This window comes from Caballeronia sp. LZ024 (genome assembly GCF_031451455.1).
GTDB lineage: Bacteria > Pseudomonadota > Gammaproteobacteria > Burkholderiales > Burkholderiaceae > Caballeronia > Caballeronia telluris.
Genome location: NZ_JARUXL010000005.1, coordinates 55800 through 110991, shown reverse-complemented (window position 1 = coordinate 110991; position 55192 = coordinate 55800). Strand labels below are relative to the sequence as shown.

The window sequence follows — 55192 nt, the reverse complement described above, 5'->3', positions numbered from 1 at the left end:
TATGAAGTTGCAAGCGGGGAACAGTCTTCAGATCGACAACGGCGCTATGTACTACGGCGATAGCGTGAATGCGGCGGTTCGTACAAAAGGCGCGTTGTACGTCCAGAACTATCAAGGTACCGGCGCTGCACCGATCAATGTCGGCGACGTGAATTCCAGCGGAACGGTGAACGCCAATGTCGTGAACACGAACGTCGCGAATATCAACGCTGCCGCCGGCAATTGTGGCTGGAACGGCGTGACCATCCGCAACAACCTTATGTATGTCTGCAACAAGTGGGGCAACTGGGTAGGCGTCAGCACGTTGGTCACGAATCACAGCAGTGATGCTCATTACAGCGGGTGGAAGAACGAATGGGGCGTCACTCCTCCAGCGTGCGGGCCAGGGGGAACGGCCTGGTATCGGATCACTCCGCAGACCGTCTCGACGGACTACTCGAACAACCACAATCCTCCCATCGGTGGTGCTAGCTTCACGATGGGCTGGAACGGCAGCCAGTGGGTGCTTCAGATCAACGACGTACTCGCGGACGGCGCTAACACTCGGATACCCGATCAGTTAAATCTAACGGCAGAGATCGACGTTGGCTGCTCGTATTCCAATCAGTAAGGAAGTGAATGAAAAATATCGGGATTGCCGGCGCCGTGCTTGCTGTTGCGTGCGCCGTTCTTGTGGGGAGCGGAGCTGACGCCGCAGACGTCTATCAGCCGATCGTGGTGCCGACAGCGCCAGGCTGTAGCGCTGGGTATTCGTGGCAAAAGGCTGGAGTGAGGTATCAGTGCATGACACCGCCTCCGTCTTGCCAGTACGGATTCTCGTCCGGACCTGTCTGGACTGGTAGCTCGTGGAGCTACGCGTGTAATCCACCGCCGCCGCCACCTGTTACTCAACCGCCACCGGGGGACGGCTGTATCGCCGGGGCACCCACGTATGGGTTTCAGATCACTAGAGGCCCTGACCGTGTGTATCCGGCTGGCGGCAACTATTGCAACGGACTTGCTTGTTGGATCTACTTTGGAAAAGGTCCGCGTGTCACTGTGACCTCCTGTGGCGATACGTCGGCGACATATGTCATCTACTGCTACGTGAACGCAGACAATTCTGTGAATCGCGTCACGGGCTTGGTACAGCCCGAAAACATCACCTGCGGCGGAGGAGGCGGCTAACGTATGCAGGACCGGCTTTGTTATCGGGCTCGCCGGAGCGTAACCGCTCGTCCGAGGCCCCAAAACGAAGAAAGCGCCGCTTGGCGCTTTCTCTTCTTCGGCTCTGCCGGTCAAAAGTTTTTTACCTAGCGGCCGTCGTGAACTGCCACGAAGTGCTGATTGGCGTGCCGTCGCGCGCACCGGAGAAGGTGGCGGTGTAGGCGGTGTTCGCAGTCAAGTGGGCAAGTGGCAGCAAGAAAGCGGTCCCAGCGAAAACGTGGTTGTTCACGTCCGCCGTCACTGCTGCCTTCGAGCCTGAAACCGCAGCCGGCTGAACCAGAATTCGCGCAGGAACGACGTTGCCGGAAGAATCTTTCAGTACGAAGCTGTCAACCGTGAGCACGTTGCCGCTTTGCGCATTAACACGGACCATGATCGGTCGTCCGGGCGCCGGAAGGTCCGGTGCGGGATTGGGGCTCTCTGCCTGCATTGCAAGAGCGACGTTGGCCTCGTCGGTGTACGGCGCGTGGACGACCTGACCCATCGGGATTTGCTGCCCGGAGTTGAAAGCGATCGAATTGTAGTCACTTTCCGTTGCCGGAGCAGGCGAGGACAAGACGCCGAAGTCTGCGACACAGAAAGAGTAAGCCGGTGCGCTCGGCGGTGCCACGTACCCGAGGCCGACGGAGGTTTGGTTGCCAGTAATGGACTCGAGGTGATAAACGGTGTTGATCCATTGCTGGGCGCAACTGGCGCCGTCGTTTTCTCCGTTGTTACCACTGCTCCACGACGCTGCTACCACCTCTCCGACCCACAGATTCGCCGCGGTACCAGCTTTGCGTGCTCTCAGGTACGGCCAGGCCTCATAGAAACCGGGGTTCCCAGAGTTCTCGGTGTGGGTCAAAGACGATTCAGCTCCGCTAGTGAAATTAATTTGCTCGTACTGAGCATGGCTTTGCGCTGCCCCATCCAGCAACGGATCTTGCGCCACCATGCCAACGCCGATCTGGGACCTGTAGGCATTGATGGTTGTGAACATGCCATACTGGCCTGTACCCGCCGCATAAGTCGGTGCAGGAACGCTAGTCTGCGGTGCGATTACAGGATTGCTGGAAGTCGCAGGCTGGCTCGCACCAGACGGTGGTGATGCGGAGCCGGACGTGGAATCGCCTCCACCGCCGCCGCAAGCAGCCACGAGCAGCGATGCAGCGATCGCGGCCATCGAGAGTTTGAAGTTTTTCTGAATCGTCATTTGTTGTTTCCGATCTAGCTGTTGCAGTCGCCCCCGCGATCTGCTTACTTTCATCTTATCGAGCGGTGTTCGAAGTCAAGGCAATTCGGAAGCCCGCTCCGAAACCGCTTTCCTCGTTGGCAAATTGCCGTTGGCCATTGGCGGCGCACGCATTGTAATACCCGGAAAGGGTCCGTAATTCGGCACTGTTGCTGGATCGCAACCGTTTGCTAGCGGTGCTTCGCGCGGGCACGAAAGTGCTTCACGCGCAAAGCGACGAAGACGACGCCGAGCACCGCAGCGACGGCGACGGGCTGCGTCGCGCCGACTGAAGAGAGGAGCAAGGTGCCGCCCCACAGGAGAATCAGGAAAGTTGCGAGCGCGCCGAATGCTTTGCTTTTCGACGCGGCCGCGAACCGCCGCCTGCTTGAGCCGAATCTTTGCGCAAACCGAATGTTGCTTTGCTCAAGGTCGAACGCCTCCTGCGACTGCACCGTCGCCCGATCTGCGCGGTAGTGCCTCTCGTACCGTTGGAATCGCGCGTCGCCGCGGCCTTCGAGCCACGCGGCGGCGCTGTCGGGAAAGAGGTAGGCGAAGTCCTGCATGGCTCAGTGCGTCACGTCGGAGTGAAATTCGATTGCACCGATTGCGTCCGGAATGCAGCGTCCGTCGGCCTCGGCGTAATAGGCGCCCGTCTCTAAGTCGAGCCAGCCAAACTGCGCGCGGCCGTCGTGTGAAAAGACGACTAGACCGGCCTCGATTGAGAAATCGTGGGACATCCTGGACACCTCCTTTTCCTGTTTATCACTTGCTCTTTGAACGCTTTTTTCCCTTGCTTCTCGCTTCGGTACGCGGCTTCAGGTCGTATTCACAGCCCGGGCAGACGAAGTCCTTGGCCAATTCGATTTTCCCTTCGTCGTTCGACAAGATGTACTCGGTTCCGCAAGTTCTGCACGGGGCGAGATTCAGCCTTGAATCCGTCGCCATGGAACGTGTTAGATGGTTTGCGCGGTCGGCTGACACGGCGAGGCGAGAGCCGAACATCTTTTCCAGTACGTCGTTAGATGCGATCAACGCTTCGGGAATGTTCGCTCCGTTTTTAAGCGCGCATCGATAAAGCCATACCAGCATGCTCGCCTGAAGGCGGTGAACCGGGCGTTCGACGTACCACGTCAAAGAGCTTGCGCTGTTGCCGCAAGGCGAGCTGACGCCGTGGATTTGCCGGTACGTGTTGCGAGTGATCGCCGAGTTCAGGGCGAACAAGTTGGTCGCTGTCGACGCCCGACAGCCCTGCGTCATCATCAAGCGCGCGTAGACCTCGCGCTTGGCTCTGTCGAGCCGCAAATCGGACCACAGGTTTTTGTACGGGAGCGCGCTCGACTTCAGTTTTGAAGTTCGCATGACATAGTGCGCGGCCGACTCGTCACTAAGATCTCCGGCGGAATATTCAAACCAGAACAGGTTGTCGTCGAAGCGCCATCTGTAGAGCGGGAAGCGAATTCCGCCGATAGCGGCTTCAAGACGCCCGATCGGCAAAGCCATGAGGTAATCAGCTAGCTCGAACGAAATGCCAAGCAGCGGGGCGGCCAAAACGTTCTGGTGGAGGACGTCCTTCAGAAGCGAGACGTAGGTGCAGTTGTAATGGAAGATATCGCGCGCTGTCACATCGTCGACAAAAGGCATTGCCGACGAGAGCTTTACGACGGTCTGCGACAACATGATGCCATCGACGAACGTTTCCCAGTCACGCGGGTCTTGCAGAGCGGGCGAGAGCGCTAGGAACGGCATGTTCATCAGCTTCGCCATGGGCGCGGCGTGGGCTTTGAACGTTTCCATGTTCTCGAACGAGACCCCGAAAAATGCTTCGGCGTCGCTGTACCGTGCCAGCACTTTGTGCATTACACCGGTGAGAGAGTAGTTGGTCCGCTGGATCTTCTCGGCAAGATACTTTGACAGCGGAATATTGGTCTCGACGTGGTCAAGGATGTTGGTCGACATATTTTTTTATTTTGGTATCAGTTACAGCGGAAGCAACTCCGTTCGCTCCCGCGCCGTCGTTTCTTATTAGTGTGCGCTGGCTATTTGCGCAGTGACGTCTCGATCTCGGTTAGGTGCTTGCGCATCATTGCGGCAAGGGTTTCGATCAATGGCTCATGCTGGGCTGGACCGTCGCACGCTTGAACCGCCACTTGGGCAGTCGACAGCTTGCCGGCAAAAGTCTCAAATGCGGACATAACGTCCTGCATCGCCGCCTGAACGCGGTTCGCCGCTTCAATGGCGTCCGCCTCTTTTTGCCTCTCCAACTCGAGCTGCGCCAACTCCGCGCGCCGCTCAGTCAACTGTTCCTCAATTACTTTCAGTTCAGCGCTGCGCTTTTCCAAGGAATCGGAGATGCTGGTATATCCCGCCGGCGCCGTCGGCACTTCCTTGATCTGGACCTCCGGCTTGCGATTAAGCAAGGCGTTCCTTTCCTCGTTCAGCTTCTGGATTTCCTTGTCCTTGTCTGCAAGATCTTTCTCGAGGTTGGCCAGGCCAGCCTGTCGGCCGGTGTAGTAGCTGTCCATACGCTTCAGCTGTGCCTCTTTGTCTGCAATCAACTTCGCAGTCGCCTCCAGCTGATCTTGCAGGCGGCGAGCCTCGTCTTCTGCGACACGATGGGCGGTCTTGCTCTCCTCGAGAAGCGTTTTGTAGTTCTCGACCTGTACTTGCCTGTCTGCAAGAGCCTCTTCCTGCTTCTGCAGAGTCGCCAGCATCTTGCGGATGTCCTCACGAGTCATGTTCTCGTTGGCCTTCTTTGCGGCGAGGATCGTTGCAACTTGCTCGTCGGTCACGTGATCGGCGGCCAGAATGTCGAGTTCGCCGACGTTGAAAACTCGGATGGCCTCAGTGTTGTCGATGAAAGCTTCATAGCAACGCATGTACTGGCGCGCTGCCGCGTACTTCACACCGAGTGCGCCCTCGAAGAACCGGTAGCCCATCGTCGCGGCTTTCCGCACAGTGCTGGTCTTGTTACCCGACTTGGCGATCATCGAGTTCTTGATCAGGTGCATGGTGTTAATAAGCTGCCCACCGATCAATCGGAGGTCATCCGAGATTCGCGCTCGCGCTTCGGCGATCGCGATCATGTTTTCGACGATCTGAAGGACGAGTTCCGCAGAGTCTTCGCCGTCGCCGAAAAGCTGGCGCGCGACCTTCTCGATCTTGGATCGGTCCGCGCTGCTATGGGCAACGCCGCCTAGAATGTCATCCATCGGATCGTGGATTTCAGTCTTTCGCAGTTGAAGGTCTTTCTTGGAATCGTCATTGTGTGTGAACATAACTTCTCTCTAAATTTGCTTCAGCGCCCCCGCGCGCTGCAGTGATTCGCCGCGAGTGTGTAAGCGATCGTAACGGGCCGGTTACAGGTTCCGATCTGCGAAAGACGTCATTTTTTACCCGTCTTTCGCTCGCTGCGGCCGAAAGCCGCGTTTTTTCAAGGAAAGCAAACGTTTAACGGTTCGTTTTTGTAACACTTAAGATATTTTTAAGTGTCCGCATGGAAGTACTTACCTAGAATTTGCTCTTGTAATTTCCCGAAATTACCGCTAGCGGCCGCGACGCGTCCTATGTTCCGAGAGACGGTTCGCCGACGTCTCCGGCGTACATCAGCACTGCCGCGCGGGCTCTATCGTCCTTTTGCCGTTGAACGCTTCCCGCCTGAGTCTGAGCCAATGGGGGAGATCGTTTAGCGACAGTAGATCCGTCGATAGCTCGGGCTGCAGCTTGACTTCTGGAGATGTAAATAGACCGGCACCACTCAACCGGCCAGATGGCAGGGAGTTGCTCCCGGAGGAACCGGACTTTGCTGCGGTTTTGTTCGATAGGCGAGCGCCTGTCCTCTTGCTCACCATTCCGTGCAATACGCGTCAGCTTCCCGTGGCTGCTCGACGGCGCTATCCGGCCGGACCAGTTTTTCGTCTCGAAGATGAAGATGCCGAACGGCGTGATCGCGAGGTGATCGATCTCTGCCGTGGGAAACGCTGTGCCGGGAGCGTGTTCGATGAGTAACGGCCCATCGTGCAGGTAGAAGTCGTCGCCGCATAGCCATTGAAGCGTCGTGCGGAGTTTTGCCTGCGCCACAGCTTCGCCAGCCTCACCGATTTCATGCGATGAGCGCTTCACACGACCGGCACTCCGCGATCCGGACGGGCGCCGCCGCCGAAGCGCCTTGAACAAGCGGTAACCGCCGACTGCGACAAGTATCTCTAAGAACATCCGCTGCCTCCGTTGTGTATGTAGATCAGCATGACAGGGGGTGGAAGAAGTCAAGGATGCGATGCGGCACTGCCAAGAGCGCCCGAAAATCGAAAGGCCCTATAAAAACGGAAGCTTTCCCGACCACGCGTATCGGCGCCGCGCGTAGATTGCCTGTTATCCCCGCGTCAACGACGCATCGACTCGAGCCGCCGCCAAGCATCGGTGCGCGTGCTTCCGATCTCTTCTTTCATCCGCAGTGAGCTGCTTCCGCCACGCCTTTATCGAGCCGTGACGAAAGCGCCTCTCCGCGCGCCCGTTTTTCCTGCTCACCCGAGCATCGAAAACCATCCAGCGCTGTACTGGCTGGACATCCCCTAGTGCGTCTTTTTCTGGAGAGAAAAATGCCGAAGCAGTTGGTATTGAAGGCGATGAAATCGCCCGGCTGGTTGGTCGCTGTTTGCTTTGCCCTGTGGTTTGCCGCGCACTCGTTCTTCGCCTTTCTGTTTGTCTCCTTCACGGTCGCTGTCTGGATCAAGAGATCCATCAAAGCGGCGTTGAAAGAGGAGAAAGCTGAGGATTCGAAGGTGCCCGCGCCCGCCGTTGTTGCTCCGGCTACCGCCGACACCAACGTCACGCCCATCAAACGTCAGTACGCCAAGTCCGCAGTGGTCGTTCCACTTAAGACAGGCACCGACGACTAGTCGCTACGCCTGAATGTCAAGACTGCCCGTACGGGCGGTCTTGACCCCTCACCCCAACGGGAACCATCCCGTTGCGGGCATGGGTTCCCGTTCATTCGGAGATATCCATGCAAATAGAAATAGCAGCATGGCAACTGGACATGTTCGACGCTCCTCCAGCGCCGATCGCGCGTGTCCAAGCCAAGCCTGATCCGCTGCCCGATCCGCACCTGTGGAGCGAGGCGGTCAAAGACAAAATGGTCGACGCGTTGATCAGTCTCGCGACTGACAGCAGACGCGGCGACAACATGCCCGAGTCGTTGATGGATTGCGCTGTCCTCTTCAGCGAGCGACTCAAAAACAGAAAAAAGATGGAACTCGAGGATTACCGGGCTACGCTCGGTTGGGTCATGGAGTTCTGGAACGGCGCGCTGCCGTATCGGTTCGTCTGCCAGATCAATGGCGTCGATCCCGAAATCTTGCAAGACGTCATCCTGAGCAACCCACTGCTCAGGCGCGACTTGGAAGAGGTGCGTCGCGAGTGCTTCGGCACGCTGCTGTAGGGGCCGACAATGAGCACATCAACATTCGGTCGGCTGCTTGGCACACTTTTCGGGGTGACTCCCCAGACGCAGCCTCGCAGCGGCTATCCCGCAGGCCACTCATCTCCGGTTGAGGTCGGTAAGGGCGGCCCCAACGAACGGCACATCGCCATCGCCGGTCAACCGATGCTGTTTCGCGATGAAGGTGGCGTCGTCGTGCAGTTCCGTCCGGCGTTCGACTACGAGCTGCGGCCAACGGCTGTCGGTATGAAACTGATACCGACGCTTGCGCCACACTGGGAAGTGCTGCACGAGCACGAGGGAACGTTGACAGAGGCCATTGCGGCTGCTGTCAAGGGCGCCCAAGCGCAAGACACGCCTGTTGGCCGTGTGCCCGACACCGAACCCCCTCGATCGGTCCTCATCAACGAGGCTCGACCCCGGCCGGCGATTGCGGACGCCGTCGAATCGACGCCGCCTCGATCTGCTGAGTCGTCACATCGACGCACTGAGCGCGCGAGGTACGGGGTGTTGAAAGAGTGGGGCGAGAAACGATTCCCGGATGGCAAGCGCCCTGGCAAGACGTACGAATCGTTTTGCGTGACGCTCGAGCATCGCGGCGAGACGCACGTCCTGCAAGGTGAGGGCCTGCGCGACGCGATCGCAGAGTCGGCCTGCCGCATTGGCGACCGCGTTGAAGTCAAGCGGATCGGCAAAACCAAAGTGCCAGCAGTCGATGGACGTGGACGGCCCAAGCTAGATGCCAGCGGCGAGCAAGTGCTGTGGGACAAGTGGCTTTGGTCTATTTCCAAAAAATCTTAAAGGAGTCAGTTATGGCATCAGTAAACAAAGTCATCCTCGTAGGCAACCTCGGGGCTGATCCCGAGACGCGCTATCTGCCGAGCGGCGATGCCGTCGCGAATATCCGGCTCGCAACGACCGATCGCTACAAGGACAAGGCCTCGGGCGAAATGAAGGAGCAGACCGAGTGGCATCGAGTGTCGTTCTTCGGTCGGCTGGCTGAGATCGTCAACGAGTATCTGAAAAAGGGCTCGTCGGTGTACATCGAAGGCAGAATCCGCACTCGCAAGTGGACGGACCAAGCGGGCCAAGAGCGGTATTCGACCGAGATCGTCGCGGAGCAGATGCAGATGCTTGGTGGCCGCGCCTCTGGCGATCGCTCATCCAATGACGGTTTCGAAAGCCAACGCCCCGCGCGTCAAGGAAGGTCGGATCCGCCTCGGTCAAGCAACGCTGCGCCGGCGCACGGTGAACCGCAATCGACGTCGTCCGGAGGAGGCGGCGGTTTCGCAGACATGGACGACGACATCCCGTTCTGACGGTCTGACCCTAATTATGGAAGCGTAAATGGTCGGTCGTTTGATCCCGTAAGGGCTCACCTCACGTCCTGTATTTCCTCACCTTCGTTGCTTCGTCGATCCGGAAACGGTCGGCGAAGCCGCGAAGCGTCTCTTTCTCGCGCGACCTGTCTTCGTCAGTCGCAACTCCCGCCTTTCGGTTCCCCTGCTGAAAAAAAGCCGCCCGCCGTGCTCGCCTCGCGCGAGTCGGACGGCTTTTTTGAGCACGGTTTCACCGCCTGTTCAGGCATCGACCTCAGCCACACCACTACTGGAGTGCCAATGAATATCAAGGACATCAAGCTGTCCCCGGAACAGTGGGTTGCGTTGCTCCAGAAGTATGGAGTGCCCGCAAGCTCATTGACCGGGAAGGGCGCACCCTGTCCCATCTGCGGCGGCAACGACCGCTTCACCTACGACAACAACCGCGGCCGCGGCGACTGGGTCTGCCGCAAGTGCAACGACGGCGACCGAAAAGCCGGCGACGGCTTCGAGCTCATCTGCAAGTCCGCCGGAATGACCTTCCGCGAACTCATGATCGAACTTGAAGGCGGCAGCCTGGCCGATGCACGGCAAAACCGAGCGCAACCGGCGGCCCCGGCGCCCGGCCGAAAGGTCGATCCCGAGTGGGCGCGCAAGCGCCTCGACTCGATGTGGGATCGAGCGACGCTGGTCGGTTCCGATGGCCTCATTCCGCGGTACCTGCGCGAACGGGTGCCGGGTCTGACTGTGGCGCCGTCCGCGGCGCTGCGCATGGCGATGCTCGATTACCGCCACGAGAAGAAAGTTATCGGTCAGTGGCCGGGCATCCTCGCTCGCTTCACGCTGCCGGACGGCCGTCTTGGAACGCTGCACCGCACGTTCCTTGAACGCTCGAAACCGGCGAAGGCGTCGATCGTCACTAACGATGGCGAGATCCTTCCGGCCAAGCTGAACGACGTGACGCTTCATAAGCTCAACGGCGGCGCAGTCCGGCTGATGGATCCGGTCGATGGCGAAATCGGCGTCGCGGAAGGTCTTGAGACGGCGTATGCCGCGCACATGCTGTTTGGTGTGCCGGTCTGGTACTGCCTGAATCGAATCCTTCTCGCCGATTTCGTTGTACCAGACGGCCTCGGCATCCGCGTTGTCCATATCTTCGCGGACTTCGATGCGGTCGACCCACGTACCGGCAAATCGCCGGGCGTCGATGCGGCCTTGAAGCTGGCGAAGCGGCTGCGTGCGGAAGGCTACACGGCTATGGTTCACCGGCCGAAAAAGCGGGAAACCGATTTTGCCGACGAGTGGTGCGCAACTCAGGTTGCGTGTCGCCCTGCAGTTAGAACGCTGGTGCGTCGCGAGCTACGCGAAGCACTGCACGTCTGAAATTCCGCGGCCTTCTGGCCGCTCACAGTAACTTTTTGCCCGGTGGGGATTCGTCCCCTCCGGGGCCGCAATCCGCCCGAGCTTTTCCAATGGAGAAGAGGAAATGAGCTTCAGCATGATTGTTGGCCGGTATCAGATCGTGGCAACTTCCGGCGTCGAGAACGGCTCCGTGAGAGTAGGGAAGTCGGAGGCGGAAGCCTATGACGTCATCGACCGAAAGCGAGGCGGTCACGCCCGACTTGAAAAACAAGGCGTCACGCTGGACACTGCTTGGTTTTACTGCATTCGTCGACAGGCGAGCGCACAAGGGGTATCTCTGCTGCACTGAGTATCCCGTTAAAAAAAACCCCGACCGATTGGTCGGGTTTTTTTTTGTCTGTCCTGGCGACTTCTCACCACGGATTAGTGTGGATTCGCAAAGCGACCTTGAACACATAGAGCATGACCTTCATAGCCGGAACCATCACGCCGCTAGCCCAAAAGGAACCGACGAGCGAAAGTCCGAAAATCCAGTTGCATAACGGCGTATCCGGCAGACGAGCCGCGACGCAGGCAACGCACAAAAGAGTGACCGCAATCACCGCGCGACGTGCGACTGGGGGCAACGTCTTAAACTTAGCGTACATCGTCGACGCCTTCGCTTGGCCGGAACACGGCACGACGAAACAGATAAGCCGACTCGCATGCGGCGAACGCGGCCGCCACGAGAATCCACATCCGAACGCCGCGGGTCCAGTCGAGTTGCGTCAAAGTATCGAGTATTGTCATTTGGTTTTCACTTGGGCTTTGTGGCCACTTAGCTCGGCCTTATGAGTAATGATGCCACGACAGGTTCGGAGTCAAGGTGCGGGATGGTGACACGGGCGGGCGGCGAGAGAACGCCCCCGCTCCGTGCCACGGTGGCAAGTACTGCGGTGACTATGCAAAAGCCGAGAGGCTGTCTGCTAGATAGTTCAGATGCTCATCGTCGCTGTTCTCAGACGGCTGCTCATCGCTCTCGGCAGACGTGTGCGGCTTTCTGTCCTCAACCGACGCAGGCTTCATGTGCGGTCGGGCAGGCGGTGTTCCGCTGTCGGCAGCCTCTGTCTGTTGCACCGCAGTGCGCCCTGGGTCGGGCCGATTGACAGGTCCCGAGCTCTCCCTGCCGCGAACTGCGTCGTCGGCAAGACGTTTGAGCAGCGCGGCCCGTTGCCTTGGATTCGAGACCGCCATTAATGCAGCAAACAAAGTGGGCGTGACAGCTTCGCTGACGGTCAGCTTAATCTCGATAGCCCCTATCATGCGGTCATGGCCTCCTTCCGCTTCTTATCGCGCTCGCGCATCAGCGTTGCCTCGCCGGCCGCAAAGAACCCACGGACGTTCGAGAAGCACGCGTTCTTCATGACTTCGATGCGGTTGCGGGGAAAGAACGCGCGGATCGCGGGCTCGTAAAGCGCCGCACCGCCGCCGGTGAGGAAAATGCAGCGGATGTCATTTGTGCTCCCGACCGAATTACCGATCGCATTGACCGCTGCTTCCGGTACCGACTGAGCCTGTGCGGCGTAGTGGCCCAGATCGATTTCTTCGTTGAAAACGTAGTAGGGTGTGCCTGCGCGAACCGCCTCGTCGATTTCTTCGATCGCCAAGGCCGACTCGTTCGTCGCTGCACCGATGAGCTCCGCCATTTTCTGGAAGAAATGGGACGCGCCGCTCTGATGTCCGCCACTACGACGCTCTTCCATCGTCAGCCCCTTGGCGACGACCCAGTCGGTCGTGTAGTAACCGACGTCGATAATCATATTGCGCTGCGACGGGGCAAAGTCGGGTTGCTGTGAAAAATGAACCAGAGCGCCCAACGGTTGAGGCAGCACCATCAGATTTCCGACGCGAACTTCCTCATCGCCGAACTGCAGCGTTCCCGAAAACTTGCTACGCAACGCCTCGGCGTGTTGTTGAAATGTCTGAACGGGCAGTCCGAGCACAAGCCGGTCGACCGACGATACGTTGGCGAAGTGGAACGCTCCCCCAAGGAGAGCTTCATAGCTATCCGCCGTGCAGTAATTGCCGACGAGCGTGCGTCCGGGGTCGCCGTTGCGGGAGGTCAATGGCACTTCCGGTCCGACCTCGTACTGCTTTCCGTTGACTTCGATCCCGACGGTCCTGATTGCCTTCAACACGCCGTTGCTTTGCTTCGTCATCGTCTTAGCCTGATAGTCAGGAGTCAGAGACGGAAACATGAACGTTGAGACTTCCGAGCCATTGCGAACGGCAACCTTGGTGTTCCCATATCCGACGTCCACGGCAAGGACGGTTGCATGCGTTTTCATTGTGTTCATTCTCTCTCCAGAGCAGTTCGATTGGTGCGCTATCAGCCCGTTATCTGACCGAAAAGTGGCAGATGGGCGGTGGTGACGGCTCCTTTTCTCCAAACGTCCGGATAAGTGTCAGTTATCTCCCCCTAAACGGTGAGATAAAGAATCTGCCCTCTGAGGCGGCGGAAATCTGTCAGTTATCGGAACGAAATCGGTGAGAAAAGTCCCCGTTACGCCTGTCCAACTCTACAGAGCGACACTCGATGTCAAGGAAGCAAAAGCTCGCAACATTTAGGCAGCTTTTAACTCTTCGATTGTTCAAGGCGCCGGTATTCTTTTATTTACCAACCGCGCGCATGCGCATCGACCCTCCTGAAAAGGACCATCGAGGGGACCGCTTTGCCTAGCGGAAACCCCTCTGTCACGGCCGCAAAATGAAGCGGCCTTTTTCTGAATCTAATCAAGGGCAAAGTGACCCACATTGAGGACACTGGACACGCGATATCCATTGGGTTTGCGGGCGGTTTTGCCCGATTGTCCGAATTGAGTCGGCTTGGGAGTGGGCATGGACACTTATCCATGGTCCGCTTTCAGCACTCAATGACGATGGACGCATCCTTACAGCACACGACGCTGGGTACGTTGCATGAGGTCCGACACACCGCGACCGAGTGAACGCGCTTTGGGATGGGGGACCAGCTAGGCCGACACGGCAAGCTGATCTCTGTACGAAAGACGAACGGGCGGCGCACCCGGAAAAAAACGAGCGCAAAGAGATTACCGAGCACTTGGCCGAGGTTGTGGCGTCGCAAAGACGAAGCACACCGGCGCGCGACAGCGCGTTGCTGGCCGGCGCGGTAGCCGTAGCAGCGGCATAGCCGAATCGCACACTCACTAGTGCGACGGTTCGACTGCTGGGAGCAGCAGGAAGTACACGACGACGAGATATTCCGGGAAGCGGGTCCGCGTTGGAGTGCGCCGGCAGCAGATCAGCGGCGGTCAACACGCGAAGCGTGACGACTGGCAGCACGCAGCAGTACGGAGGTCGATGCACGTTTCTTCCACGTGCGGGGCTATCGGATGGAATCGCTAAAGGACAGGAAGGCAGGACCCGGCGGGGATACGCAGCAGCTGTGCGGCAAGACTCGGGGATAGGCTCCCGAAGTCTGCGGCGCAGGGGCAATGAATGGCACCGCGCAGGATATGCACGGTCGCTGACTCGTTCGCAAAGATGGAGAACGCGCTTGCTAGAGCCGCTGAAAAATTACGTATCGCGATCGGAGCTCGTCTCGAGCGACGTTGCATTTGCGTCGTATGCGCTGGGCTGGTACCGCACGACTGCGAGCGCTGATGCTTGCTGATGTGATCGACGCGTCAGGCGCTGATGCGCTGGCGCGAGCGCTGTCTGTGTGGACGCCCAGGCGGGGCGAGGTACCGAGCGTCGCTGCCGTGGCAGTGAAGCGCTGCCAGGTCCAGAGCAATGCGACTCGGAACGAGAGACCGCACCGCTCGACTGCCCCCAAGCAAACCCAACGACGTCGCGCTTTCACGCTGATAGATCACGCCTTCGAAGCTGAAGTCGCGTGGTCTCTGTGGCGGCTGTCGATCAGCTACGGATTTGACGACATGCGCTCTCGGCGAAGGGCAATACGGCATGCGGCGATAGCTGGATGGATTTTCGCCACGTGCGCGCCCGGCGGGTTCTCGGGTGCCTTCCAGCGCTCAAGTGAGCTGGCGAGGGCGTTCGAGAGGGGCCGAGCGATCTACTTCGCGGCCATGAAACTGCAATCAACCAACGAGGAAGAAGCATCTGCATGACAGTAACCATCTATGTGAAGGGCGTCGTTGCCGATTATCCCGAGCTTCCACCCGACTTCCGGGCCCACCTTGAACTCATCTTCACCAACAACGTCAATCGTGTTCACAGTCGCACGCGCGTTAGCGCTAAGCCTCTTTCAGTAAAGACGCAAAGCTTTCGACTGCGCACGCTTTGCCGGTCGTTCGTCGAGCTGCGCCAGATCGGCTTCGCGCTACAAACGCCGTATGCGCTCAGGGAAAAGCACATCGAGGGTCTCGTGACGCTGTGGCACAAAGAGGGGCAGAGTCCGGGAACCATCGAGAACAAGTTGACGTATTTCCGCGCATTCACAAGATGGATCAATAAGCCCACCGTGGTTAAGACGATGGCGGAATACATCGACCCGGACGCGCATAACTTCCGGCGCTCCTCCGTTGCGACAGAGGATAAATCGTGGGAAGGCAAGGGAATCGACGCGGTAGCAATCCTCGAGGAAATTGCGGAAACGGAGCCTGTAGTGGCAGTGCAGATGAAGTTGCAGGTAGCGTTCGGACTGAGGGTCGAAGAAAGTTTTCTGTTGAGACCCAGAGATGCAGTCCGTAAAGACGGAAAGCTCAACGTAGTCCACGGCACAAAGGGCGGTCGCGCTCGTGTGGTGCCGATGGAGTTCAAGATGGACGTGCTACTAGAAGCTGCTCAGCTTTCGAACAGGTCGACCGGTTCAACTATCCCCGACGGCTATACCAAGACACAGTGGAGGGACCATTTTTATACGGTTCTCAAACGCCATGGTGTGACGAAGGCGGGATTGGGCGTGACCTGCCACGGCCTGAGGCATCAGTTCTTGCAGCAAATGTTTGAAAAGTACGCTGGCGTTCCTGCGCCGATCAAGCGCAGCGATCAGCGGGCCGATCCGGCGCTTCATCGGGAAGCGATGCAAGCCGTGGTAGAGGCGGCCGGCCACAGTAAAGCGCAAAAGGCCGGTGCTTACCTGTCGAGCTATTTCGTTCAGAGGCAACTCACGTCACCGAAGGTCTCGGTCGACCAAGTCCGCGACGCCGTTGCTGTGGCGGAAGGCAATATTTCCGCCGCGGCCAAATCTCTTGGCATCTCCAGGCAGAAGGTGTATCGGATTTTAGAGGCAGCAACCTGAAAGGTGCTGCTTACGCCGATGACCCTAGCGGCAACGCGTGTGCCGAACGGCAACGCGGCTTACTGGAGTGAAAGGAAACATGCCGTTTAAGAGGGTGGTGACTAAACGGCAGGTTTTGTAACACGCATTTTTGTCAACGAAAACATGAGCTTGCCGAGCGGAGGGCAGCGCGCGTGACGCTATCCGGATAGCGTCTCTTGCGGTTTTAACCGAGCAGCCAGTCCAATTGACGGCTTGTTACCGCGTGATACGTGAGGATTGCAGCGAGCGCGAGCACGGTCGTGATCTGCGGTGCGAGCTTGCTCCGGAACCGATAGGCAGCAGCGATGTATTGGATGGGCGACATTTCTCTTTCCAGTTGAGTTCGGCCGAACGACCGAGTTACATTCAGTATGACCGGCGTTTCGCAGAGTCAAGTCACCAGCGGTTTCGATCGGGCAGATCGTCGACAGCCAGATTGATGCTGTTCTCGAAGTTTCCTTCGTCACCGCCTGTGGCCGGGATGCGCGGAAACTGGATCGAGGCGATACCGTCGATGTAAATGCGTTTGGCCAACTGTTGAAGTTTTCGATAGCGGGCTGCATCGTTGAGGACGGTGTCAACGGGCCAAAAATCACTGAGGGTGATCTTGCTGTCGGCGATCTTCCTGGCGAGCATCGCGAAAACGGGGCCGCGCTTCTCCCAGTCACCTTCGGTTCTGGCCAGCAGGTCAATTAGGAAAGGAGCGTCGACGGCGCTGAGCTCTTTCCTAATCAGTTTCAACAGGTCGCCCTCTTTCGCGGCCGGACGCCTCGTGCGGGCGTTCCAGATAGTGCCGGCCTTTTCAAGAGCGGCGTGCCGGTCATTCCCCATTGCAATCCAGGGCGTCTGCATCCCGCAGTCTTCGCAGAAAATGCAGCAGACTTTTTCCTGCGGGATCGCATACAGCGAGCGCGCCTCGAGATCGTTCATGTCCGGCGCGACGCTCGCGTCCGCGGCTAGGTAGTCGATAGCGGGTGCGGACGGGCGTTTAAGTAGCCGGTGAGAATAGCCAAAGGCCCATTTTCCACCGCAATGGTCGCAGGGGAACAACTCGTCAGTCATGGCAGCGTGGTCCGGGGCGCTCGCCGAGGGCCGGCGAATAAATGTGGGCGTGAAGCATTATAGCTACGGCCGTTCTCGCCGAATTAGTGGGAAACGCTGACCTTAACAAAAGCTTACAATCTAGCCGCTACGCGATTTGCCGCGATTGCGTTGTACTGCTCGTGACTGACGAGACGTAAGGGCGTAAGCGACGGCGCGTCGAAAAGGAGCCGATACGAGCGGCCGACGGGGACTGATAGTACTTTGCCGGCTGTCGATCTCAGGTATTTGCCGTCGAGCGACAACGGGTGCGCGCCGTTACTGACTTTCCCGAGCAGCTCCCTGGCTTCTCGTTGGACTGCGGCCAGGTGCCGGACGATGGACAGGTCGATGGGATCGTCGGCGTGTGACTGCTTTGCCGCGCGCTTTTGCTCGAGGGCAAGGCGCTGTTCTGCTTTTTGCTTTTCTGCGGCTGCGCATGCGTGGCAATACTTCCCTTTGCCGGTGTGACCGCACGAAAACGTCTGTTTCATGATGCATTCAATAGGGTTGCCGATGAGGCTATTGCACCATCTTTCGGCATCCCGTCAAGGCTCGGTAGACGACGGATTTGAAGGGCTTTCTTTCCGAGCGAATGCGTCAAGTTCGGGAGACAGTTCAAGCACTCGAGCGTCGGCGAGGGATAGCCGGGTGGTCAGTCGCTCGATCTGAGACATAGCAAGGCTGTACTGCTCGGACAGCATGGACAGCGCCCAAAAGGGCGCTAGCGTTGCATTGCAATCGACGCAAGTCACGACGCCGCCGTGAGGTTCGAGCCGGATGCGGCGATGAGCGCAAACACCCGAGGGCAATGCGCGCTTCTCGATGATGACCGGTACGCGCCTGAAGGGGATGACGCGACTCATTCGGGCAGTGAAGGATGCTGGCCGTCAACGTGAAGGTGCGTCGCTGAATCCCCGCGGTACAAGCCGTCGGGGAACAAAACGCGCGAGACTGTTTCGTCGCGTCGGTATTGAAGCTCGACCGCGTCCAGATACCGGCGGAACGACGTCGTGTCAGTTGGCCCGCCTTCGACGTCCCGATTGGCGAAACGAAGGTCGGTCGGCGCGAAAGCATTGTGTTCAATCCACTGAGCGTCCTTGAGGCTCGGCAACCACCATCGGTTCCAACGAATCGTGAATGCGAGCCAGCCACGCGCGCCCGCGTCGATTTCCGTCCAAGAAGCCTGGAAATCCAGGATTGCACCGAACGAGCTGAAGAAGACCATGCGCATGTTTGTCTCGTCCGCGGCCGCGACGACGATCTGTTTTCGCCGCTCGTCGACCGCGTCGATGGAGCTCGCCATCGACAGTGCCGGATAGCTCACCTGCCAGTCGGAATCACGCGCGACAGCGCGCTTGAGGAAAAAAGAGTTCGAGTCCATGAGGCTTTCGGCGGTTATAGATGCGCTCACGCTATCGCGGCAAAGCGCCGTGTCAAGCTCCGTCGGGAAGTCGAACTGAAGCCAGATCGTCGGGGGGCACCCATTCGACGCATGGCGTACGTTCGCGCGCGTACAACGCCTGTTTTTCGGCTTTCCTTGCCATGTATTGCGCGTTGCCTTGCATCCCGTACACCTCTATCGCTGTGGGCACGGTCGTATCGGTCAGCCTGAAGTCGGGCAGCATCGCGTCTCCCGGTTCGAGCCGCATGGGCTTTACGAACCGACGGCGTTGCGCCACAAGCCGGTTCGCCATTGCAACCTCGAAGCTCGAGTCGCAGGGTAGGAAGGTGCTGTTGCACAGTTGCAGCGCGCAGTCGACGATCCGGAGGTTGCCCTCTTTCGTCCGCTCGATAACGGCCAGTGTCACCACCCGAGCGCAAGCGTCGCCGATCATGGCCCACGCCGACCGGAACGAATCAGCGGCAGAGTCAATCACCGCTTTCGACGCAAAGAACCTCTCCCTAGTCTGGCGCAGTCTGACGACGAATCCGTATCTCGATGGTTCGACGCTGCGAAGTTCGGCAATCAGAAGAGCGCGGTCGGACCGGGCCGGGGTTGTGACTATTCGATCAAGGAATGACTGGAACTCGGCGAGCACAGACGAACTGTCAGCATCGTCGTATCGGCGCATGACGTGAAGCACATCTTGCATGGATTTGCCGTTAAGCTTTCCGTCGCCGAGCACGGAGAGAAGTTGCGCATTGCAGGCGCCCCACCCACGCGAGGGCGCGCCCGCCCACTCGTTCAGTCCTGCGTCCTCCCATACTCGTTGCAGGAAGCCGAGCAGCGGGGCAGCGCGGCGCAAGTGCCGCCCGAGGTCTGGTCAGATGACTGCCGCGTCGATTGACCAACGGTGCGGACCGACAGCGAAGTGCTCAGCTTGACGTCCAGCCCACCAGCAATGGTGCGAATCGCGGCCAGCGTGTCACTGCTGCTTCTGTCTGGCTGGGACACCGCGCGATAGAACGAGCAAGTCTTGGCGTTGTGCCGGTGACCATCGTCAGGCCACCTCGCGAGATGGAAAAGTGCCCCGTAACGCCGGATGACTAGACGTAAGGGCGCCCTCGGCGATTCGGGCAGGCAGCGGCAAACCGCGTGCCCCGGGACCTTCTTGGCTCGCTCGAGCGCACGCGCGTACTTTGCGGGGTTGTCTTGAACCTCAGTGAGCGCTACGGTTATGCCGTCAAATGAAACGAGCGTCATACCCCTTCACCTCGCGCAACGTCGAGTGCGCTTGCTCAATCGGAACCTTGTGAACGTGAGCGCGCGTGCCTAGCAGACTCGCCGCTTTGCGAACGCACAGGCAAAACTGCTCGGCATGGTCGCTGCTCGGGAAATGGAGTCCAACGGTCGATACCGCACCGGGCGCCGCGTAATCGCGCGAGAAAACTTCACCTGTTCCGACCAACGCGTCGAGCCAGCTGTCCGGGAAGCCGGCGCACGGTGTCGAGTCAGCGCGCGCGCCCGCCGGATCTCGAGTGAAATCTTCGAAGCTGACAACAATCAAGTTCATCGTTGGGAAGAAGCGGCCGAACCGCCTTAAGGTGTGACGGCCGCCACCCGCTGCTTCCGAGTGGCCGCTATGTCGTAGGTGGCGATTGCGCCCATTAGCGCTGCGATGCCTGCAAAGGCGCACGCAGCCAGCAAGCCCGCCAAACGCTTATCGTTGGCCCTGAGCGTGTCCGCCCGCACTTGCTGCGCCTCGCCAAGTTCCCGACGCCTATCTCGCAACGCCTCGTCGAATGCATCGCGAACGGAAAAGCCATATTTCTGGAGCAACGCTTGTTGGTCCGCCGCTGACAGATATCCGACTGCGTCGGAAACACCCTGCATGCGTTCAACGACCGCCGTGTTGACGACGACCTGCACAGCGGTGCGCTCGATCGTGAATTGGCGAGCGACCAAGCCGACCCCTGCTATGGAGCTAACAGCGGATGCGCAGAGTATGGCGACGGTGATGATGTGACTGAGCTTCATAACGTCGGTGATCGTTTTTTATGCATTGCTGATTCGGTGCCCAATTTTCGTCGGTCGCCGCCCGCGACGGTGTCCGAAAGACGCCCCGAATGAAGCGTCTTTTGCCAGCCGAATGGACTGTTTGGTCGCTGAGCCGAAAGCGCGGCGTAATGCGCGCGCGCGAAAGCTATATGTTTTTATGCGTCATTCCCCAAAACGGCCGCTATCCGGATAGCGTTGGTCGGCGGCAGCACCGGGACGATCGTCGCAACCGATCATTGCGGCCGAAATAGTTATCCCCAGGCTTATCCAGAGAAACTGGGGATATCTTTCGGAAGCGTTTGGCGAGAGGCACCATCAAATGGTCGTCTTTCTGCCTGTATGAGCAATCTCCAGCAGGTATCGTTTGTCGATCACCCGCGCATCTCGCGCATCGACGTTGCGGCGCTCCACGAGCTCACCGCGCAATCAATTTTCCTATCTCAACCCGCAGGGGCATGTCCCCTTGGCGGGCGTGCGCCTGCTCACCTTTTGGAGCAATCGCATGTACACACAGTTGATCGAGCAATTCAAGACGGCACAAACCGCGGCAGCAGCAGCCTACGGCGCTGTCGTTCAAGCGGAGCGCGACGTCTTTTCGGACGGACTGACCGAGTATTCGGCGATGGAAGCCCGAAGCGAATACAAAGTCGAGCGCGAGCTGGAAACGTTCTGTCTCAGGCTGCTCTCGAGGCTTGTGATGGAGGCAAGTCGCAAGTTCGCGCCCGCCGGCGGCAGAATTGAGATCGATCAGAATCACGAACTCGATCGAAGTGGCGTTGATGTTGGGCAAGCTCTGAGGAAGGGCAACGTCCCTGACTTGGATGGCTTCTGGCAACACCTCGAGCGAACGTTCGGCGGTGAAGCTGGTGAGCGCGTCGCGTTCGAGCAGGCAGCCAAGGCCATCATCAACGGCTTTTGGCTCAAGCCCGATACCGAGATCAAACGCACCAGCAGCGCGGTCATCTTGGAAAAGCGCGTCACCTCTCAATCGTGCTTTCATTCGAAGGGCCAACGCGAGGTCTATTAGTCCTCTCAGCAGGCGGTCGTCACAACCTTCGACGGCCTGGCGACCTTCGCGAAGAAGCATCAGTTCGGCGCGCTGGCGATGCAACTGCGCAATTTCAGCGTTCACCGGCTGACGTTTTCCACCCGCGAAAAACTATCGTTCACGGGGCTGGAGATCGTGATGTTCAACGACAAGTGGCAGTTCAAGTTCGCTCACGACGTGGGCGACGCGCTGTCCCTCTTCATTAGTGAGTTTGGTGCGGAATACCTCGCCTCGCGCGACCGGTACTAACGCATCCACCTTCCCATCGTTTCGACCCGCTCCGGCGGGCCTTTTTATTTCTAGAGGCAATTCATGCAGAGAGATCTGTTTTCGTTTGAGCCAGATTGGTACGAGCCGTTGCGTGCGATCAGAAGTTTGGGATCGCAGGCGCCGTCGATCGCCCATCAGGGCGAGCTGGCCGCCGCGCGTCGGCTGCACCTCGGCCAGTTCTTCACGCCGGATGCGATCGCGGCATTCATGTGGAGCTTCGTGAGCGGCTGGAAGGTGAATCGGCGTATCCGCGTCCTGGATAACTCGGTCGGCTCCGGTCGGCTGCTTCAGTACGCGGACCCGGAACGCCATGCCTTGTACGGTGTCGATGTCCACGCCGATGTCATCCAGCAGTGTCAGAAGGTGTTTGAGGACGCGGGGTTTCATTGCGAGTTCCGACAAGCCGGCATGGAGGACATTCATCCGACGCGCTTCGATATCGCACTCATCAATCCGCCGTTCTCGATCCACCTCGAATCACCGCATCTGCAGACGCTCGAATGCACGACGTGGGGCCGGTACGGCGCGCACACCAGCGCGTTGAGCCACGACTACGCGGTGCATCAGGCTCTGGAGGCGGCGAACATTGTCGTCGCGCTGCTGCCGATCTCGACTGCTGAGTCGATGATTGGGGGCGAGCAGGGCGACCGTCTGAAGCGGCGCGCGGCGGGCCTGTTCGAATTGCCGGCGGACGCGTTCAAGCTCGAGGGCGCGAACGTGCGAACGGCGGTTGTGGTGTTCGACCGCTACCGCGATCGTCCCTCGGACTTCGTGCGTGCGCTCGTCGACGATCTGGCCAAGCCCGGCCCGGATCTCGGGCTGCACTTCGAAGATCGCTCCTTTGGTGAGGCGCGGATGCGCCTGCAGAAGCTCGATGACAGCGTGCCGTTCATCACGCGTGCGGTGACCGGCGACAAGTCGGTCAAGGTGTCGCACGATGGCCGGCGCATTCGTTTGTCCTTTGCCTGTGGCTTCAACGAAGCGATGGTGCTCAACGCGGTTCTCGTGAAGCGCATCTATTCGCGCGACGGCCACCGGCTGCCGCGTGGCTTCCGTTACTCGGGGCAAGGCTTGCTGGATATGGAAACGTATCTTGTGCAGGACGATCCGGTCGCGGCGCTCGATCAGTTGCTCGATCGAATCCGCAGCGTCGGTGGCGAGCCGCAACTGGCGCCCGGCTTCATGGAGCACTTCGGGAGACGCATGCAACGCAGCGTGCGCCAGGCGATACCGTTGCGGCATGTGGCGTGGACGACTGGTGCCGGGTCGCGGGATCAGGTGTCGGGCATCGCAAAGGAGACCCACAAGGTCGACGCGACGCGCTGGGCCAGTCCGCTCATTAAGGCGGGCGACGAAGTCCAGTTTGATCGCGAACCCGACGGGCGCTACCGATACGCGCTGCATGGCGTCTGGTACCACCTGTCTGTCGACGAGCTCAATGCGCGGTTCGCGGTCGAGAACGTCAGCGAGGGATGGGAAGTGGTGCACGAAGGTCTGTGCGCGCGTTTCCCTGACCAAGCAGCGGCGCTCCGGTCGCGCGTGAAGGCGCTCGGCGTCGATCAGTGGCTCGACTGGGAGTTTCAAGTTGATGATCTGGTCGAAACGCTGCTCAAGCCGACGGGCTGTGTCGTCGCATGGGAGCAGGGGTGCGGCAAGTCCCGGCTCGCGTTGGCGCTGATCCTCGTCTCGGGCGTGAAGCACGGCCTGATCGTTGTTGAGTCACGGCTCATCGAGGAAATGCTCAAGGAGGTGGGGCAGTTGCCCATCTCGGCTGAGCAGGTGAAGGTAATCGAATCGGCGGCCGACCTTAACGACCTCCGTCAGATCAACCTTATCTCGTATGAGCGCCTGCGCATGCCGGTCGATAAGGCGGCTTCGGCGCGCGTGACGTACGCCCATCGACTGCGTCGCCGCATCGGCCTGCTGGTAGCCGACGAAGGCGAGCGCCTGGCCAACCCCACGAGCGACCAGAGCCGCGCGCTTTGGCAGCTTTCGGCGCGGCGAAGGTTTGTTTTGACGGGGTCGCCGATCCCCAACTACCCGAGAGATGCGTTCGGTCTGATCGCGTTTTCTGGTGGTGATGGAACGGCGGCTCAGCCGTATGGTTATCGCTTGGGCTATCTGGAGCAGAACTGGATCAATTCGGTGGAGTACGCCATGCGCGGCGTCGATCGATTCAGGGATGACTTCGTGGTGCTGGAGTGGGTCACGTGGCAATTCGCGGAGAGCCTGCAGGATGGGGCGAAACGCGAGGTGCCCAAGATCGGAAACCTGCACCTGTACCGCGCGATGCTCGCGCCGCACATCAAGCGGCGGCTGGTCGCAGAACCCGAGGTGTCGCGCTACATCCAGATCGAACCACCGCAGTTCGAGGTGGAAACGGTCGATTGGGATCGCGGGCATTTGGCCGCGTATCTCCGCGCTGCCGACGAGTTCGCCGACTGGTACCGCTCATCGCGCGATGACAAGAAGGCGTGCAACCTGGTCACGATCCTCGCTCGTATCCGTGCCGTTCACTTTTCCGCCAATTACCCGCAGTTTGGGATGGATGGCGTGGGGTACATCGGCGGGCTGACGAGCAAGCAACGCGCAATTGTCGCGCGCATGCGCGCGATCGCGGCGGAAGGAAAGCAAGCGATCGTGTTTGCCGAGAATCCGGGCGTGCTCGATCTTCTAGCGCGCGAGCTGGATGCGCACGGTGTGCAGACGGTGCCGTTTCACGGCGAGATACCGATCAAGCGTCGCGTGGCCGATAAGGACAAGCGATTCTTGGGCGGACTGGCAACCGGACTGATGGCCACCAAGGCATCGGGTCGCGCGGGCTACAACCTGCCGAACGCCGACTACATCCTTTTCTACGACCGTTCGTGGACGTGGCGCATTGAGTATCAGGCGATGCGGCGCGCGCTGCGATGGAACCGGAAGGGCGTGTTGAAGGTGGTCTATTTTCATCTCCCGGGGAGCATCGACGAGTATCAGGACCAAATGGTCGCGCACAAACGTGATGCGACGCAGGCGGGGCTGGACTGGGCGACGCCGGAACTTGAAGACGAGACGTTTTTGCATATGGATTCGTTGCTGGACCGCTTTGTCGATGACCTCGCATTGCTGGCGGCCGAGACCGCGGGCGACATGCGCAAACTTCTGAAGGAGGCAGCTTAAATGCCGAAAGACTCGAATGTGTTTGTGGTGGTCGGGGAGGGCGTCGTCACGGTTAAACGTGAAGGCTCCAATCGCGCGGTGCTGGCGAAAGTCCTCGGCAAGGTACAAGTCGATGGCGTCGAGGTGCTGTGCCTCGACCGCCTCGTTCATGAAAGCCATGAGCAGCAGTTCGGCGAGTGGACGTTGGCGGGCGCAGTCACGACCTTGCTGTCACGATCGCTGTCGCCCGTGACTGGCGCTGCGGCATAAGACACAGCGGCATCCTCGAGTGCCGCTCGTCACTCCCTTTAATCAACCCGGCTCGAGCCGGGTTTTTTTTCGACCTTGCACCCGGGATCAGCGACCGTTCGGCCACGCTTCGGCGTGTTTTCGCCATCGCGAGCGGCAGTGTTCGCTGCGCCGCATCATTTGCACATCGCAGGAAATACGCTCCGTTCGCGGTATGGCGTCCCCCTCGTATGCGCCGGCCGTCTTGGGCGCCGGCGTTCTGCCGGCGCACTTTTTCACTCATGGCATCATGCGGGCAGGCGCGATTTGAAGCGCCAACTACGCTACTGCAAATGCAATGAGTAATTCGCCAACACCCAGCACCCAATCCATCGCCTTCACTGTCCCAACGCATTTAGCGGCAGCGCTGAAAGAGACCGTTGACGACTTCCTGGCGGCCGCGGCGGGCGGAGTGACGCCTGCGCAGCGAGCGGCCGAGATACGCGCTCAAGATCGCGACGCGAGCCTGGACTCACTCGCCTATCTCGTTGAGGTGGCGGAGGGCAGCTCAGGGCAGGCGCGCGTCGCCGCTCAGTTTCTCGCAGGCCTCTACAACGGCTTCGACTTCCCCTTTAGCCTCACGGACTTTCGACGACTCGACGACGATCTGATGGAGCACTGCATCCAGGTTCTGCGACTGGACAGTCGACACGCGACCGAAGTGCACCGCTACTTTCCGAATGGCGAGGTCCGTTGGCAGGCGATGATCAAACGATGGGGGCTTGCTGACGAGCCGGCGCACACGCCGCTGCCGGACGACGACGTCGTGCATTCGTGCCAGTACGACAGCAAGCTCGACGCGCCGGGTTATCGCGACGTGACCTTGGTCGTAAAAGTGGCTGTCGGCATCGACGATGTTCGGTCGATCAGCCTCGCGCTGTCGGCTGCCGATTCGGAGCGGCTAGCGGCGGACCTCGTCGCGGTCCATCGCCTTGCGTGGACACGAGGCAAGCCGCTGGATGCTGATGAGAATGAGCCGAGACCCGCCTGGCTATGAAAGACGGCATGAATTCGTGAGCTTTTGCGTGGCGTGCTCGCAAAGTAAACCGCTATTGTTGCTCCATCACCCGCGTCAGAGACGCATCGACCCCGCGCTGACGTCAGTCAGCCCACGTTGTTCAACCCTTTGGGAACCACTCCCAAAGGGGGCAGGTTCCCTCTCAGGAGCCCAGCCATGCAACAACAGCCTACTCTCTCCCTCAAGCAAATCCAGGTCAGCGTCAATCCCCGCAAGTACTTCGATGCGGCGGAGATGGAAGAGCTGACCGCGTCTGTGCGCGAAAAAGGTGTCATCCAGCCTGTCATCGTGCGCACGCTCGCTGACGGTGGATTCAGCCTCGTCGCTGGCGGCCGCAGATACAAGGCGGCGCTTGCGGCGCACGGCGAAGACTATGAAATCCCGGTCGTCGTTCGAGAGATCGATGAGGTGGAAGCGAAGCAGCTCGCCATCATCGAGAACATCCAGCGGGCCGACATGTCGCCGGCCGAAGAAGCCATTGCGGCAGCCGAGCAAGTCGGGCTGTGCAAGGGCGATCGCGACGAAGTCGCGCGCATCTTCGGTTGGTCGCGTGCGACGCTGGATAAGCGTCTTGCGCTGATGAACTGCAGCACTGCCGTGCTCGATGCATTGAGCACCCGACAGATCCTTCTCGGTCACGCCGAGCTGCTTGCTGCGCTCCCCAAAGAGACGCAGGACAAGCTGCTGCCGGTGATCATCAAGGAGGGCAAGGCGGTCGCTGAGGTCAAGAAAACCATCGAGCAGGTTGCCTGTTCGTTGGCGGCCGCGATCTTCGACAAGGCCGACTGCGCCGGATGCCCGCACAATTCGTCCACGCAGGGCGAGATGTTCGGTGAATCCATCGGTACGGGCAATTGCACCAACCGCACCTGCTACAACGAGAAGACCGAAAAGATGCTCGAAGTGACGGCCACCGGCCTGCGCGACGAATATCCGGTCGTGCGCATCGTGCGTGCTGGCGACAACCACACGCGCGTGCAACTCTCAGTCGATGGCCCGAAGGGCGTCGGCGAAGAGCAGGCAAAGGCGTGTCACGCGTGCCAGAACTACGGCGCGGCGGTGAGCGGTCTGCCTGACTCGATCGGCAAGGTCTATCGCGGCCAGTGCTTTGACACCGTCTGCAACATGAAGAAGGTGGCGGCGCAACTGCAAGCGGTGAAAGCCGCGACGCAGCCGAAGCCCGAGGCAGCCAAGGCCGGCGCGAAAGCGTCGCCCGCAGCAGCGAAGGGCGCGGCCGCACCATCGACGACGAGCAACCCGCCGGCGACGGTGGTGGCTGAGTCGGACAAGATCAAAGCGTATCGCGTGGCGTTGTGGCGTAAAGCCCTGCGCCGTGAGGTAGGTGCGGATCCCGCGCTTGCCCAGCGATACCTCGTTGCGATCGCTCTGTCCGATCAGATGCGCTGTGTCGACCAAAAGACGCTCTCCGGCATCTGGGAAAAGCTCACCGAAGAGCAGGTCGGGTCCGGCGATGTGACGAAAGCGGCTGCCTCGACGGCTGCCGCTGACGATACGAAGCTCGCGCACGCGGTCACCGGTGTGACGGTCGCCGCGATTCAAGGCCTCGACGTCCAGTACCTAACCCGTCTGTGCACGCACCATCACCTCGATCTCGCGAAGCACTGGAAGCTCTGCAAGGAGTTTCTGGAGCTGATCACGAAGTCCGAAATGATGGTGGTCGCTGACGAACTCGGCATTCGTGCCGCGCTCGGCGACAACTTCAAGAAGGTCTTCGGCAAGTCCAAGTCCGAAGTCATCGACGCGCTTCTGGCGGTCGATGGCTTCGACTACACGGGCAAGATCCCGAAGGTGCTCAAGTTCTAATTGCGCGGCGTCCCCGTGCATCGATCGTAGTTTTCCATCCTTTATAGGCCGCCCATCCTTTGGATGGCGGTCTTTTTTCTTTTCGGGAGTTTCCATGTTCGTAGCTATTGAACCGCTTCTGCGTCACTGCACGAAGCTCACGTTGTCGTTGCAGATGAAGGGCGAAGAAATGGTTGTCTGCGTCATGCCGCAAGGCACGGCAAAAGACGCCGCCATGCTTCAGCCGCTCGCGCTCACCGCGACGGCGCCTGAGCTGGAAGCGGGTTTCGTGGACGCGCTCGTGGCCTACACCGGCGCGCACGCGTCGCTCGCCGAGCAGGTTGCTGCGACCACCGCCATCCTCGAGGCCGCCAAGACGACGCAAGTCTCGAAGGCGACCAAGACGCTGGCTAAGGGCGAAAGCAAGCCTGCTTTGCCTGCACCCGGCAGATCGAGCATCGATGCGGACAACGATGATGACGACGGAAGTGCCGACGCTGAAGGGCAGAGCACCGCCCCGACTGCGTCTTCGGCATCGTCCGCAGCAGAGGCATCGGCGGAACCGGCTAACACCGGGACCAACCTCGCATCGCTTTTCGACTAAGGAGCAGACATGGCTATCCAAGTTGCGAAGCTCACGCGTGAGTTCGTCTACAACGGCGTGACGTTCCCCGATCCCGGGCCGACGTTCTCGCCCGACGATGTCCGTGATCTCTACTCCGCGCAGTACCCGGAGCTGACGACCGCGGCGATCGACGGACCCACGACGGAGGGCGATGTCATGCGCTTCACGTTCGTGCGCGCGGCCGGTGCCAAGGGTGCAGTCATGCACTGCCGCTTCCATGCGTAAGCGCGACCTCCTCAAAGCCCTGTCCGATCCGGACTTGGCTCTTTCTCATCAGCAACCGCCCGGAAGGGCGGTTTTTTTTCATGACAAGGAGATCGAGCAATGCTCTTCGATCCTCGCCCGTCTAGTGCAGAGGTCGCTGTCTCGGGAGAGCCTTGGCAACCGCGACGCGCTCCCGCTGCCCGACGTCGAACTCCCAATGATTTTCTAAGCCTGCCGGCCATCGGCTCGGACGTCAAAACGCGCGCAGTGATGCGTTGGCAAGCCGAAAAGGATGTCGCCGGTCTCATCGCCGCCCAGTTCAACTCGCGCGTGCTGAGGCCGCGCGACGTACCGGAGTTCAAAGGCGCGGGTGACGCGCTTGCCCACGGCTTTTTCGCGTGGGCCAAGCGTCATACGCCGCATCTGGACTGCCTCGGCTTTGACTTCGTGTTGTGCGACGTGCAGGCGGTGCAAGACGTCGTCCAGTACCAGGAGGACAGCAGCGACTTCAATCTGACCTCGCCCGTGTATCTCGGCATCGAGATCACGGAGGAAAACATCTTCGAGATCGGCAGGCGTGCCGCCGAACTTCGGGATGTCCATCCGCGCTTGGTGTCGACGGCGATGGTGCTAATCAATCGCGCAGCAGGCCGCACGATGTGGGTTCGAACGCCGGACGAGTTCCTTGGGGAATTCGCCTCGTGGTTCTGGGACGGCGACTCGAACGCAACCGATGAGGAAGCGCGCGAGATGCTGACGGACCGATTCGGCGAGGACGAGGCGGAGATTGAGTACTACCTCCCTTCCGTTGTGCGTCCGCAGCTCTGTCCCGACGACATGGACGTCTACCGCTGGAATGCAAAGAGCCGACGCTATCTGCCTCAACGGGCACTTGGCGTTGCCGCGCTCAGACGGCTTCAGCGATTCACGTCTGGCCGCACACGTCGAATCTGTGCGGAGCTCGAGAAGCTGTCGTTGATGTTGCAGCGCGTGGGCAATCGCGACCTCTTCGGCTGCGAGTATCGACCGCGCTGCGCTTATGCGTCGGCCACGCTCACCGTGCAAAACGATACCCGCGTCAGCGACGTACTCGATTCTCACTATGAGTACCTCGCCAGCGCCGGCGACGGCACAACTTACCTCGGCTTCACGCCGCTTGCCTCTACGCCTGACGCCATCCGCAAGCAGTACGCGGACTGGTCGGAGGGACTTTCCATTCTTGGCCAACTGGACCGCGTCATCGCGTGTCTCGCGGCATAACTAGGAGCTTTGTATGAAAGGGCTTGATATCGGCTCGGACCGCGTCGACGAACTGGCGGCGGTCAGTGCCATCTTGCTATACGGCCGTCAGGACCGCAGCGCTGTCTACGGCACCGTTCATCCGGTGACGCAGGGCAAGAGCGGCCGGGCAACGATTGGCGCCGGAAGGCCGATCGACCGCATGGCGCTTGTTGATTGCCTGCGTGAGCTGGCTCAGAACGCGGCACCGAAGGCGGAATTTTTGCCTGAGACGGTGCTGGCTGTGTCGCAAGACGCGGTGATGTGGTGGTGCAGACCGGCAACGCGAAGAGTCTTCTTCGACTGTCAGGAGTTCGGGCGGCGCAGTGCTGTCGTCCCGCATCCGGGGTTGGTGTTCCGTGCAGCTTCGAGCGGGTTTTCCGTGTTCGCGCTGCAGGAAGACAGCCGGCCAACGCCTGCATCGAAGCTGCACGAACCGCCTTACTTTAACACCTGGGATTGGGGGCGAATCTGCATCGGCTCGGCTCATGTGCCAAAGCGCATTGATATCGAGTCGATCAGCGGATGGGAGGGCGGATTCTTCGAATCGGCCTTCACGCACCCGAACCACGGCAGCAAACGTGTTTCGCATCCGAATGGCGAGTTCGCGTTCTGGAAAGAAATGCTTGACGGCAAGTACGGCAAGCAATTCCCGAAAGACGCGCTCGTCCCTATGGACCTTACCCTCGCTGAGCTGATCGCCGGCAAACAAGGAGTTCGATGATGAATGCTGGTGCTTTGAATCCTGCAGATGCCGCGCTTCAACGCTCATTTCCTACCGTCATGGTGCCCCGGCGTGAGTCGGTCGCGCCGATGCAGGCGGCCGGTGAGCGACTGCTGATCGGCGAGAACGGAGTCTTTCTTGAAATCGATCTGCCGTGGCTCTCGGTTGTTCGCCGCATTGCGCACTACACGGTCCCGACCGCGATCCCCTACGGGAAAGTGGTCGAATCGACCGAGTTGCGTTGTGGTGCGGTGCCGCCCGAGTTGGTCGGCGAGTTCGTCGCGATGGCGCGCGCCGCACATCCGCTGGAGACCGGTGCCTGGATCGTCTGGAATGTGGAGACGAAACAGTTCCGGCTCGCGCCTGTAAAGGTGCTGTCGCAGGGCACCGGGTCGCTGAAGTACGAGCGCCCGGAACTTCTGCCAAGTGAACTGCGGGTGATCGACTGCCATTCGCATGGCGCGCATCCCGCGTACTTCTCGCCGACAGACAACGAAGATGACCGACACGAGACGAAGTTCGCCTTCGTCGTCGGCAACTGCGCGTCGTCGGTACCGAGTATGGCGACGCGGCTGTGCGCGAAAGGCATCTTCGAGAACGTCGAGCGCGTGCCGAGCAGTTGGTATGCGGCGGCTCGCGCTCAGGAGGTTGCATGAACGGAGCCATCCGACATCAACTTCCTTCGCGGATGCTTGAGCGAAGCTGGAATGTAGTCGTGGTAGGCGCGGGCGGCACCGGAAGTGCGGTGCTCCCGAGTCTCGCGCGCCTTCATCACGCGATGCTCGAACTGGGTCACCCGGGCGGCATCGACTGCACCGTGTTCGATGACGACACCGTCAGCCCGACCAACGTCGGCCGGCAGGGCTTCTATCCGAACGACGTGGGCGAGTACAAAGCCTCGCTCATCGTCAATCGGCTCAACGCACTGATGGGCACGAACTGGCGGGCGGAAACCCGGCGATTCGGTCCGGGCGAGCCGCTCTACAACGTCGATCTCGTGATTGGCTGCGTCGATACGCGTGCTGCTCGGGCCGCGATTGTTGGCGCAGCCCAGCACAGCGGGGCGTATTACCTCGACTGCGGCAACGACACGGATCGCGGCCAAGTCGTCATAGGCCAGGTCTGTGGCAAGAGCTACGCGCTGAAGCATCCTGAACGGCTGCCGCATGTGGGCGAGTTGTTTCCGGAACTTATCGACGCGAAGCTCGATGCGAAAGACGAGACCCCGTCCTGTTCGATGGCCGAGGCGCTGCGCAAGCAGTCGCTGGTCATCAACCAGGCCATCGCGGTCCAAGCATTCAACATGCTCTGGACCATGTTTCGGACCGGCGCCGTGCCGTTCTCGGGCGTGTTTGTGAACCTTGCAACGGGGCGCACAAATCCGATTCCGTTGGACCCGGCTGCGTGGGCGCGCTTCGGATATGAAATCCCGAAGCCGCCCGTCAAGAAGGCGAGGAAAAGCCGAAAGGCCGCGCTCGCCGCTTAGACGTTCCTCCCGATGCCGCCCCTCTTGTGGGGCGGTGTCTTTCATGGTGGCTCCCTCGCGCTATACGCGTGGGCGAGTCTCTATTTCTCAACTTCATCAACGGAAAAACAAGATGAAAAAAATCAGTAACTGGTTTTGTGCCGGACCCTCGGCTCAATATGGCAACAACGTCGCGGGAATTCTTCGCTGTTTGTTGCTTGCAATTGCGGCTATCGCTGCGGCAATGGTCCATCGCTGGCTCGGGTATGAGTTCCCGCATCAGGGTCTAAGGGCGCTCGAGGCTGGGTTGTGCAGCGCGTTGCCATCGACGTTGGAGCACGCACTCGCCGCGTTCGGCACGCTGTCTCTGCTGGTGTTGCCGGTCTGCTGGACGCAGTCGACAACCCGCTGCCGGATGTTCGCCTGTTTCATCGGCGCGGTTGCCTACTTTGCGTTGACAACAATGGGCTGGGATTACCTGCAGTACCGAGCTACGCATGACGCGGCACAGCTTGCGCAGATGGCAGGCGACGTTGCGGGGCTGCTGTGTGCCGTGCACTGGCTCACCCGTGCGCAGCCGGTTCGCCTGCACCAACGCCTCGCCTGATACAGGCATATCAACGGCTCCGTAACGGGGCCGTCTTTTCTACCCTTGCGGGACAGCCCGCAAGGGCTGCTCCCCGCACCAATGGAGCAAAACATGGGTTCTTCAATTCTGACGGGCAAGCGCGCAGGCGCAATGCAGAAGGCCGACGGCGAGTGGATCTACGCGTTGTTCGAACGCGGCTATGAGTCGAACGTCTATCCGCACACCGACCACTGGTCGGCTGTCGCGCTGGGCAACTATGCGCAGGTCATGCGCCGCGTCTTCTCGCACGCGACCAGTTGCGAAGGCGGAATGCTCCGAAGCCGCAATGGATCGATCCGGCCGGAAAACTACATCGCGAGTTGGAGAAGTGAACTCGCCAAGCCCGCGCTGCTTCGGAATCGGGCGATCGATCTGTCGGTCGGCTCGTCGTGCTACTCGGCGGTGCCTGAGTCGCAGCTGGATGACGTCCGGTTGTCGTTGATCCGGGCAGGCTTCGAGTCCCGTATCGATGAGTTGGTCGGCGGCAGCTTGAGCGTTTCCCTGCATGCGGACATCGACCTGCTGCTCTCGATCTACGGGAACAGCGGGTCGCTCAGCGTGTGGCGAGTGCTCAAGGAGTACGACTGTGGGGCCGCCCAGACGGAGGTGCCGGTGCCGTCGGCAACGAAGACGGCGATGGAGCGGATGCCCGAGGTACGGTGTCATTCGATTGACCAACACAACGTGCTGGTCGCGATGGGCTCCGCGCCGTGGCGTCACGCTGGCTGGCAGTACAGCGCGGTCGGTTCGTTCATTACGGACGTTGCCTATCCGGTGGAGATGGAAGCGCCGGGCTTCGCCAAGAAGGCGATCCCAGCGTTCCGCGACGCCGTTAGCAACGCCCCGCAGGTCCCTTCGGCGACGCGCATCACCGTGACGCGTTCGCCCGAAGGCACCGAGGAGTGGCGGGTTCGCCGCGCCGACGAACTTGCGCGGACGCTCGGCCTCGTGGCTGAGGACGCATGTGCGCCGGCTGTCTTCAGCTTTGCGTTCGGCGACTTGCTCAATCGCGAAGACACCGACCGGCTGTTGTACGGGTTGGGTTCCTTCAGCGATGCGCAACTCCAGTGGGAGGTGCCCGTCGCGCGCGCAGGCGCTGAGCCGGATCCTGCATTCTTTGCGGCCGACGTTCAGCTCTCGCTGTGTCTCGCCTAGTCCTGTTTTGATCGACGCCACGCCCCGGATTTCCGGGGCGTGGCTTTTTTTTCGCCCGCTAGAAAGCGAAGCTCGCTTGCGCGGGGATCGTCACCGCTGAGGGCGTTGTCGCCGAGGGTGCGCCGGGACGTTGTGCTAGCAGTTCGTCGTACCGGCGCAGGACATCGGCACCGCTGACGTATCCGACGTCGATGCCGACCGCTTGAGCGACGCGGCGGCGTACGCTCGCGAGCAACTCCGCTTCGTCGGGCGTCGGGCGCACGGTCGGCCAACCCGACGAGAAAAGCAGATGCGTAGGAATCTCGGCCTCGATGGCTTGGCGCTCGATGGCCGCTGCCTTTGCGCGCGCGACGTCGGCCGCCAGTTCAGACGACAGCAGGTGGGGCGCGACGTCAGCCAACCACCGTTGCCCTTGGAAGGCGAACGTCGATTGCGCTTCTAGCCTCACCATCTCGCGGTACACGTCGTGGTTGTCGGCGCAGCTCGCCGCAGCGCGCAGGTCGTCCAACGAGCTCATGATGCAGTAGGCGCACGAGACGCGCGACGCACCGTACACGGTGTATGCCTCGTGCAGGGCGAGTCCGGCCGCAGCGATCTCGGTAAAAACTTCGTCGATGGTCCATTCGATGATCGCGTTCCACGTCACGCTCGTCCGACCTTTCGTCGATAGGGGAGCGAGCGGGGCCGATACAGGCATCTTGCTGCGAGCGCTGCTTTCCTGACGGCGTACGCCGGTCACGTTCACGATGTTGTGCGTCGGGAAACGCTTGTTCAGCGCACTGTTTATTAAGGAACCTTTTAATTCTGACGTGCAGAAGCGCATGGACGGTGTGCTCCACGGCAAGATCAGCCGCACACAGGCGAGATCGCGGTAGCGTTCGACATTGTTCGACCAGCGTTTCTCCCATCTTGCGAGCATGTCACCCGCTTGCCGTTGCAGCGTGAGCAGTTCCCAGCCGAGGTGGGCAGCAAGCCGCTCGCACGCCGGGCCGCTGTCCTTCCACTCGACACGCCCGAGGTCGGAATGGACGAGGATGCGCGGACCGGTGTGGCCGATGGCATCGAGATGGCGGGCGACCGCGAGCGCACAGGCGACGCTGTCCTTGCCGCCGCTCACACCGATCGCGACGACAGCATCGGTCTCGAGCAGCGCCGACACCTCCGGCGTGAGTGCGACGTTACGGGCACGCGCTGGGACGTAGGCGTGTGAACGGGTGCGAAGCGAGGACAAGTCGATGTTCTGGAGCATGGTCGAAGAAGAATCGGGGTAGATGATTCATCTTCGCAGCTACAGCCCAAAGTCAAGGCGGGCGGGGCTCCGACGCCGCTGCGCGCCAGACCCGGGCGAAAGAAAGCCCGCATCGCGGCGAACGATAGCGGGCCAAGACTTGGATGATCTACAACAGCGCGCCCACAGCCAGAGGACACGCAGTAATAGCTTAGTTGCTAATCTCCGATGCGCAAGAAAAAGCCCGCCTACAGGTAAGACGGGCCGGCGTCCGACGCAGAGAACGTGATGTTTCGAACACTTGGATTCAATTTGTCAGTCTATATTGTCCCTGCCCGCTAATAAGGGCGCTTGAGAGACCGCACTATACAAAAACGACAAACTGAGGCCACCCATGGCGCGTCCCTGGGTGGCCTTTCTTTCGCCCTGTTACGCCATCTATCACTTACTCGTACCTTGTGCTTCGGTCGGGCGCGCCCCTTCGCGTCGGCCCGCAGTCTATGAATCGCGGCGTTTTTAGCGGCTCTTTCAACTCATCGGCGCCGGTGTCGATGGCTAGAATGGCCTCTCTCTCAGGTTCGTCGACGGCCCTCGGATATGCGACGGACTTTCAAGCGCCGCTCCAGCAATGGAGCAGGCGCTTTTTTTTCGTCCTGGATGTGCGCTTCCGGTCCCGAGCCGGGTAATTGTCGTGCGTGACCAGCGGCAGTTCCTTCTCGTTTCTGAGCGAAAGCCATAGCGAATCGTTGAGCTTTCCGACACCCACCGCGCGGCCGACTCCGTAGACTGGCTCCATTCCCCGCGCTTTTGCGCATCGACCTACCCCTCCAGCGTGCTGGAGGACCATCTTCTCTCCAGCCGTCTTTGACGGCAATCTTCTAGGCGACCCTCGTTGGTCGCCTTTTTTCGTCCCGTTGGGAGCCAATCCCACGGGAGACGGCTCCCATTTTTTTAGGAGCTGTCTATGTCTCGCAATCTCGCACCTGTCGTCAAAGTTTCCAGCAAGAACGGTTTCATGGCGAATCAGCGTGTGGTTGGTCAGGACGTCGAGGTCAGTCCGCCGGAGCTTTACACCGGACGTATTCATTCGGTGTGGAGCGACGGCACGGCTATGGTGGACTGGGACTATTCGCTCAATCCCCAAGCCGAACGGCATCTGGTGCAAAGCGGTCGTGTCAGACTGCATCACCTCAGCCGTGCCGCCTCGTAGGCCTTCATAAATGACGCGTCCAGTGCAGCCTGCTGGACGCCGTTTCTTCATTTCCAAATCTCTTCTCGATGGGAGCTTCCCATCGCGGGCGGCTCCTGCTTTTCTCTGGAGTTGCCCTTGTTACCGGTGATCAAACACGCTCTCAACAGTCTTGCCTGGTACGCCCAGCAGGACGCCGAAGCCTGGAAGATGCTGTCGTTTCTCGTTGGCGTGGTGTCCATCTCGATCGCGATCGCCTCGGCCACGCACTGACGCACGCAGCTTTTGGTGCTGCCCGTTCTCGTTCTTTTTCCCTTTGGGGCAAACCAGCCCCTTCGGGAATGGATTGCCTCGCTTTCATTTGAGGTGATCCATGATCAAGCTTCTTTGCTCCGTGATGCTTCTTTCGGTTTTGACTGGCTGCGCCACGGCGGACTTCGGTTCGCCAAATACCTATCAGCGTTACGACGTTCAACGCATCGGCCAGTTCGAGCAGGCAACCATCCTGCGCGTGCGTCCGATCACCATCGAGAGTAATTCCGGCTCGTCGGGCATTGCATCGATCGTGAGTGCAGCAGCGGGTGCCTTCCTGGGCTCGCAAGTCATTGGAAACGGTAGCGGCCGTTATATCGCCGGCGCGCTTTCCGGCTCCGTTTCCGGGTTGGTGGCTCAGCGCGTAAGCGCCGTTATGTCTCGCCACAGCGGTGTCGAAGTCTTTCTTCGTCGCGCGAACGGTCAGACCGTGACCGTCACACAGGTCGACGATCAGCAGTTCGTGCCTGGCCAGCAGGTTTTTCTCGTCTCCAGTGGGTCCGGCTACCGGATCACTCACTGACCCGGTAGTCCACTTCCTTTAGCTCGCGGTGCATGCCGCGTAATTCCCTTGCGGGGCAGGCTCCCCGCAAGGGACCTGCCTCGTCTTTTCCGAGGCAATCATGAAATTTCCCCGAGTGTTTTACGCGGACCGTAACAGCGCCAACTCCGGCGCAAAGGCGGCCATGGAGCGTCACGCATCGCGCGTCCTCCGACGCGTCGCGCAGGATTTGCGGCTTGCCGCGACCTCTCATGAAATCGTCACCGATTCGCGCCGCGGCAGTTCGGCGGTGCGGGTGTCGTTGCGCACTGAGACGCTGTTTGTCGACGTGCTCGAGCGTCGTGGCGGTTCGGGTGTCGCGCTAAGTTTCAGAACCCGGCGCGGTCGCTCCGACCTGACGGGCGGTGGTGAAAACCACGTCGCCCTGGCGCAACTCGAGACGCCTGCGGGCTACCGAGCGATGCTGGACGGCTTGCGTTTGGCCGGCGGCATCGACCTGAAGTGCGGAGGTCGTCGATGAAACTGGCGAAGGTGAAAATCGAGTACAGCTCCGGCACCACGATCGTGGACCGGGTCACTCTCGATGCAACAACAGGTCAGGTTCATCTGGCGCCGCGTGTACTCGGGTTGCTCAATAAGATGGAGGAGTCCGAGTGCTCGCCGTCGTTCAGCCTTGAGTACAAAGGCGACGTCTTGCCGGTGAACATGACGGGCAACGGCGGGTACGTGGTATCGATTCCCCCTGACCCCGGCCCTGGCTTGCGCCGGCTGCTCCACGCAGTCGCGACGCCATCCAAGGACCAGCGGCACCAAAACGGCCGCTATCTGCACACTCTATCGGCTGCATCGATCGGCGGCGCAGTCGGATACGCACATTCCGCCTCGTCCTGGGATCCGCTGACAATTGCAGGTACGAGCGCACTGGCTGCCCTTGGAGTAGTATTGTGGTATGCAGGCCATTACGTGATGAAAGGAGAATGACGTGGGCGCAACAATTTTCACGGTAGTGCTTGGCGTGTCCATTGCAGCTTTCTTCATGTGGACCGCGAACAACGGTCGCAAAGCCGATCGCGAACGCGATTGGGGCAAATGATTCGACGCAGCGCAAGCTGAGTCCAAAGACAAAACCGCACCTTTTTGGGGTGCGGTTTTTTTTCGACTTCCTTTTCTAGCGCGCCTTCGGGCGCGTTTTTCATTTCAGGAGCAGTTTATGTCTCAAGCAAACGCCGATGTGCTGCCGGCTGCTGTCACCAGCGGTATCACCGCTGCTGCTGCGGTCGATATCAAGACCGTCGCCCGGCTGAACACCGACGGCAAGACTGTCGATCAGGTTTTCGAGGGTTTGTGCCGCTTCTTGCGCGGGACGGAGCTCGAACCGGAATGGCTCTGTCACGCGAACCTGCAGGACGATGCCAACGAAGCGATGTACGGAGCACGCCACAACAGACCGTGGCCTGAACCGTCGTCACATGACCGGATTTCCGTATCTGTGTGCATCGGCAATTCGGAAGGCTGGATCGTTCATGTGGACTTCGTCAGCCGACCGCGGCTGAGCGACTCGCTTGATCGGACCTGCGCGATCATGCCGCTGCTTCGCGCCAAGGTGTTTTCGACTGACCACGCGTGGTCGCTCGCTCGTCTGATCGCCCGTCTAATCGACGCGGCCTAATAGTTTTTCAACTTCCCGCGCCCGTTTCGGCGCACTTAACCCTTGCCGGGCATCGACCCGACAGGGTGCGATTGCCCGCATTCTTTAAGGCAATCCACCATGTATCAGCTTTCCTTTTCGGGCTTCGCCCAGTCTTTCCGCACGATGCTCGAAGTGCTCCGTTTCCTGCGAGACGACACGCGCGTGGCAGCAGTCGACGCGGCAGAGATCGCTCTCACGTTCTTCAGCCACCCCGTATCCGTCACACGCTTCAACGGTAAGCTCACCGTTCGTCGGCCCGGGACGGCGACGACCCTTTTCCTGTCGCTCATCGACGAAATCGACGCGGCTTACTTCAGACCGTCGTTCGCCGCGCTTGAGCCGTGGCAAATCCGGCGCGAGCACTGGCAACTGCTCTATCTGGCTTTTGATTTGGCGCGGGAGCCGCTGTACTTGTTTTCATCCGATCAAATGGCGCAAGCCAACGAAGAGGCGGCGAAAAGCGGCCGTCGCGGGTTGGACCTGTTCGAGCTGCTGCAGGACGAGTCGCAGCGCCGGTTCGGGTTCCGCTACGCGGGCCCGATTCTGGACAACCGGCAGAGCAATGGTCGGCACGAGGTTCATGTCGCCTACGCGCTCGCGGCGGGCAAGCCCGTTCCGCAAGCGGTGATCGACGACTACGCTTCGTTGTCGAAGTTTGAATCCGATTTGCAATGGGCGAAGCCGCTTCTCGCGGTGCCGGAGTTGCGCGGTGCGCTGCCGCTTACGAAGCTGGTTCCGCTCGCAACGGTGATGCGCCATTCGAAGCAGGCGATCACCTCCGACAATGCCGCGCTGCTCGCGATGGTGATGGGTCTCGCGCCGAAGGAGCCGACGACGGTCCAAGTCGACGACTTGCTGTACGCGAAAGGCATTCTCGAAGCGCATTCTTTGCCGGAGGCGTACCTGAAGCCTGTTGATGTCGGCTCGCCGACCTGTCAGTTCGCGGAAGTGCTGCGGCGTACGCTCGCCGATCGCTCGCGCGACAATCGGCTGGGGGAACTCGAGAAGGCGCGGAAGTCGGGCAGCATCAGCGCACGCCGCTTTCAACTCGACTCGCAACTGGCCATTCTGGATCACGGCAGGCATACGCACACCTTCGCCAACGAGTTCGCTAAAGCGGTGCAGACGGCCGACATGTCCTATCTTCTGAGCATCTTGGACCGGCCAGACGACGCCAACCGGGCGACCAAGCAAGCGGTCCGCGAGGTGTTCGGCATTAAGCTCATCGGCGTTCGCGCTGCGGCTCGGCGCCGAGGCATCTTCGAACTCGCAGGTATGGACGCCGCGCAGCAAGCAGAGTGGGAGGCGTTGTCGGTTTCGCAACGTGATGCTAGGCGCGTCGCCCGCGAGGTCGCACGCGCTCGCGAGGCGGCTGAAATGTCACGCATCCGCACACAGGACGGTGCTGTCGTAACCGGTGCGCAGTGGGTGGACAGCACGATCGCCGAAGGCTTCTCCGAGATCGTTAGCATGCGGCAGGGCACTAGCGTGCGTTACGCGCTCGCAGACCCGGTCCGGCAGTTACAGGTATCGCTTCGCGCAAACGACGGTACGCTCGCCTATGCGCGCGTGGCGCTTGAACAGCGCGCAAGCTGATTCACTTTCGACGAACCCGGCTGCGTGCCGGGTTTTTTTTCGCCGGTTCGGCCGTCGAGATGGCTTAAGGCACCCTGAATTAGCGACCTTTGCACGGATTGCCTGACCGCCCGACCCCTACACTGCATCTATCACCCGCGTCACTGACGCATCGACCCAGCCGGCTACGAGCCGGCTTTTTCATATCTTGCCCCACAGGGACCACGTCCCTACGGGCGTAGTCTTTATGGGGCTTCTCTTTGGAAGCCATCATGAAAGTCACGCCCGCTCAACTCACCGAACTCCTCTCGCTGTACGTGCCGAAGCGTCTGCCGGTGCTCATCACAGGCCGCCCCGGCATCGGCAAGAGCGATATCGTTGAACAGACCGCGCATGCGACTGATCACGAACTGCTCATCAGCCATCCCGTTGTCGAGGATCCGACCGACTCCAAAGGGTTGCCGTTTCCCTCGCCCGATGGCACGACCGCCAAGTTCCTGCCGTTCGGGGATTTGGAACGCGCGATGACGGCCAGACGCCCGCTGATCTGGTTTCTGGACGACCTCGGGCAGGCCTCGCCCGCCGTGCAAGCCGCGAAGATGCAGTTGCTGCTCGCGCGGCGCGTCGGGGAGCACGTCCTGCCACCGCAGGTCACGTTCCTCGCGGCCACGAATCGCCGCACGGACAACGCCGGTGTCTCCGGGATTCTCGATCCGGTGATTTCCCGTTTCGCCACCGTGGTCGAGCTTGAACCGACCATCGACGACTGGACGCAGTGGGCCGTGCGCGGAAACATCCCGCCCGCGCTCATCGCGTTCCTGCGCTTCCGTCCGGACTTGCTGTCCGTGCAGAAGACGTCGCGCGACATCGAGAATGCGCCGAGCCCGCGTAGCTGGGGGTTCGTCGCGAAAACCATGGATGTAGTCCCCAAGCATCTGGAGCACATCTCCTACGCCGGTTCGGTGGGAGAGGGTGCCGCGACCGAACTCGTCGCGTTCCTCCAGATCTTCCGCGAACTGCCGAATCCGGACGCGATTCTTCTTGCGCCCGACACGGCCATGATCCCGACGACGCCTTCGGCGTTGTACGCGATCGCGGCAGCGCTTGCGGCACGCGCGAACGAAAACAACTTCGATCGCGTCGTGCGCTACACCGAGCGTCTGATCGGTGAAGGGCACCGCGAGTTCGCGGCGCTGCTGGTACGAGACGCTGTCCAGCGCTCGCCGCAGATACAGAACTCGTATGCCTTCATTGGCGCGCAAGGCGGAAAGATCGGAAAGATCATCCGCGGCGAGTAACCAAGCACTCCACTTTTCTCAGCATTACCCATGTTGGCCCTGTCGTGTCTTCGGACGCACAGGGCCTTTTTCTTTGCTTCATCCATTCTATTTCTACGAGGTTTTCTCATGGACATCACTTCCATCCAATCGAAGGTCATGCTTTGCTCCGTCACGATTTCCACCTGGGTTGCCCGCCGTTTCGACGGCAAGGTGACGCAGGAAGTCGAGAGCAAGCACCACGCGAAGGGCATCGGCAGATTCAATAAACGCCTGTTGCCCGAGCATGCGCCGAGCTTCGCAGAAGTCGTGACGCTCGCCGGCCGCATCCGCTCGTACTTCTACGACCACACCCTGAAGTACGACCAGTTGGGCGTGCGGCTGCTGCCGACGATGGTCTACATGGATTTCGCCGAAAAGATGCGCTCGTTGAAAGACGAGTTCGACTTGGCGGTCTCCGTGTTCTTGACCGACTATCTGAACCTGAAGGAGGCGGCTCGCGAAGAACTGAATGGGCTGTTCAACGAGGCGGACTATCCGACCCTCGCTGAACTGTCCACGAAGTTCGGCGTGAAGATGGCCGTTCTGCCGTTTCCCGACGCCAGCCAGTTTGGCGTCGAGTTGCCGGCGAACGTGCTCAACACGCTCAAGAGCGAACTGGACCAGCACGTTCTGGCCTCGATCACGACCGCGAACGAGGACCTGGTTCGGCGTCTGTACGAAGCAGTGTCGCAGATGGCTAACCGGCTGTATGCGACTGGCAACGTCCGACTGGACGTCGCCAACAACGTGCGGGAACTCTGCGCGTTGCTGCCGAAGCTCAACTTCGCGAACGACCCGCAGCTCACGCACATCCTCGAGCAGGCCAAGACGCATCTGGCCGTGCATACGGGGGCGGAACTGAAGGACTCACGCGTGCTTCGTTCTCAGGTGGCCAGCAAGGCACAGGAGATTGAAGGGCTGATGGCCGCGTTCATGGGCATGCAGCCGGAGCCGATGGATATCGAATCGGCGCACGCGAGCCAACTGCGCCTCGTCGCATAAGGGGGCGTCATGGACCGCAATGATGTGGTGTTGGGCAGTAGCGCGGTCCATCCGCGCATTGCCCGGCAGCGGACCGAGCTTGTCCTCTCCCAACCATTCTTCGGGGCGCTCGCGCTCCGATTGAATGTCCGCGAGGATCCGACTGCCAAGACGTTCTGGGTGGATGGCGAAACGCTCGGATATAGCCCGACGTACATGGAATCGCTCAGCGACCTTGAAGTCAGGGGTGTCGTCGCGCACGAAGTGCTGCACGTAGCAAACGGCCATTGCTGGCGGCAGGGCGCGCGTGACCCGGATCGATGGAACGACGCCTGTGACTACGCGATCAACCCGATCGTGCTGTCCTCGGGCATGGTTCTGCCGAAGGGGGCGCTCGTCGATCCGCGCTACACGGGCAAGTCAGCGGAGGAAATCTACGGTTTGCTGACGCAGGAGGCGAAGGAGAAGCAGCAGCAGAACCAGTCGCCGCAGCATCACCAGCAGCCGCAGAACCAGCAGCCGCAGCCGAGTCCGCAAGATCAGCAGCAGCCGAGCGGCAAGCAGCCCTCGAAGCCGGGTGGCCAGAACGGCACCGCGCCGGGGCAGTCGCCCGGCGATCAGCCTTCGCATCCCGGCTCCTTCGGTGAAGTGCGGTCCTACAAGGGGCCGGACAAACCGGTAAAGGAAGCGGAGTGGAAGGTTGCCGTCACCCAGGCCGCGAAAGCCGCCGCGATGCGCGGCAAGCTTCCCGGCGAGCTGCAGGCGATGGCGGGCGAGGCAGTGCGGCCTGTCGTGGACTGGCGGGCGGTGCTGCATCGGTTTGCGCAGCAGTCGTCGCCGTCGGACTACAGCTTCGCGGCGCCGAATCGCCGGTATCTGCATCTCGGCTTCTATCTGCCGTCGTTGCATACACCGGCGATCGGCGATGCGGTATTCGTGCGTGACTCCAGCGGTTCGGTGTTCGACGAGACGCAGGCGCACTTCGACGCGGAGATCCTCGCGGTTTTCCATTCGTTGAAGCCCGCGCGCTTGGTCGTGATGGATTGCGACACACGCGTCACGCAGGTTCAGATATTCGAGCGAGGCGACTCGCCGGAGATCAAGCCCGTGCGTGGTGGGGGCGGGACGGCGTTCGTCGACCCGTTCAACCGGGTCGCGGAAGACGGCATGAACCCTGCCTTTCTGGTCTATCTGACAGATATGGTGGGGCGCTTCCCGACGGTCGCGCCGCATTACCCGGTGCTGTGGGCTTCAACCACGCCTTTGACACGGGCCAGGAAAGCGCCATTTGGCGAAACGATGGAGGTGATCTGCTAGTCCCCGGCTTGGCCGGGCATTCCCTGAAGAACGAAAGCCCGGCATGCCGGGCTTTTTTTTCGACTGCGCGCGGGCTCAGGCGCGGCGTTTCTTCTGCAGCGGCTGGTACGCATCGCCCGCCTTGAACCGGTCCAGACGGTCGCTCGCCGTGGTCAGCGCGCCGAGCGTTGCGCTATGGAGTTGCCGGTCGTACATGCTGACGATGGCAGCAAGCAGGGCAAAGGCGGACTCCGACGACACGCCCCACATCCCAGTCTGCCGGCCGCCTTCGAATACCTCGGCCATTGCCCGGTCGGCCGCCAGCAGCGATTCGTGCGAGAACTCGCCGTGGCCCGCCTCGCTGAGGAACTTACCGAGCAACACGACTTCGGTGATGTGCTGCGCGGGGCCGACGTGGTAGCAGGCGCCGCGGATCGCTTCCAACGACAGATGGGCACGAAGCGCGAGGTCATCGGCGATTGCACGCGGGATCGGAAGCAATTGCGCCTTGGCAAGGCGCGCACGGGCCGCTTGGGGCGAGCGCTGGAAGGGAAGGGTGCGAGACATGGCAAACGTTGGTTGACTGCCCGGGTTAACGATCTTCCCACGCCGGTTCTGAAGGGGTAACTGTGCGTGCGCGCTGGAAACGCTCCACAACAGCGATCGCGCGCTCGCATTGATCCGGGTCCAGCGTATGGATCGAGCACTTCTCCGGATCTGCCGCGATCTCGCCGGCCAGCCATTTCATCGCTTTGGCGCGCGCCTCGAACACATTGCAGCCGTCGCGCCGGACCTTCGCCGCAACCAACGGCTCGAGCGCCGCGTGGAGCTTGGCCTTCAGTTCGCGCAGGCGCGCGTCGGCGAGACGGCCGAGCGGTACATGCCGGGTGCTGCGCGGAAACACACCCACCCACGCCAGGCAGTCCGTGCAAAGCCATAACGGGCCGTGATCGTCGCGGTAAGGGTAGGCGTCGTCGCCGGCGTTCAACAGCGTCGCCGGCGCGCCGCAGTAGTCGCAATGGGGATGGGGAAGAGGCTTGACTGGTTTTCCGACGCGCATCGCCGAAGACTCCGGGACGGGAACACCCAATATAGCAGGCCCGTCTGCTGATGCAGTCTTTGGTCGGCCACGGCCTACATTATGGAGTGAGGGGCGAGGCAACCGTCGAGTTCGCTGCTGCTGGTCGTCTGTGAGGGCCACGTCGCCTTCGCCGGTGCTGGGCGGGATGGCTTCCACAGGCGCGCCCCGAAGGATGTCTCGATCATAATGGGGTCATGACAGCCAAGTGCTTGCGGCAAACACTTAACAGCTACTTCCGGTCGCACTTAACCCGAAAGCTATATGTTTTCATGCGTCATTCCCCAAAACGGCCGCTATCCGGATAGCGTCACTGGGCTCGCTCAACCAAAATGCGAGCCGTCGACCTCGGTCACCGATGTTGTGAGCTCGAGGGTATCGTCCGAGCGCTGCTCTGCCTGAGCGCATCTACGGCCGCGAAAGCCGCTCAATTTGACGCCTCTTTCGGTGCCTGCGCACGTCTGCCAACAACAACAATATCCGACATGTTAGATAGCCCACAAAGCATCGCATGTCCGAGTCTGCCGACAATCAAGTCTTAAAGCTGCGCCCCCTGGAAGCGGAAGCCGTGCGCATGTTCTTCCATGCGCTTTCGCCGCTGCGCGAGCTGCTCGACTCGCCCGACCTCGCGGAAATCATGATTAACGATTACCGCAACGTCTGGGTGGAGCGTAGCGGCGTGATGACGCGCGAGAACATCGACCTGCGCCCGGAACAGCTAGAAGGGGCAATCCATTCGCTCGCCTCTTCCGTTGAGAAATCGGCGAAGGCGGGTAGCGACAAGGGCATCATCAACGCCGGTCACCAGAACCTGCGTATCGCGGCGGTCATGAGCCCGACGTCGATCGACGGCCATGCGCTGAGCATCCGGAAGCATCGAGAGTCGAAGCTCACGCTGTCGGATTACGTGAACATGGGGGCGTTCTCGGCAGCGAATGCGCGACCGGAGTATGCGGAAGCCATTCACTTCGAAGACGGCATCGAGGACGAAGCACTCATGCGCGCGCTCGTTGCGCTCGTCCAGTCGCGCAAGAACGTGCTCGTCGCCGGCGGCACATCCGCGGGCAAGACGACGTTCCTCAATGCGCTGATCGAGCAGATCCCGCCAGACCAGCGGGTCATCTCCATCGAGGACACGATGGAACTGAAGCTGCACGTGCCCAATCGCGTGCGGTTGCTCTCCAACGCCGATACCAACGTCACGACGCAACTGCTTGTCGCGCTGTGTCTGCGCTTCCGGCCTGACCGCATCATCGTTGGCGAAGTGCGCGGCGGCGAAGCCTACGACCTGCTGCAGGCGCTCAACACCGGCCACGACGGCGGTCTCGCATCCATCCACGCGAACAATGGGCGCACGGCGCTCAGCCGCTTGGAATCGCTCGCCATGCTCGGCATCCCGACCGGATCGCGCTGGGAACTGGAAGACATGCGCAAAAACATCGCTGACTGTTTCAACTACGTCGTGCACTTCAAGCGCACCGGCGAGATGCGGCACGTCTCCGAAATCCTCGAAATCCGGGGATTCAAAAACAACGACTACGACCTACAACGCGTTTTTTAAGGGGAGCATCAAATGAAGGGAAAGAAGGTACTGAATAGAGCCGCCACGGTCGCGAAGCACTTGCGCCCGGGCAAGTCGATGTTGGTCGGCGCGCTGCTGAGCGTGGTGTCGGTGGCCGCGATGGCAGCGGGGGACTTTTCCAACCTGACGGGCCTGACGGACATCATCTGCACGATCAGCAACCTGATCAGCGGCCCGTACCTGTACGGCATCGGCATCGTGCTCATCACGCTTGGCGGCGTCGCAGTGGCGAACTCGGAAAGCAATATCGCCAAGACGTTCTCGGTGGTGCTGGTCGGCCTCGGTATTGCGTCGGTCGCCGTGCCGATCATGCAGAGCCACTTCCACATGGCCAACGCCTGCTGATATGCGCCAGCACAAGGTTAGTCGAGGCCTCTCATTGCCGCGCCAGATGGGCGGCGCAGACCGGGGACTCGCCATTTTCAACGGGACGATGACGGCGCTGCTCACCTACACGAGCTGGACCCCTGGATTTCTCCTTGTCGGCGTGGTGGTGCATGTGTTCTTGCGCTGGAAAAGCTCGACTGACCCGTGGTGGCGAATCGTGATGCTGGTGTACAACCGCTACCCGGACGTCTATGAGCCGGGGCCGAGCAGCCGTTTTAGCGCGCGCTTCAAGCGTCCGTATGGGTTTGATCAGGACCTTCCATGCTGAAAATGATGTTCACCAAGCGCGCGGTGCAGGAAATCGCGCCCTGGGCGACGATGGTTACGCCCGAACTGGTGCTCAACAAGGACGGGTCGCTGCTGACCGTGTTCGAGTTTGAAGGCATCGACGCTGACTCGCCAAATCCCGGCGACATCACCGCCGCCCGCGACAATCTCGACCATGCATGCCGCAACTTCGATCACCGCATCACCGCGTGGTGGCGCATGTCGCACCGGCGCGTGCGCGGAGGCATCGACGGCACGTTCGCGTCGGAAGCCGATGCGCGCGTCGACGCGATTAATCAAGCGATCATCGGCAGCGGCAAGTACTTCAAGAACTCGCACTCGCTCGCGCTGGCGTTCACGCCTGAAACCGGCATCTCGCGGATCTTCGACAAGATCGGCTATCACATGACGGTCGGCGGCAAGAATCTGGCTGTCGCGATGTTCGAAGCGGCGAAAGATACGATTCTCGCGCGCAGCGCCTTCGCGTTCGACCTGACCAAGATCCAGAATGAGATTAAGCGGTTCGAGTCGGTGATCGACGGATTCGTCGGCGGCGTTACGCGCCTGAAGATGAAGCGGCTGCAGCTCCAGAACGTCCTGTCGTTCTTGCATCAGCGAGCGAATCCGTCGACGCCCAAGCGCCGCGTGCGCTATCCGGTCACGATGTTGGACACGCATCTGACCGAGACCGAAGTCACGATAGGCGCGACCGAGCTGATGTTCGAATCGGCGCACGGCAAGGTGTACGCCCGCATCATCGGCATCAAGGAATGGATGGGCTTTCAAGAGGCGGCGCTCGACGTGCTCTCGCAGGTGGACGCCGAATTGGACGTCTGCGTAATGTTCCGTTTCCTCGACACTTCGCGGGCAAGCGCGTACATCAGGAAGATTCGAGGGTTCTATAAGGTTGCGGCCTTCAATCCGGTCGCAATCCTCAAGCAGTGGGCGACAAAGGAAGAGCAAAAGAACGACGAAGGCCGTGAGATTCTCGCGAAGGAAGCGGGTGACGCGCTCGCAAAGCTCGACGCCGAAGGCCAGCAGTACGGCTTCGCAAACATTTCGGTGGTCGTCTATGGGAGCACCCCTGAGGAGTGCGAGGACGCAACGCGTCAGGTGGTCGGCGTCATCGGAAATGCTGGCTTCGGTGTGATCCTCGAGAAGACGAACCTCTTCGCCTCGTGGAGCGCGACGCTGCCGGGCCGGTGGGACCAGCAAAGGCGTCTGCAGTTCGTTGAGACGCCCGCCGTGTCCGACATCGCCCCGCTTTGCAGTGTGGGCGAGGGTTCGAAGGTCAACGAATGGCTGACGCAGCAGTCCGGCACGAAAACCGGCCCGCTCACGTGCCTGCCGACCCGCCATCGCACGCTCCAGTATTTCGACTTGCATCATCCGGGCGGCAAGGCGCACACACTCGTCGTCGGTCCAATCGGCGCGGGTAAGTCCGTGTTTCTGAACTACCTGATGACCCAGACGGGCCGCCACGGCGCGCGCCGCATCCGGTTTGACAAGGACCGCTCGACACGAATCCCGACGCTGCTCGGCGGCGGCCGTTTCATCGATGCCACCGGCCGCTTCGAGGCCGCGACCTCGGTCAATCCGCTTTCCCTGATTGGCGAAGAAAAGCACTGGTCTTACGTCGCGGACTGGGTGCAGCTTGCCATCGAGGGCGAGGACTACACGTGCACGCCGCAGCAGCAGACCGAAATCTTCGACCGAATCAAGACGCTGGCGCTGGGCTTCCCGCCTGAAAAGTGGCGTCTGTCGAGCTTGATCACGCTGCTGCCTGCGGACTTGCGTGAGCGGTTGCAGGTTTGGACTGAAGGCAACAAGAACGGCAAGTTCTTCGATCACGCCGAAGACGGCTTCGCAATCTCGGACGATTTGTCGATCGAAATGGGCGACCTGTTCCAGAACTTCCCGGTGGCCGCCGCGTTGTTCATGGACTACGCGTTCTACCGGATCGCGCAGATTCTCGACGGCAAGCGCTACACGGTGATTGAGATTGAAGAGGCAGGCTTCTTCTTTACCTACCCGAAGTTCTATGCGCGCCTTGAAATCTGGGCGGTGACGATCCGAAAGCTCAACGCGGCACTGGTGATGGCGACGCAGTCTCTTGGGCAACTCGCACGCGTGCCGAACTTCGAGATTCTGAAAGAGAACATCCCCAACCTGATCTATTTGCCCAACAGCGACGCGATCAACAACCAAAACCTGTACCGCGATGTGTTCGGCCTCACGCCGCATCAGATCAAGATGATCTCGGACGCAGTGCCCAATCGCGATTACCTGTGGGTGACGGCGAAGCAAAGCCGGATGCTGCAGGCACAGTTCCCGAAAGAAGCGCTCGCCTACCTCCGCTCGGACGGCCGGGCGCAGGCGCTCCTCGACAAGCACGTCAAGTCCGGCAGCCCACAGTGGCAGGAGGAGTACGTGCGCGACGTACTCGTCAACGCTTAACGCTTTATCTGCAAGGTACCGCCATGATGAAAAAATTGCTCCGCTGCATCGCCGCGACCGGCGTGTTGACGGTTGGTCTCGTCCAGCAGACCTACGCGAACATGCCCGTGTTCGACGCATCGAACTTCCTTCAAAACACCATGACGGCAGTGGCCGCCGTGAAGGGTGAGGTTTATCAGGATTCGAACCTGGTCTATCAGTACCAGATGATGCTCAATCAGCTCAAGCAGGCGACCAACCTCGATCCGTCCGCGATGCTTGCGCAATTCAAAAGCATCACGAGCGACATTTCAAGCCTGACCAAGTACACCGACGCACTGAAGGACCTGTACGGTGGGCTGCAGAACAACGCCGAGTACGCAAGCAAGGTGCAGGCTCTGATCACGCAGTCGGGAAAGACGCCCGAGCAGTGGTTCACGGACCAAAACACGCTGCTGCAGAACAACGACAAGACGGCCAAGCAGCTCTTCCAGCAGGGCAACGACGTCATCTCGAATGTGATCACGATCGCGAAGCTCCGGCAGGAGATCCAGGACCAACTGAACATGTCGCCGACGATGGAAGCCACCGCTCAGTTGACCACGCACATGCTGGACATCATCTCCAGTCAGAACAGCGACCTTCTTACCATGATGGCAGCGAAGCAACGCAGCGATGCGGTGAAGGATTCGGCGACGGTCGCTGACCAGCAGGCGAACAATGCGACGCAAGCGGCCATTAAGGCAAAGCAAGACCAGCAGCGCGCTGCATTCGACGCGCAAATCGGGTCGTCAAAAGTACTGGGGCAGTGATGGCGCGTTCTTGCATGGCCACACTGCGGATTGTTGTCCTGCTCTTGGCAACGATCGTCGCCACGGCGATGTTCCCGGCTGGAGCGCTTGCCCAAGCGGCTAATGCGTCGGCGAGTTCTGCGACCGCCGCTGGGTCGGCGGCTCTCCTTGCCAGTCCGGACGGCGATTTTGGCAAGGGCGCGCAGACGGCAGTCACCCAAATCGATTCGCTCGTAGGCAATTTGATACCCAACGCGATCACTGCGAGTTCGGGCGTGATGGACGAGGCGAACAAGTTCGCCTGGGGCTTGGGCGTCATCTCGCTGGTCCTCGTCGGTGTTCGATTCGCCGGCACCCATCACCCGATCTCTGCTTGGGTCAATTTGTTCGAGGAGGTCGCTGTACTTGGCATCTTCGTTGCCCTCTACCTCGGCTACACGGCGAGCGCGAGCGGGTTCTGGACATGGTTTCAGCAACTGGCGGCTCATATCAGCGGCGCCTCGGACTCGTCGACGGGTGGGCAGATGGCGCATTTGGCGGGGGTCATCTTCGACGGGCTAAAGGAGAAACTGACGTCAATCAGCCTTTGGAACTTTCCCGCGGTCTTGTCTGATGCGATGGTCATGTTGCTGGCCGCGTTCTTGATGTGCTTGGCGGCGATCGTGTTCATCTACTACTCGGCAGTCGGGCAGATTCAGTCGGCCATTGGAATCGTGCTTGGGCCAATCGCGATCGCTCTCGGCTTCTCGTCCTACACCCGCAACTACTTCGTTAAGTGGCTGGACTGGATGATCAGCGCCGGAATGTATGTCGTCGTCGTCGCGATCCTGATGAAACTCGTTGGATCGTCGATCGGCGATGCGGTGTCGAAGGCGTCTGGCGTTGGTGGGGCCACAACGGTGAACTCGATCTACGTCTTCAATTTGGCGATATTCATCCTGTTGTTGTCGCTCGAGATTCCGAAGCTTGCGGCGATCTTTGGCGGCGGTGCAAGTGCAACGGGCACTGCGGCGCTGAAGCTGGCAAAGGGTTTCATGTGATGACCACCGCTCACGAATCTATCCTTGCCGAGGACCTATTCGCCACGCACCAGAAGCGCATTGAGCTTGTTCGACAATGCGCGAACGAGAGCACCGAAACGGAGTTCGCGCGCAAGTGGCTCGCAGTGTTACGTCGCTGCGCGAACTGGTTTTCGTCCATGCCGCTGACGCCCGAATTGCATTGCGAGCCGGGCGGTGCCTTCCGCGCGACGATCGAATCGACGTTCTATGCCATGCGGCTCGCGGGTGGGCAGAAGTTCGCGGCTGACCTCACGTCTGACAAGCGTCGCCGGCTGGAGCCGCAATACAACTACGCCGTCTTCCTGGCCGCTGCGTGCACGCTGCTGGACGAGCCATTTCGTCACTTCGAGATGGTGCGGCTCTCGGACCGCACGAAGTGGAATCCGGCGGCGCACGGGGCGTTCGGCACGTGGATCGGAGCCGGTCAATTTGCGGTTGAGCGGCGTGTGACGCCACTGAAAAGCGAGCGCATGCGCACCGCCATGTTTGCCCAGACCGTCATCACACCCGAGCTGCTCTCAGGGTTCGACACAACGGTGCTGGACGACCTCTTCAACGCGATCAATCCTGAGCGCAGCCCGCAGGGGTTCGAACCCCTCGTCCACAAGGTGGTGCGGCAGGCCATGGACGTTGCGGTGGACTTTGAACGCAAGGCGCAACGCGCCGTCTTCGCGCCGGTCAAGTATGACGTTCCCTCAGCCGTGCACGTCGCGCTCGCGCTTGAGCCGCAGTTCGTCGCGACGCCCGCCCCGGAGACTGTCAATGCTTCCGCAGGCCAGGCACGGCCGTCGGCGGCCGTCGCTTCAGCGCCTCAAGCCGACGTTTCCGCGCAGAACGATGCCGTTGTTGGAGCAACGGCCGCGTCGGAGCAGCAGGCCAGTGCCTCTGCGCCGAAGTTCTCTCAGTCGTTGCTCGATGCGTTGGAGCGCAGCGAAGCACAGGCCGCTGGTGCGGCCGCGGCTGAGCCCTCGACCGGCCCGAGCGCGCCTGCGTCGCGCCCGGCGCCCGTCGACCCTGCCGCAGCGCGTCCCGCAAGGTCCAATGCAAGCAGAGTTGGTCCGACTGACGAAGAATTGACGGAACTCCTGGGACCCGGCGCCGCAATGCTGAAAGAGTTTTTCAAAGCCCTTGCTGGCGACGTGGCGACCGGAAAGGCGGAAGTGACGTGGGAAGAGAAGGGGCTGGCCGTCAAGAAGCGGCTCGTCGGCGGATACGGCATCACGAGCGATACCCTTGTCGAACAACTCAAGAAGCGCAGTCTCCTCATGCGCGCACATGGCAATGACATTTGCATCGTTGAGCGCGCCGGACGTCTCATCGTGGAGCGACCCGCGGCATGAACTACGTCAATCACTTCCGTCCGATCTACGAGTTTCGTCCGTTTCTCGTTTGGCCCATCGTCATCGTTGGCATTTTGATCTCCGGGATGCCATACGGCTGGGCGTTTGCGCTAGCCGGCGCGGCCCTGCTGTCGATCCGTGCGCTCCAGATATGGAAGGCGCTGAGCTTTCGCATGGCCATCTCAACGAAATGGCTGAGCAAGATTCGCATCGAAAAGCTTCTTGCCACGCAGAACGCGATGCGGAAAAGAGCGGACTCGATGTATCTGGGCATCGGATACGAGTGGACGCAGAAGCATACGCAGATTGCCCACGAAATCCTCCGGATGCCCGTAACCGACATTCCGTCGTTGCCGAAGTGGCTGCCGAAAACCGAGATAGGCCGGACCGTGGAGGAGCGCATTGAGCGGCTATTCGGTCCGCGCGACAGCATTCGCGATCGCATGCCGCAGGGATCGTCCTGGATCCACGGTATGGAGCAGAAGAAGGTCGAGGTGCCGTTTCACTATAAGGCGATGGGCGGTCACACGCTGGTGGCGGGCACGACTGGCGCGGGCAAGACCCGCACCTACGAAGTCATCTCCACGCAGGTGATCCACAACCCGAAGGACGTCCTGATCATCGTCGACCCCAAGAACGATGACGAGTGGAAAAAGCGCGTGGAGAAGGAGTGCGCGCGCACCGGGCGCAAGTTCCTGTACTTCAATCAGGCGAAGCCGCATGAGTCGATCCGGTTGAACCCGCTCGAAAACTGGTCGCAGCCGTCGGAAATTCCGTCGCGCATCGCTCAGTTGATGGAGGAAGGCCAGTTCCGTGATTTCGCCTTTCTCTTCATTGACCGCGCCGTGAAAGGCGAGCTGTATGTCGGCGACAAGCCCAACCTGCGCTCGATCCTCAAATACGCACAGTCAGGCATCGCTAATTTACTCGACCGCGGGCTTCGGCGTTTCTTCATCGAGAAGGGCCTCACCGACTGGGAAGAACTGACGGTGACGGCGACCGTAAAAGACGCGCAGCGCCGCAACGACGCCTCGTTGATTGACGGGATGGTGAAGTTGTATCTCGAGCGCTTCGCCGCTCACGATCGCGGGCACGAGACGATCGATGGATTGATCGCCACGCACACCCACGACCGCGAGCACTACATGAAGATCATCGCGTCCGCGTTGCCGCTGCTACAGATGCTGGCGACCGGGGAAACCGGTCTCATGCTCGCGCCAAAAGCGGACGACTTCGACGACGAGCGCGAGATCTGGGACATCGACAAGATCATCAAGCAGAAGGCGGTCTTGTATATGGGGCTCGACTCGCTATCGAACAACATCGTGCAGAAGGCAATCGCCTCGATGGCATTGTCGGACGTGGCGGCCGTGTGCGGGGCGATCTACAACTTCTATGCTGAGAAGCCCGATGTCGTGCTGATCATCGATGAGATCGCGGAGGCCATCAACGAGCAGGTGATTCAGATCCTGAACAAAGGCCGCGGTGCGGGATTCAAGGCGTTTGTCGCATTCCAGGCGCGTGCCGACCTCGAAGCGAAACTGGGAAACGCAGCGAAAATGCTGCAGGTTTTGGGTAACCTCAATAATCAGGTGGTGCTTAGACTAGAGGACTCAGATACAGCAAAGTGGTTCTCGGACAAGGTGGGCGAGACTGCGATCCGCGTGGTGAGCGTGTCCAACAGCACCAACACCACGACCGAGGCGCACGCGCTTGAATTCAGCGGCTCCCAGTCCCGGTCCATCCAGCTGGAGAAGGTGCCGCTCATTCCCGTCAAGCTGCTTCACAGTTTGCCGAATCTGCAGTACTTCATGCGCATCTCTGGCGGTGCCGTGTACCAAGGTCGAATTCCTATCATCGAAGGCTAAAACACAAGATTATGTCCGCTGCATATAAAAACGTCATTCGCGATCACAAGCTCTCGCACAGACTGGTTGCGGTCTTTAATGTCGCACCGGAATTGGAGCTCGCCTGCTCGCGTGTGGCCGACTTCATCGGGGAGCGCTTTGTCGGAGACAAAGGGCCGTTGGTCGCCGAGATGATCGAGTCGGCGCTGGATGGTTTCCGGCGCGCCAAGCGCACGGGCGACCAGCATATCGCGTTCATGCAGGGACTGTTCGAGCCATCGAAAGCTCTGTACGCCCGCCGGCTTGTCGCGCGGTCTGGCG

The 55192-nt window shown here is 60.4% G+C and carries 61 protein-coding genes (2 of these 61 only partly in view); 41 read left to right on the top strand and 20 right to left on the bottom strand.

Annotated features, from left to right (window positions below):
• Positions 1-610 carry the 3' end of a hypothetical protein gene (locus tag QCE48_RS29850; RefSeq protein ID WP_309788879.1) on the top strand. It extends 695 nt beyond the left edge of the window, so only the last 610 of its 1305 coding nucleotides appear in the window; its start codon lies off the left edge, out of view; its stop codon occupies positions 608-610.
• 678 nt (positions 611-1288) lie between these two features.
• Here QCE48_RS29850 and QCE48_RS29845 read toward each other — a convergent pair.
• The 6 genes from QCE48_RS29845 to QCE48_RS29820 all read right to left on the bottom strand — a co-directional run bounded on the left by QCE48_RS29845 (position 1289) and on the right by QCE48_RS29820 (position 6631).
• Positions 1289-2398: a CAP domain-containing protein gene (locus QCE48_RS29845; protein ID WP_309788878.1), complete on the bottom strand. Its 1110-nt coding sequence runs from the start codon at positions 2396-2398 to the stop codon at positions 1289-1291.
• Between the two features lie 209 nt (positions 2399-2607).
• Positions 2608-2982: a hypothetical protein gene (locus QCE48_RS29840; protein WP_309788877.1), complete on the bottom strand. Its 375-nt coding sequence runs from the start codon at positions 2980-2982 to the stop codon at positions 2608-2610.
• Between the two features lie 3 nt (positions 2983-2985).
• A complete protein-coding gene (locus QCE48_RS29835) occupies positions 2986-3156 on the bottom strand; it encodes a hypothetical protein (RefSeq protein ID WP_309788876.1) in 171 nt (56 codons plus the stop codon).
• 25 nt (positions 3157-3181) lie between these two features.
• Complete coding sequence (locus QCE48_RS29830) at positions 3182-4375, bottom strand: FlhC family transcriptional regulator (protein ID WP_309788875.1); 1194 nt, start codon at positions 4373-4375, stop codon at positions 3182-3184.
• Between the two features lie 80 nt (positions 4376-4455).
• Entirely contained in the window at positions 4456-5694 is a 1239-nt protein-coding gene (locus QCE48_RS29825) for a hypothetical protein (protein WP_309788874.1), read from the bottom strand.
• A 286-nt stretch (positions 5695-5980) separates the two neighbouring features.
• Positions 5981-6631, bottom strand: a complete 651-nt coding sequence (locus tag QCE48_RS29820; RefSeq protein WP_309788873.1) for a nuclease-related domain-containing protein — start codon at positions 6629-6631, stop codon at positions 5981-5983.
• 383 nt (positions 6632-7014) lie between these two features.
• On the opposite strand from QCE48_RS29820, the gene QCE48_RS29815 reads away from it, so the two are divergent.
• The 6 genes from QCE48_RS29815 to QCE48_RS29790 all read left to right on the top strand — a co-directional run bounded on the left by QCE48_RS29815 (position 7015) and on the right by QCE48_RS29790 (position 10886).
• Positions 7015-7314 (top strand): hypothetical protein, encoded by a 300-nt coding sequence (locus tag QCE48_RS29815; RefSeq protein ID WP_116565334.1) that lies wholly within the window; start codon positions 7015-7017, stop codon positions 7312-7314.
• Between the two features lie 107 nt (positions 7315-7421).
• Complete coding sequence (locus QCE48_RS29810) at positions 7422-7856, top strand: hypothetical protein (RefSeq protein ID WP_309788872.1); 435 nt, start codon at positions 7422-7424, stop codon at positions 7854-7856.
• A 9-nt stretch (positions 7857-7865) separates the two neighbouring features.
• Positions 7866-8657: a hypothetical protein gene (locus QCE48_RS29805; protein WP_309788871.1), complete on the top strand. Its 792-nt coding sequence runs from the start codon at positions 7866-7868 to the stop codon at positions 8655-8657.
• Positions 8658-8668: 11 nt separating this feature from the next.
• Positions 8669-9175: a single-stranded DNA-binding protein gene (locus tag QCE48_RS29800; protein WP_309788870.1), complete on the top strand. Its 507-nt coding sequence runs from the start codon at positions 8669-8671 to the stop codon at positions 9173-9175.
• A gap of 300 nt (positions 9176-9475) precedes the next feature.
• A complete protein-coding gene (locus QCE48_RS29795) occupies positions 9476-10558 on the top strand; it encodes a primase-helicase zinc-binding domain-containing protein (RefSeq protein ID WP_309788869.1) in 1083 nt (360 codons plus the stop codon).
• A 103-nt stretch (positions 10559-10661) separates the two neighbouring features.
• Complete coding sequence (locus QCE48_RS29790; RefSeq protein ID WP_061167942.1) at positions 10662-10886, top strand: hypothetical protein; 225 nt, start codon at positions 10662-10664, stop codon at positions 10884-10886.
• A 287-nt stretch (positions 10887-11173) separates the two neighbouring features.
• Here the strand turns inward: QCE48_RS29790 and QCE48_RS29785 are convergent, their stop codons facing one another.
• The 3 genes from QCE48_RS29785 to QCE48_RS29775 form a co-directional block, all read right to left on the bottom strand.
• Positions 11174-11326, bottom strand: a complete 153-nt coding sequence (locus QCE48_RS29785) for a hypothetical protein (protein WP_309788868.1) — start codon at positions 11324-11326, stop codon at positions 11174-11176.
• Positions 11327-11476: 150 nt separating this feature from the next.
• The gene (locus QCE48_RS29780) at positions 11477-11839 is read right to left on the bottom strand and encodes a hypothetical protein (protein WP_309788867.1); all 363 of its coding nucleotides are present in this window, start codon (positions 11837-11839) and stop codon (positions 11477-11479) included.
• A complete protein-coding gene (locus tag QCE48_RS29775) occupies positions 11836-12873 on the bottom strand; it encodes a PRTRC system protein D (RefSeq protein ID WP_309788866.1) in 1038 nt (345 codons plus the stop codon). The genes QCE48_RS29780 and QCE48_RS29775 overlap by 4 nt, the downstream gene beginning before the upstream one ends.
• Positions 12874-14663: 1790 nt before the next feature.
• Here QCE48_RS29775 and QCE48_RS29770 point away from each other — a divergent pair.
• The gene (locus tag QCE48_RS29770; protein ID WP_309788865.1) at positions 14664-15800 is read left to right on the top strand and encodes an integrase domain-containing protein; all 1137 of its coding nucleotides are present in this window, start codon (positions 14664-14666) and stop codon (positions 15798-15800) included.
• A 205-nt stretch (positions 15801-16005) separates the two neighbouring features.
• On the opposite strand, the gene QCE48_RS29765 is transcribed toward QCE48_RS29770, so the two are convergent.
• From QCE48_RS29765 to QCE48_RS29730, 8 genes are all read right to left on the bottom strand, one after another.
• The gene (locus tag QCE48_RS29765; protein WP_309788864.1) at positions 16006-16146 is read right to left on the bottom strand and encodes a hypothetical protein; all 141 of its coding nucleotides are present in this window, start codon (positions 16144-16146) and stop codon (positions 16006-16008) included.
• Positions 16147-16217: 71 nt separating this feature from the next.
• The gene (locus QCE48_RS29760; RefSeq protein WP_309788863.1) at positions 16218-16883 is read right to left on the bottom strand and encodes a Lar family restriction alleviation protein; all 666 of its coding nucleotides are present in this window, start codon (positions 16881-16883) and stop codon (positions 16218-16220) included.
• A gap of 113 nt (positions 16884-16996) precedes the next feature.
• Positions 16997-17395, bottom strand: coding sequence for a hypothetical protein (locus tag QCE48_RS29755; RefSeq protein ID WP_309788862.1), 399 nt, complete (start codon positions 17393-17395; stop codon positions 16997-16999).
• A gap of 368 nt (positions 17396-17763) precedes the next feature.
• The gene (locus tag QCE48_RS29750; RefSeq protein ID WP_309788861.1) at positions 17764-18285 is read right to left on the bottom strand and encodes a hypothetical protein; all 522 of its coding nucleotides are present in this window, start codon (positions 18283-18285) and stop codon (positions 17764-17766) included.
• A 52-nt stretch (positions 18286-18337) separates the two neighbouring features.
• The gene (locus QCE48_RS29745; protein WP_309788860.1) at positions 18338-19150 is read right to left on the bottom strand and encodes a DUF1173 family protein; all 813 of its coding nucleotides are present in this window, start codon (positions 19148-19150) and stop codon (positions 18338-18340) included.
• The gene (locus QCE48_RS29740) at positions 19090-19548 is read right to left on the bottom strand and encodes a DUF1173 family protein (RefSeq protein WP_309788859.1); all 459 of its coding nucleotides are present in this window, start codon (positions 19546-19548) and stop codon (positions 19090-19092) included. The genes QCE48_RS29745 and QCE48_RS29740 overlap by 61 nt, the downstream gene beginning before the upstream one ends.
• Entirely contained in the window at positions 19529-19858 is a 330-nt protein-coding gene (locus QCE48_RS29735) for a hypothetical protein (RefSeq protein ID WP_133246985.1), read from the bottom strand. The genes QCE48_RS29740 and QCE48_RS29735 overlap by 20 nt, the downstream gene beginning before the upstream one ends.
• 26 nt (positions 19859-19884) lie before the next feature.
• Complete coding sequence (locus QCE48_RS29730) at positions 19885-20322, bottom strand: hypothetical protein (RefSeq protein WP_309788858.1); 438 nt, start codon at positions 20320-20322, stop codon at positions 19885-19887.
• 385 nt (positions 20323-20707) lie between these two features.
• Between QCE48_RS29730 and QCE48_RS29725 the strand changes: the two genes are divergently transcribed.
• From QCE48_RS29725 to QCE48_RS29660, 14 genes are all read left to right on the top strand, one after another.
• Positions 20708-21370, top strand: coding sequence for a hypothetical protein (locus tag QCE48_RS29725; RefSeq protein WP_309788857.1), 663 nt, complete (start codon positions 20708-20710; stop codon positions 21368-21370).
• A 78-nt stretch (positions 21371-21448) separates the two neighbouring features.
• A complete protein-coding gene (locus QCE48_RS29720; RefSeq protein ID WP_309788856.1) occupies positions 21449-21640 on the top strand; it encodes a hypothetical protein in 192 nt (63 codons plus the stop codon).
• Positions 21641-21703: 63 nt separating this feature from the next.
• Positions 21704-24823, top strand: coding sequence for an SNF2-related protein (locus QCE48_RS29715; RefSeq protein ID WP_309788855.1), 3120 nt, complete (start codon positions 21704-21706; stop codon positions 24821-24823).
• Positions 24824-25072: a hypothetical protein gene (locus QCE48_RS29710; RefSeq protein ID WP_309788854.1), complete on the top strand. Its 249-nt coding sequence runs from the start codon at positions 24824-24826 to the stop codon at positions 25070-25072.
• Positions 25073-25388: 316 nt separating this feature from the next.
• Positions 25389-26087, top strand: coding sequence for a hypothetical protein (locus QCE48_RS29705; protein ID WP_309788853.1), 699 nt, complete (start codon positions 25389-25391; stop codon positions 26085-26087).
• 177 nt (positions 26088-26264) lie between these two features.
• On the top strand, positions 26265-27932 hold the full coding sequence (locus QCE48_RS29700) for a PRTRC system ParB family protein (RefSeq protein WP_309788977.1): 1668 nt from the start codon (positions 26265-26267) through the stop codon (positions 27930-27932).
• 94 nt (positions 27933-28026) lie between these two features.
• Positions 28027-28515: a PRTRC system protein E gene (locus QCE48_RS29695; RefSeq protein WP_309788852.1), complete on the top strand. Its 489-nt coding sequence runs from the start codon at positions 28027-28029 to the stop codon at positions 28513-28515.
• 9 nt (positions 28516-28524) lie between these two features.
• The gene (locus QCE48_RS29690; RefSeq protein ID WP_309788851.1) at positions 28525-28761 is read left to right on the top strand and encodes a PRTRC system protein C; all 237 of its coding nucleotides are present in this window, start codon (positions 28525-28527) and stop codon (positions 28759-28761) included.
• Positions 28762-28860: 99 nt separating this feature from the next.
• Complete coding sequence (locus QCE48_RS29685) at positions 28861-30000, top strand: PRTRC system protein F (protein WP_309788850.1); 1140 nt, start codon at positions 28861-28863, stop codon at positions 29998-30000.
• A 13-nt stretch (positions 30001-30013) separates the two neighbouring features.
• Entirely contained in the window at positions 30014-30742 is a 729-nt protein-coding gene (locus QCE48_RS29680) for a PRTRC system protein B (RefSeq protein WP_309788849.1), read from the top strand.
• Positions 30742-31398 (top strand): PRTRC system protein A, encoded by a 657-nt coding sequence (locus tag QCE48_RS29675; protein WP_309788976.1) that lies wholly within the window; start codon positions 30742-30744, stop codon positions 31396-31398. The genes QCE48_RS29680 and QCE48_RS29675 overlap by 1 nt, the downstream gene beginning before the upstream one ends.
• Entirely contained in the window at positions 31395-32228 is an 834-nt protein-coding gene (locus QCE48_RS29670) for a PRTRC system ThiF family protein (RefSeq protein WP_309788848.1), read from the top strand. The genes QCE48_RS29675 and QCE48_RS29670 overlap by 4 nt, the downstream gene beginning before the upstream one ends.
• A 112-nt stretch (positions 32229-32340) precedes the next feature.
• Positions 32341-32814: a hypothetical protein gene (locus QCE48_RS29665; protein WP_309788847.1), complete on the top strand. Its 474-nt coding sequence runs from the start codon at positions 32341-32343 to the stop codon at positions 32812-32814.
• Positions 32815-32907: 93 nt separating this feature from the next.
• Positions 32908-33990 carry a hypothetical protein gene (locus QCE48_RS29660; protein ID WP_309794400.1) on the top strand — a complete coding sequence of 361 codons (1083 nt, stop codon included), beginning with the start codon at positions 32908-32910 and terminating at the stop codon, positions 33988-33990.
• Positions 33991-34048: 58 nt separating this feature from the next.
• On the opposite strand, the gene QCE48_RS29655 is transcribed toward QCE48_RS29660, so the two are convergent.
• Positions 34049-35239 (bottom strand): phosphoadenosine phosphosulfate reductase family protein, encoded by a 1191-nt coding sequence (locus QCE48_RS29655; protein ID WP_309788845.1) that lies wholly within the window; start codon positions 35237-35239, stop codon positions 34049-34051.
• A 943-nt stretch (positions 35240-36182) separates the two neighbouring features.
• On the opposite strand from QCE48_RS29655, the gene QCE48_RS29650 reads away from it, so the two are divergent.
• The 10 genes from QCE48_RS29650 to QCE48_RS29605 all read left to right on the top strand — a co-directional run bounded on the left by QCE48_RS29650 (position 36183) and on the right by QCE48_RS29605 (position 44103).
• Positions 36183-36428, top strand: coding sequence for a hypothetical protein (locus tag QCE48_RS29650; RefSeq protein WP_309788844.1), 246 nt, complete (start codon positions 36183-36185; stop codon positions 36426-36428).
• A 117-nt stretch (positions 36429-36545) separates the two neighbouring features.
• On the top strand, positions 36546-36680 hold the full coding sequence (locus tag QCE48_RS29645; RefSeq protein ID WP_309788843.1) for a hypothetical protein: 135 nt from the start codon (positions 36546-36548) through the stop codon (positions 36678-36680).
• Between the two features lie 100 nt (positions 36681-36780).
• Positions 36781-37242, top strand: coding sequence for a glycine zipper 2TM domain-containing protein (locus QCE48_RS29640; protein WP_309788842.1), 462 nt, complete (start codon positions 36781-36783; stop codon positions 37240-37242).
• Positions 37243-37342: 100 nt separating this feature from the next.
• Positions 37343-37741 (top strand): hypothetical protein, encoded by a 399-nt coding sequence (locus QCE48_RS29635; RefSeq protein ID WP_309788841.1) that lies wholly within the window; start codon positions 37343-37345, stop codon positions 37739-37741.
• Complete coding sequence (locus QCE48_RS29630; protein WP_309788840.1) at positions 37738-38202, top strand: hypothetical protein; 465 nt, start codon at positions 37738-37740, stop codon at positions 38200-38202. The genes QCE48_RS29635 and QCE48_RS29630 overlap by 4 nt, the downstream gene beginning before the upstream one ends.
• Before the next feature lie 229 nt (positions 38203-38431).
• A complete protein-coding gene (locus tag QCE48_RS29625; protein WP_309788839.1) occupies positions 38432-38890 on the top strand; it encodes a hypothetical protein in 459 nt (152 codons plus the stop codon).
• Positions 38891-38989: 99 nt separating this feature from the next.
• Positions 38990-40507: a hypothetical protein gene (locus QCE48_RS29620; RefSeq protein WP_309788838.1), complete on the top strand. Its 1518-nt coding sequence runs from the start codon at positions 38990-38992 to the stop codon at positions 40505-40507.
• Between the two features lie 251 nt (positions 40508-40758).
• On the top strand, positions 40759-41784 hold the full coding sequence (locus QCE48_RS29615) for an ATP-binding protein (protein ID WP_309788837.1): 1026 nt from the start codon (positions 40759-40761) through the stop codon (positions 41782-41784).
• A gap of 108 nt (positions 41785-41892) precedes the next feature.
• A complete protein-coding gene (locus QCE48_RS29610; RefSeq protein WP_309788836.1) occupies positions 41893-42807 on the top strand; it encodes a hypothetical protein in 915 nt (304 codons plus the stop codon).
• A gap of 9 nt (positions 42808-42816) precedes the next feature.
• Complete coding sequence (locus QCE48_RS29605; protein WP_309788835.1) at positions 42817-44103, top strand: DUF2201 family putative metallopeptidase; 1287 nt, start codon at positions 42817-42819, stop codon at positions 44101-44103.
• Positions 44104-44178: 75 nt separating this feature from the next.
• On the opposite strand, the gene QCE48_RS29600 is transcribed toward QCE48_RS29605, so the two are convergent.
• Complete coding sequence (locus tag QCE48_RS29600; protein WP_309788834.1) at positions 44179-44649, bottom strand: hypothetical protein; 471 nt, start codon at positions 44647-44649, stop codon at positions 44179-44181.
• 25 nt (positions 44650-44674) lie between these two features.
• A complete protein-coding gene (locus QCE48_RS29595; protein ID WP_309788833.1) occupies positions 44675-45142 on the bottom strand; it encodes a zinc-finger-containing protein in 468 nt (155 codons plus the stop codon).
• A gap of 529 nt (positions 45143-45671) precedes the next feature.
• On the opposite strand from QCE48_RS29595, the gene QCE48_RS29590 reads away from it, so the two are divergent.
• The 9 genes in view from QCE48_RS29590 to QCE48_RS29550 are tightly spaced (at most 46 nt apart) and all read left to right on the top strand, a layout consistent with a single transcriptional unit that may run on beyond the window.
• Complete coding sequence (locus tag QCE48_RS29590; RefSeq protein WP_309788832.1) at positions 45672-46721, top strand: ATPase, T2SS/T4P/T4SS family; 1050 nt, start codon at positions 45672-45674, stop codon at positions 46719-46721.
• A gap of 12 nt (positions 46722-46733) precedes the next feature.
• On the top strand, positions 46734-47087 hold the full coding sequence (locus tag QCE48_RS29585) for a hypothetical protein (protein ID WP_045463810.1): 354 nt from the start codon (positions 46734-46736) through the stop codon (positions 47085-47087).
• Positions 47088-47133: 46 nt separating this feature from the next.
• On the top strand, positions 47134-47397 hold the full coding sequence (locus QCE48_RS29580; protein ID WP_053572942.1) for a conjugal transfer protein: 264 nt from the start codon (positions 47134-47136) through the stop codon (positions 47395-47397).
• Positions 47391-49853 (top strand): VirB4 family type IV secretion system protein, encoded by a 2463-nt coding sequence (locus QCE48_RS29575; protein WP_116565401.1) that lies wholly within the window; start codon positions 47391-47393, stop codon positions 49851-49853. The genes QCE48_RS29580 and QCE48_RS29575 overlap by 7 nt, the downstream gene beginning before the upstream one ends.
• Entirely contained in the window at positions 49811-50644 is an 834-nt protein-coding gene (locus QCE48_RS29570; protein ID WP_309794398.1) for a type VI secretion protein, read from the top strand. The genes QCE48_RS29575 and QCE48_RS29570 overlap by 43 nt, the downstream gene beginning before the upstream one ends.
• Positions 50645-50658: 14 nt before the next feature.
• On the top strand, positions 50659-51663 hold the full coding sequence (locus QCE48_RS29565; RefSeq protein ID WP_309788830.1) for a type IV secretion system protein: 1005 nt from the start codon (positions 50659-50661) through the stop codon (positions 51661-51663).
• Positions 51663-53024: a TraI domain-containing protein gene (locus QCE48_RS29560; protein WP_309788829.1), complete on the top strand. Its 1362-nt coding sequence runs from the start codon at positions 51663-51665 to the stop codon at positions 53022-53024. The genes QCE48_RS29565 and QCE48_RS29560 overlap by 1 nt, the downstream gene beginning before the upstream one ends.
• Positions 53021-54892 carry a conjugative transfer system coupling protein TraD gene (gene traD / locus QCE48_RS29555; protein WP_309788828.1) on the top strand — a complete coding sequence of 624 codons (1872 nt, stop codon included), beginning with the start codon at positions 53021-53023 and terminating at the stop codon, positions 54890-54892. Before QCE48_RS29560 ends, traD begins: the two co-directional genes overlap by 4 nt.
• An 11-nt stretch (positions 54893-54903) precedes the next feature.
• Positions 54904-55192: the 5' portion of a hypothetical protein gene (locus tag QCE48_RS29550; RefSeq protein ID WP_062644340.1), read on the top strand. It continues 230 nt past the right edge of the window; only the first 289 of its 519 coding nucleotides appear in the window; it begins with the start codon at positions 54904-54906; the stop codon falls past the right edge of the window.

What these genes read in the sequence shown, in the direction of transcription:
- QCE48_RS29845 (WP_309788878.1), bottom strand. Translation starts at nt 2,398, where the DNA reads ATGACGATTCAGAAAAACTTCAAACTCTCGATGGCCGCGATCGCTGCA.
- QCE48_RS29840 (WP_309788877.1), bottom strand. Translation starts at nt 2,982, where the DNA reads ATGCAGGACTTCGCCTACCTCTTTCCCGACAGCGCCGCCGCGTGGCTC.
- QCE48_RS29835 (WP_309788876.1), bottom strand. Translation starts at nt 3,156, where the DNA reads ATGTCCCACGATTTCTCAATCGAGGCCGGTCTAGTCGTCTTTTCACAC.
- QCE48_RS29830 (WP_309788875.1), bottom strand. Translation starts at nt 4,375, where the DNA reads ATGTCGACCAACATCCTTGACCACGTCGAGACCAATATTCCGCTGTCA.
- QCE48_RS29825 (WP_309788874.1), bottom strand. Translation starts at nt 5,694, where the DNA reads ATGTTCACACACAATGACGATTCCAAGAAAGACCTTCAACTGCGAAAG.
- QCE48_RS29820 (WP_309788873.1), bottom strand. Translation starts at nt 6,631, where the DNA reads ATGTTCTTAGAGATACTTGTCGCAGTCGGCGGTTACCGCTTGTTCAAG.
- QCE48_RS29815 (WP_116565334.1), top strand. Translation starts at nt 7,015, where the DNA reads ATGCCGAAGCAGTTGGTATTGAAGGCGATGAAATCGCCCGGCTGGTTG.
- QCE48_RS29810 (WP_309788872.1), top strand. Translation starts at nt 7,422, where the DNA reads ATGCAAATAGAAATAGCAGCATGGCAACTGGACATGTTCGACGCTCCT.
- QCE48_RS29805 (WP_309788871.1), top strand. Translation starts at nt 7,866, where the DNA reads ATGAGCACATCAACATTCGGTCGGCTGCTTGGCACACTTTTCGGGGTG.
- QCE48_RS29800 (WP_309788870.1), top strand. Translation starts at nt 8,669, where the DNA reads ATGGCATCAGTAAACAAAGTCATCCTCGTAGGCAACCTCGGGGCTGAT.
- QCE48_RS29795 (WP_309788869.1), top strand. Translation starts at nt 9,476, where the DNA reads ATGAATATCAAGGACATCAAGCTGTCCCCGGAACAGTGGGTTGCGTTG.
- QCE48_RS29790 (WP_061167942.1), top strand. Translation starts at nt 10,662, where the DNA reads ATGAGCTTCAGCATGATTGTTGGCCGGTATCAGATCGTGGCAACTTCC.
- QCE48_RS29785 (WP_309788868.1), bottom strand. Translation starts at nt 11,326, where the DNA reads ATGACAATACTCGATACTTTGACGCAACTCGACTGGACCCGCGGCGTT.
- QCE48_RS29780 (WP_309788867.1), bottom strand. Translation starts at nt 11,839, where the DNA reads ATGATAGGGGCTATCGAGATTAAGCTGACCGTCAGCGAAGCTGTCACG.
- QCE48_RS29775 (WP_309788866.1), bottom strand. Translation starts at nt 12,873, where the DNA reads ATGAACACAATGAAAACGCATGCAACCGTCCTTGCCGTGGACGTCGGA.
- QCE48_RS29770 (WP_309788865.1), top strand. Translation starts at nt 14,664, where the DNA reads ATGACAGTAACCATCTATGTGAAGGGCGTCGTTGCCGATTATCCCGAG.
- QCE48_RS29765 (WP_309788864.1), bottom strand. Translation starts at nt 16,146, where the DNA reads ATGTCGCCCATCCAATACATCGCTGCTGCCTATCGGTTCCGGAGCAAG.
- QCE48_RS29760 (WP_309788863.1), bottom strand. Translation starts at nt 16,883, where the DNA reads ATGACTGACGAGTTGTTCCCCTGCGACCATTGCGGTGGAAAATGGGCC.
- QCE48_RS29755 (WP_309788862.1), bottom strand. Translation starts at nt 17,395, where the DNA reads ATGAAACAGACGTTTTCGTGCGGTCACACCGGCAAAGGGAAGTATTGC.
- QCE48_RS29750 (WP_309788861.1), bottom strand. Translation starts at nt 18,285, where the DNA reads ATGGACTCGAACTCTTTTTTCCTCAAGCGCGCTGTCGCGCGTGATTCC.
- QCE48_RS29740 (WP_309788859.1), bottom strand. Translation starts at nt 19,548, where the DNA reads ATGACGCTCGTTTCATTTGACGGCATAACCGTAGCGCTCACTGAGGTT.
- QCE48_RS29735 (WP_133246985.1), bottom strand. Translation starts at nt 19,858, where the DNA reads ATGAACTTGATTGTTGTCAGCTTCGAAGATTTCACTCGAGATCCGGCG.
- QCE48_RS29730 (WP_309788858.1), bottom strand. Translation starts at nt 20,322, where the DNA reads ATGAAGCTCAGTCACATCATCACCGTCGCCATACTCTGCGCATCCGCT.
- QCE48_RS29720 (WP_309788856.1), top strand. Translation starts at nt 21,449, where the DNA reads ATGCAACTGCGCAATTTCAGCGTTCACCGGCTGACGTTTTCCACCCGC.
- QCE48_RS29715 (WP_309788855.1), top strand. Translation starts at nt 21,704, where the DNA reads ATGCAGAGAGATCTGTTTTCGTTTGAGCCAGATTGGTACGAGCCGTTG.
- QCE48_RS29710 (WP_309788854.1), top strand. Translation starts at nt 24,824, where the DNA reads ATGCCGAAAGACTCGAATGTGTTTGTGGTGGTCGGGGAGGGCGTCGTC.
- QCE48_RS29705 (WP_309788853.1), top strand. Translation starts at nt 25,389, where the DNA reads ATGAGTAATTCGCCAACACCCAGCACCCAATCCATCGCCTTCACTGTC.
- QCE48_RS29700 (WP_309788977.1), top strand. Translation starts at nt 26,265, where the DNA reads ATGCAACAACAGCCTACTCTCTCCCTCAAGCAAATCCAGGTCAGCGTC.
- QCE48_RS29695 (WP_309788852.1), top strand. Translation starts at nt 28,027, where the DNA reads ATGTTCGTAGCTATTGAACCGCTTCTGCGTCACTGCACGAAGCTCACG.
- QCE48_RS29690 (WP_309788851.1), top strand. Translation starts at nt 28,525, where the DNA reads ATGGCTATCCAAGTTGCGAAGCTCACGCGTGAGTTCGTCTACAACGGC.
- QCE48_RS29685 (WP_309788850.1), top strand. Translation starts at nt 28,861, where the DNA reads ATGCTCTTCGATCCTCGCCCGTCTAGTGCAGAGGTCGCTGTCTCGGGA.
- QCE48_RS29680 (WP_309788849.1), top strand. Translation starts at nt 30,014, where the DNA reads ATGAAAGGGCTTGATATCGGCTCGGACCGCGTCGACGAACTGGCGGCG.
- QCE48_RS29675 (WP_309788976.1), top strand. Translation starts at nt 30,742, where the DNA reads ATGAATGCTGGTGCTTTGAATCCTGCAGATGCCGCGCTTCAACGCTCA.
- QCE48_RS29670 (WP_309788848.1), top strand. Translation starts at nt 31,395, where the DNA reads ATGAACGGAGCCATCCGACATCAACTTCCTTCGCGGATGCTTGAGCGA.
- QCE48_RS29665 (WP_309788847.1), top strand. Translation starts at nt 32,341, where the DNA reads ATGAAAAAAATCAGTAACTGGTTTTGTGCCGGACCCTCGGCTCAATAT.
- QCE48_RS29660 (WP_309794400.1), top strand. Translation starts at nt 32,908, where the DNA reads ATGGGTTCTTCAATTCTGACGGGCAAGCGCGCAGGCGCAATGCAGAAG.
- QCE48_RS29655 (WP_309788845.1), bottom strand. Translation starts at nt 35,239, where the DNA reads ATGCTCCAGAACATCGACTTGTCCTCGCTTCGCACCCGTTCACACGCC.
- QCE48_RS29650 (WP_309788844.1), top strand. Translation starts at nt 36,183, where the DNA reads ATGTCTCGCAATCTCGCACCTGTCGTCAAAGTTTCCAGCAAGAACGGT.
- QCE48_RS29640 (WP_309788842.1), top strand. Translation starts at nt 36,781, where the DNA reads ATGATCAAGCTTCTTTGCTCCGTGATGCTTCTTTCGGTTTTGACTGGC.
- QCE48_RS29635 (WP_309788841.1), top strand. Translation starts at nt 37,343, where the DNA reads ATGAAATTTCCCCGAGTGTTTTACGCGGACCGTAACAGCGCCAACTCC.
- QCE48_RS29630 (WP_309788840.1), top strand. Translation starts at nt 37,738, where the DNA reads ATGAAACTGGCGAAGGTGAAAATCGAGTACAGCTCCGGCACCACGATC.
- QCE48_RS29625 (WP_309788839.1), top strand. Translation starts at nt 38,432, where the DNA reads ATGTCTCAAGCAAACGCCGATGTGCTGCCGGCTGCTGTCACCAGCGGT.
- QCE48_RS29620 (WP_309788838.1), top strand. Translation starts at nt 38,990, where the DNA reads ATGTATCAGCTTTCCTTTTCGGGCTTCGCCCAGTCTTTCCGCACGATG.
- QCE48_RS29615 (WP_309788837.1), top strand. Translation starts at nt 40,759, where the DNA reads ATGAAAGTCACGCCCGCTCAACTCACCGAACTCCTCTCGCTGTACGTG.
- QCE48_RS29610 (WP_309788836.1), top strand. Translation starts at nt 41,893, where the DNA reads ATGGACATCACTTCCATCCAATCGAAGGTCATGCTTTGCTCCGTCACG.
- QCE48_RS29605 (WP_309788835.1), top strand. Translation starts at nt 42,817, where the DNA reads ATGGACCGCAATGATGTGGTGTTGGGCAGTAGCGCGGTCCATCCGCGC.
- QCE48_RS29600 (WP_309788834.1), bottom strand. Translation starts at nt 44,649, where the DNA reads ATGTCTCGCACCCTTCCCTTCCAGCGCTCGCCCCAAGCGGCCCGTGCG.
- QCE48_RS29595 (WP_309788833.1), bottom strand. Translation starts at nt 45,142, where the DNA reads ATGCGCGTCGGAAAACCAGTCAAGCCTCTTCCCCATCCCCATTGCGAC.
- QCE48_RS29590 (WP_309788832.1), top strand. Translation starts at nt 45,672, where the DNA reads ATGTCCGAGTCTGCCGACAATCAAGTCTTAAAGCTGCGCCCCCTGGAA.
- QCE48_RS29585 (WP_045463810.1), top strand. Translation starts at nt 46,734, where the DNA reads ATGAAGGGAAAGAAGGTACTGAATAGAGCCGCCACGGTCGCGAAGCAC.
- QCE48_RS29580 (WP_053572942.1), top strand. Translation starts at nt 47,134, where the DNA reads ATGGGCGGCGCAGACCGGGGACTCGCCATTTTCAACGGGACGATGACG.
- QCE48_RS29575 (WP_116565401.1), top strand. Translation starts at nt 47,391, where the DNA reads ATGCTGAAAATGATGTTCACCAAGCGCGCGGTGCAGGAAATCGCGCCC.
- QCE48_RS29565 (WP_309788830.1), top strand. Translation starts at nt 50,659, where the DNA reads ATGGCCACACTGCGGATTGTTGTCCTGCTCTTGGCAACGATCGTCGCC.
- QCE48_RS29560 (WP_309788829.1), top strand. Translation starts at nt 51,663, where the DNA reads ATGACCACCGCTCACGAATCTATCCTTGCCGAGGACCTATTCGCCACG.
- traD (WP_309788828.1), top strand. Translation starts at nt 53,021, where the DNA reads ATGAACTACGTCAATCACTTCCGTCCGATCTACGAGTTTCGTCCGTTT.